Origin of the sequence: Christiangramia lutea (assembly GCF_022489035.1) — a bacterium.
GTDB lineage: Bacteria > Bacteroidota > Bacteroidia > Flavobacteriales > Flavobacteriaceae > Christiangramia > Christiangramia lutea.
The window spans coordinates 1-42,402 of record NZ_JAKVTV010000007.1 but is presented as its reverse complement, the minus strand read 5'-3'; the positions used below and the strand labels follow the sequence as shown (position 1 = coordinate 42,402).

At 31.0% G+C, this 42,402-nt stretch carries 54 protein-coding genes; 2 read left to right on the top strand and 52 right to left on the bottom strand.

Annotated elements, in window-relative coordinates:
- The coding region (locus ML462_RS15575; RefSeq protein ID WP_240714761.1) for a transposase at window positions 1-580 on the top strand (580 nt) is incomplete at its 5' end.
- 42 nt (window positions 581-622) lie between these two features.
- On the opposite strand, the gene ML462_RS15570 is transcribed toward ML462_RS15575, so the two are convergent.
- From ML462_RS15570 to ML462_RS15320, 51 genes are all read right to left on the bottom strand, one after another.
- On the bottom strand, window positions 623-1,273 hold the full coding sequence (locus tag ML462_RS15570) for a DUF4919 domain-containing protein (RefSeq protein ID WP_240714760.1): 651 nt from the start codon (window positions 1,271-1,273) through the stop codon (window positions 623-625).
- A 210-nt stretch (window positions 1,274-1,483) separates the two neighbouring features.
- Window positions 1,484-1,801, bottom strand: a complete 318-nt coding sequence (locus tag ML462_RS15565; RefSeq protein WP_240714759.1) for a hypothetical protein — start codon at window positions 1,799-1,801, stop codon at window positions 1,484-1,486.
- 18 nt (window positions 1,802-1,819) lie between these two features.
- Window positions 1,820-2,005: a hypothetical protein gene (locus tag ML462_RS15560; RefSeq protein WP_240714758.1), complete on the bottom strand. Its 186-nt coding sequence runs from the start codon at window positions 2,003-2,005 to the stop codon at window positions 1,820-1,822.
- A gap of 305 nt (window positions 2,006-2,310) precedes the next feature.
- Window positions 2,311-2,844 carry a hypothetical protein gene (locus ML462_RS15555; RefSeq protein ID WP_240714757.1) on the bottom strand — a complete coding sequence of 178 codons (534 nt, stop codon included), beginning with the start codon at window positions 2,842-2,844 and terminating at the stop codon, window positions 2,311-2,313.
- Between the two features lie 175 nt (window positions 2,845-3,019).
- Window positions 3,020-3,733, bottom strand: coding sequence for a DUF4276 family protein (locus tag ML462_RS15550; protein ID WP_240714756.1), 714 nt, complete (start codon window positions 3,731-3,733; stop codon window positions 3,020-3,022).
- Entirely contained in the window at window positions 3,733-4,869 is a 1,137-nt protein-coding gene (locus ML462_RS15545) for an ATP-binding protein (RefSeq protein WP_240714755.1), read from the bottom strand. The genes ML462_RS15550 and ML462_RS15545 overlap by 1 nt, the downstream gene beginning before the upstream one ends.
- A 206-nt stretch (window positions 4,870-5,075) precedes the next feature.
- Entirely contained in the window at window positions 5,076-5,603 is a 528-nt protein-coding gene (locus tag ML462_RS15540) for a hypothetical protein (RefSeq protein WP_240714754.1), read from the bottom strand.
- A 153-nt stretch (window positions 5,604-5,756) separates the two neighbouring features.
- Window positions 5,757-7,049, bottom strand: a complete 1,293-nt coding sequence (locus ML462_RS15535; RefSeq protein WP_240714753.1) for an erythromycin esterase family protein — start codon at window positions 7,047-7,049, stop codon at window positions 5,757-5,759.
- 176 nt (window positions 7,050-7,225) lie between these two features.
- Window positions 7,226-7,711, bottom strand: coding sequence for a hypothetical protein (locus ML462_RS15530; protein ID WP_240714752.1), 486 nt, complete (start codon window positions 7,709-7,711; stop codon window positions 7,226-7,228).
- A gap of 272 nt (window positions 7,712-7,983) precedes the next feature.
- A complete protein-coding gene (locus ML462_RS15525) occupies window positions 7,984-8,961 on the bottom strand; it encodes a hypothetical protein (protein WP_240714751.1) in 978 nt (325 codons plus the stop codon).
- 189 nt (window positions 8,962-9,150) lie between these two features.
- Window positions 9,151-9,615: a carboxypeptidase-like regulatory domain-containing protein gene (locus ML462_RS15520; protein WP_240714750.1), complete on the bottom strand. Its 465-nt coding sequence runs from the start codon at window positions 9,613-9,615 to the stop codon at window positions 9,151-9,153.
- Between the two features lie 161 nt (window positions 9,616-9,776).
- A complete protein-coding gene (locus ML462_RS15515) occupies window positions 9,777-10,217 on the bottom strand; it encodes a UPF0158 family protein (protein WP_240714749.1) in 441 nt (146 codons plus the stop codon).
- Window positions 10,218-10,265: 48 nt separating this feature from the next.
- Window positions 10,266-10,616, bottom strand: a complete 351-nt coding sequence (locus tag ML462_RS15510) for a DUF3024 domain-containing protein (RefSeq protein ID WP_240714748.1) — start codon at window positions 10,614-10,616, stop codon at window positions 10,266-10,268.
- A 161-nt stretch (window positions 10,617-10,777) separates the two neighbouring features.
- Window positions 10,778-12,133, bottom strand: a complete 1,356-nt coding sequence (locus ML462_RS15505; protein WP_240714747.1) for an amidohydrolase family protein — start codon at window positions 12,131-12,133, stop codon at window positions 10,778-10,780.
- A gap of 173 nt (window positions 12,134-12,306) precedes the next feature.
- Window positions 12,307-12,780, bottom strand: coding sequence for a hypothetical protein (locus ML462_RS15500; protein ID WP_240714746.1), 474 nt, complete (start codon window positions 12,778-12,780; stop codon window positions 12,307-12,309).
- Between the two features lie 203 nt (window positions 12,781-12,983).
- Complete coding sequence (locus ML462_RS15495) at window positions 12,984-13,448, bottom strand: carboxypeptidase-like regulatory domain-containing protein (protein WP_240714719.1); 465 nt, start codon at window positions 13,446-13,448, stop codon at window positions 12,984-12,986.
- 177 nt (window positions 13,449-13,625) lie between these two features.
- Entirely contained in the window at window positions 13,626-14,177 is a 552-nt protein-coding gene (locus tag ML462_RS15490; protein WP_240714745.1) for a toxin-antitoxin system YwqK family antitoxin, read from the bottom strand.
- 144 nt (window positions 14,178-14,321) lie between these two features.
- Window positions 14,322-14,723, bottom strand: coding sequence for a hypothetical protein (locus ML462_RS15485; RefSeq protein WP_240714744.1), 402 nt, complete (start codon window positions 14,721-14,723; stop codon window positions 14,322-14,324).
- A 319-nt stretch (window positions 14,724-15,042) separates the two neighbouring features.
- Entirely contained in the window at window positions 15,043-15,576 is a 534-nt protein-coding gene (locus tag ML462_RS15480) for a hypothetical protein (protein ID WP_240714743.1), read from the bottom strand.
- Between the two features lie 163 nt (window positions 15,577-15,739).
- Window positions 15,740-16,312, bottom strand: a complete 573-nt coding sequence (locus ML462_RS15475) for a hypothetical protein (protein ID WP_240714742.1) — start codon at window positions 16,310-16,312, stop codon at window positions 15,740-15,742.
- A gap of 252 nt (window positions 16,313-16,564) precedes the next feature.
- Window positions 16,565-17,017 (bottom strand): hypothetical protein, encoded by a 453-nt coding sequence (locus ML462_RS15470; protein WP_240714741.1) that lies wholly within the window; start codon window positions 17,015-17,017, stop codon window positions 16,565-16,567.
- Window positions 17,018-17,273: 256 nt separating this feature from the next.
- Window positions 17,274-18,113, bottom strand: coding sequence for a DUF4886 domain-containing protein (locus ML462_RS15465; protein ID WP_240714740.1), 840 nt, complete (start codon window positions 18,111-18,113; stop codon window positions 17,274-17,276).
- A gap of 160 nt (window positions 18,114-18,273) precedes the next feature.
- Entirely contained in the window at window positions 18,274-19,770 is a 1,497-nt protein-coding gene (locus tag ML462_RS15460) for a DUF5677 domain-containing protein (protein ID WP_240714739.1), read from the bottom strand.
- A gap of 161 nt (window positions 19,771-19,931) precedes the next feature.
- Window positions 19,932-20,645 (bottom strand): hypothetical protein, encoded by a 714-nt coding sequence (locus tag ML462_RS15455; RefSeq protein WP_240714738.1) that lies wholly within the window; start codon window positions 20,643-20,645, stop codon window positions 19,932-19,934.
- Between the two features lie 161 nt (window positions 20,646-20,806).
- Window positions 20,807-21,541 carry a methyltransferase domain-containing protein gene (locus ML462_RS15450; protein ID WP_240714737.1) on the bottom strand — a complete coding sequence of 245 codons (735 nt, stop codon included), beginning with the start codon at window positions 21,539-21,541 and terminating at the stop codon, window positions 20,807-20,809.
- Window positions 21,542-21,704: 163 nt separating this feature from the next.
- Complete coding sequence (locus ML462_RS15445; RefSeq protein ID WP_240714736.1) at window positions 21,705-22,202, bottom strand: hypothetical protein; 498 nt, start codon at window positions 22,200-22,202, stop codon at window positions 21,705-21,707.
- 197 nt (window positions 22,203-22,399) lie between these two features.
- On the bottom strand, window positions 22,400-22,993 hold the full coding sequence (locus tag ML462_RS15440; protein ID WP_240714735.1) for a Riean_0653 family protein: 594 nt from the start codon (window positions 22,991-22,993) through the stop codon (window positions 22,400-22,402).
- Window positions 22,994-23,171: 178 nt separating this feature from the next.
- The gene (locus ML462_RS15435) at window positions 23,172-23,684 is read right to left on the bottom strand and encodes a helix-turn-helix domain-containing protein (protein ID WP_240714734.1); all 513 of its coding nucleotides are present in this window, start codon (window positions 23,682-23,684) and stop codon (window positions 23,172-23,174) included.
- A 291-nt stretch (window positions 23,685-23,975) separates the two neighbouring features.
- A complete protein-coding gene (locus ML462_RS15430; protein ID WP_240714733.1) occupies window positions 23,976-24,545 on the bottom strand; it encodes a hypothetical protein in 570 nt (189 codons plus the stop codon).
- A 282-nt stretch (window positions 24,546-24,827) separates the two neighbouring features.
- Window positions 24,828-25,784: a hypothetical protein gene (locus ML462_RS15425; RefSeq protein WP_240714732.1), complete on the bottom strand. Its 957-nt coding sequence runs from the start codon at window positions 25,782-25,784 to the stop codon at window positions 24,828-24,830.
- Window positions 25,785-26,057: 273 nt separating this feature from the next.
- Window positions 26,058-26,537: a hypothetical protein gene (locus tag ML462_RS15420; protein WP_240714731.1), complete on the bottom strand. Its 480-nt coding sequence runs from the start codon at window positions 26,535-26,537 to the stop codon at window positions 26,058-26,060.
- Between the two features lie 167 nt (window positions 26,538-26,704).
- Window positions 26,705-27,478: a hypothetical protein gene (locus ML462_RS15415; RefSeq protein ID WP_240714730.1), complete on the bottom strand. Its 774-nt coding sequence runs from the start codon at window positions 27,476-27,478 to the stop codon at window positions 26,705-26,707.
- 149 nt (window positions 27,479-27,627) lie between these two features.
- Complete coding sequence (locus tag ML462_RS15410) at window positions 27,628-28,221, bottom strand: hypothetical protein (protein WP_240714729.1); 594 nt, start codon at window positions 28,219-28,221, stop codon at window positions 27,628-27,630.
- 233 nt (window positions 28,222-28,454) lie between these two features.
- Window positions 28,455-28,808 (bottom strand): hypothetical protein, encoded by a 354-nt coding sequence (locus tag ML462_RS15405; RefSeq protein ID WP_240714728.1) that lies wholly within the window; start codon window positions 28,806-28,808, stop codon window positions 28,455-28,457.
- Between the two features lie 181 nt (window positions 28,809-28,989).
- Window positions 28,990-29,598: a hypothetical protein gene (locus tag ML462_RS15400; protein ID WP_240714727.1), complete on the bottom strand. Its 609-nt coding sequence runs from the start codon at window positions 29,596-29,598 to the stop codon at window positions 28,990-28,992.
- A gap of 4 nt (window positions 29,599-29,602) precedes the next feature.
- A complete protein-coding gene (locus ML462_RS15395) occupies window positions 29,603-30,067 on the bottom strand; it encodes a hypothetical protein (protein WP_240714726.1) in 465 nt (154 codons plus the stop codon).
- Window positions 30,068-30,233: 166 nt separating this feature from the next.
- Window positions 30,234-30,746 carry a hypothetical protein gene (locus ML462_RS15390; protein ID WP_240714725.1) on the bottom strand — a complete coding sequence of 171 codons (513 nt, stop codon included), beginning with the start codon at window positions 30,744-30,746 and terminating at the stop codon, window positions 30,234-30,236.
- Between the two features lie 169 nt (window positions 30,747-30,915).
- Window positions 30,916-31,446, bottom strand: a complete 531-nt coding sequence (locus ML462_RS15385; RefSeq protein ID WP_240714724.1) for a hypothetical protein — start codon at window positions 31,444-31,446, stop codon at window positions 30,916-30,918.
- A complete protein-coding gene (locus ML462_RS15380) occupies window positions 31,443-31,937 on the bottom strand; it encodes a hypothetical protein (RefSeq protein ID WP_240714723.1) in 495 nt (164 codons plus the stop codon). The genes ML462_RS15385 and ML462_RS15380 overlap by 4 nt, the downstream gene beginning before the upstream one ends.
- Window positions 31,937-32,146: a hypothetical protein gene (locus ML462_RS15375; RefSeq protein ID WP_240714722.1), complete on the bottom strand. Its 210-nt coding sequence runs from the start codon at window positions 32,144-32,146 to the stop codon at window positions 31,937-31,939. Before ML462_RS15375 ends, ML462_RS15380 begins: the two co-directional genes overlap by 1 nt.
- Before the next feature lie 258 nt (window positions 32,147-32,404).
- A complete protein-coding gene (locus tag ML462_RS15370; RefSeq protein ID WP_240714721.1) occupies window positions 32,405-33,760 on the bottom strand; it encodes an amidohydrolase family protein in 1,356 nt (451 codons plus the stop codon).
- Window positions 33,761-34,252: 492 nt separating this feature from the next.
- Entirely contained in the window at window positions 34,253-34,786 is a 534-nt protein-coding gene (locus tag ML462_RS15365; RefSeq protein ID WP_240714720.1) for a hypothetical protein, read from the bottom strand.
- Between the two features lie 163 nt (window positions 34,787-34,949).
- Window positions 34,950-35,414, bottom strand: coding sequence for a carboxypeptidase-like regulatory domain-containing protein (locus ML462_RS15360; RefSeq protein ID WP_240714719.1), 465 nt, complete (start codon window positions 35,412-35,414; stop codon window positions 34,950-34,952).
- 436 nt (window positions 35,415-35,850) lie between these two features.
- Window positions 35,851-36,234 (bottom strand): hypothetical protein, encoded by a 384-nt coding sequence (locus ML462_RS15355; protein WP_240714718.1) that lies wholly within the window; start codon window positions 36,232-36,234, stop codon window positions 35,851-35,853.
- Between the two features lie 207 nt (window positions 36,235-36,441).
- Window positions 36,442-36,912 carry a hypothetical protein gene (locus ML462_RS15350; protein ID WP_240714717.1) on the bottom strand — a complete coding sequence of 157 codons (471 nt, stop codon included), beginning with the start codon at window positions 36,910-36,912 and terminating at the stop codon, window positions 36,442-36,444.
- The gene (locus ML462_RS15345) at window positions 36,905-37,468 is read right to left on the bottom strand and encodes a hypothetical protein (protein ID WP_240714716.1); all 564 of its coding nucleotides are present in this window, start codon (window positions 37,466-37,468) and stop codon (window positions 36,905-36,907) included. The genes ML462_RS15350 and ML462_RS15345 overlap by 8 nt, the downstream gene beginning before the upstream one ends.
- A 159-nt stretch (window positions 37,469-37,627) precedes the next feature.
- Window positions 37,628-38,812, bottom strand: coding sequence for an erythromycin esterase family protein (locus ML462_RS15340; protein WP_341481595.1), 1,185 nt, complete (start codon window positions 38,810-38,812; stop codon window positions 37,628-37,630).
- 293 nt (window positions 38,813-39,105) lie between these two features.
- Complete coding sequence (locus ML462_RS15335) at window positions 39,106-39,288, bottom strand: hypothetical protein (RefSeq protein WP_240714714.1); 183 nt, start codon at window positions 39,286-39,288, stop codon at window positions 39,106-39,108.
- Window positions 39,289-39,427: 139 nt separating this feature from the next.
- Window positions 39,428-39,583 (bottom strand): hypothetical protein, encoded by a 156-nt coding sequence (locus ML462_RS15330; protein ID WP_240714713.1) that lies wholly within the window; start codon window positions 39,581-39,583, stop codon window positions 39,428-39,430.
- A 263-nt stretch (window positions 39,584-39,846) separates the two neighbouring features.
- Window positions 39,847-40,308, bottom strand: coding sequence for a carboxypeptidase-like regulatory domain-containing protein (locus ML462_RS15325; RefSeq protein ID WP_240714712.1), 462 nt, complete (start codon window positions 40,306-40,308; stop codon window positions 39,847-39,849).
- A gap of 35 nt (window positions 40,309-40,343) precedes the next feature.
- On the bottom strand, window positions 40,344-40,880 hold the full coding sequence (locus ML462_RS15320) for a DUF6843 domain-containing protein (protein ID WP_240714711.1): 537 nt from the start codon (window positions 40,878-40,880) through the stop codon (window positions 40,344-40,346).
- Window positions 40,881-41,113: 233 nt separating this feature from the next.
- Here ML462_RS15320 and ML462_RS15315 point away from each other — a divergent pair, with 233 nt between their 5' ends.
- Complete coding sequence (locus ML462_RS15315) at window positions 41,114-41,575, top strand: hypothetical protein (protein ID WP_240714710.1); 462 nt, start codon at window positions 41,114-41,116, stop codon at window positions 41,573-41,575.
- Window positions 41,576-41,789: 214 nt separating this feature from the next.
- Here the strand turns inward: ML462_RS15315 and ML462_RS15310 are convergent, their stop codons facing one another.
- Entirely contained in the window at window positions 41,790-42,233 is a 444-nt protein-coding gene (locus ML462_RS15310) for a hypothetical protein (protein WP_240714709.1), read from the bottom strand.
- Between the last annotated feature and the right edge of the window lie 169 nt (window positions 42,234-42,402).

The following is a 42,402-nucleotide window of genomic DNA, read 5'->3' as shown; positions in this document are numbered from 1 at the left end:
GCAGGATATTTACCTGAAACAACGCACAGCAGTGAAGAATAAGATCCATGGGGAGAAAGCTCTCGGGACACCTTCTAAAACGGTAAGTAGATCTCTTGTTAGAATGCTGAAGCAATTAGAGAAGGAACTAGCCCAGATCGAATCCAAGCTGGAATCCTTAGTCAGGAAAACCCAGAAAGAACAACTGGAGCAATTAACCAGTATTCCGGGAATGGGAAAGAAGACGGCGATGTTATTGATCGTTCTCACAGACGGATTTGCCAGTTTTGAGAATGCCAGGCAGCTTTGCTGTTTTACAGGGATTACACCGACGATCAGGCAATCAGGGAGCAGTGTAAGGGGGCGTAGCCGGATAAGTAAAGTAGGCAATCGAAAACTTCGCAATTTACTATTCATGTGTAGCTTTACTGCTTGCAAAACCAATAAGGCCTGCAGGGAAATTTATGAGCGAATTGTTGAGAAGGGTAAGAGTAAGAAGCTAGCATTAATAGCCGTATGTAATAAGCTCCTGAAACAGGCATTTGCCATCGCCAAATCAGGAACCTATTACAAAGAAAATTATTTATCGAAATCAGCTTAAAAGGACTTGGATTTTACCTTAGTTCTTTGTTGTGCGCTGGCGTCATTGTTCCAAATTTTTCCTTCCCTCAAATACTTTACTAATTTCAAAATAGTAGGTGGATTTTTCTCCCTCGCTATTTACCACTTTCATTTTATCACACATACCTCCATTGTTATCAACTTTTTGTTCTATTAATTCGGAATCGAGCATATCTAAAATAAAATATTCCTCAGAAACTTGAATTACAGGCCAGGCAGTTTCGCAAGTTTTACCATCTCCATTATTTACTATTGATTTTAAAAGTCCGAATTGGATTGTTTTGTATTTGTGAGCATTGGTTGAATCCTCTAAAATTTTATATGTCTGTCTCAATATTTTATGAGCATTCATATTAGTATAATCAATGCTTAAAATTTCTTTTGTTAGCTTTTTAATTTCCTCGTAATTAGAATTGGACATTTCTTTATAAATCTCCTTTTCAAGTTCATTAATCTTAGATCTTTTTTCTTTAGCTATTTTAAATTGTGGACTTTTTAAAAAGCTTTCTCTGAACTTTTTATAATCAATATCAGTTTCTCCATTTTCTAAAACTGAAACTGTTTTACTGTATTCATCTTCAAATTGTGGAACTTTAATTTTTGTATGAGATTGGCCAAAAATGTTAGTTGAATTTATGATTAGAATAATAGCAAAAATTAAAATTTTCTTCATTTCGGGATTTTTTTAGCTTGCGCACAACGGTCTCGGTTATCGCCAGTTGGCGGAGTAGGGGACGGGGTATTGTCGGCTTAGTATCAGTTTGTTGGTCAAGTTAATTATTTTATTACTAACGGTGCCGCTTATTGGCGATGAACCGTTGTTGTTGCGCGTTTTTTTACTTCTATCTTTCTACTGGAAGATAAAAATCATTATTGTTTATGATCATAGAAATGCTTGAATAATATTTAAACCGATTAATAAGAGGTTGATAATAAAAAGGTTTCTAATAATTCTATTTTGGTCTTTAATTGTTGTAATAATCCCAAGGATTAAAATTGTTAGAAATATTATTCCCCATACGAGTACAACTTTAGAATAAAGTTCACTTGATTTATAATAATAGGGAACAGGACCTTCTCCGCCAAACGGGTAATTTTCTGTTTCCTCAAGCATTTTGATAATGTAAAATTCTCGAAGATTAATAAAAGCAATTAACCCACTGAGAAGAATAGTTATTAATGAAAGGAATTTTTTGATCATTCGAAATATCAAAAGTGTTTATCCAAAAGCAGCCCAAAGTATATCCATTATCGAGCTAAAAATACTTTTTTCTTTTTCAGGTTCGTAGTACTTTTTTCTTAAGTAATCAATATGCTTTTTTAGGCTTTTATCGATTAGATTTTTTTCTATTTCAATATTTAATTCCTCGCTAAACTTCTTAGAAGCTAATTTATTTTTTATCAAATATTGGTTATGAATTAATTCATTTATTTTCTCAAATAGATCGTTATTCTTGAATAATTCATTTTTTTTTTTGTGCCCACTCTAGCTAATGAATCGGAATTTGATTCATATAGATCAAAAATTCTAAGATGTTCTTTTGTTATCAAATTCATCTTTAAAAAATGCGCTACAACGGTCTCGGCTATCGCCAGTTGCGGGAGTTGGGACGCGGAGTTGTCCGCTTATTGGTTTTGTTTCCTGGTTTCTAAAATTACACTTTTTCGATGATACCCGTTATTGGCGATGAGCCGTTGTTGTTGCCAGTTTTATTTGTTTAAAGTATCTACTTTAGGTTCACCTTCCATAAATAAAAAATCTTTGTATGTGAATCTATCGATATTTCCTGTATTTAAGTTAATGTCATAAATCACATTTGTCGATGTGATTCCGGAAAGATTAGAAGATTCTCCTAACTTTTGTAAATAATCAACTTTTCTATTCATGTAATTTTCAATTACGAATTCGTAATAATTATCTTCAGGAAAAGGATATTCTTCCTTAATAATGATTCTTCTCGGTTTCTTTTTAGTGTTTTCGAAATAATAATATTCATTTAAATCTACATCATAAATCACCCCAGAAAATTCATTACTGTTCCACTCAGGTATTAGTGAGTATTGAAAAATTATATGATCAGAAGTTTGATATTTTCTATCTAGTTCCTTTAAAACTAATTTGTAAGATTTAAAATTCAAACCAGTTTCACTTTCAAATTTTGAAAGTTCGTTGTAGAACTTGGGTGATTTACAATTGGAAAAAGTCAAAATTAATATGAAAAGAATAGGAATTTTGATTTTCATTTTTTGAATTTTAGACTAAAATTTATCTTATAAAATTGGCTACAACGGTTACGGTTATCGCAAGTTGCGGGAGTAGGGACGCGAACTTGTCGGCTTACCGGTTTGTTTCTTGGTTACTAAAAGTATGGTTTTTCTACTAAACCCGTTATTTGCGATTAACCGATGTTGGGCATAGTTAGGCTACGAAAATTAATTCGATTTCATCCATTAAACTTTTAAATGATGGTATTCTATTGTTCACATTTAAGTATAAATTGCCGTAATCTAATGCATTAACGGTTCGATCTATAATAGGCTTCTCTTTCTTATATGTTTTTCCAACATGATTATAAATATCTTTCAGCTTATTGGCTGGCTCATCTATATTTTCTGTATTATCCGAACTTGGATCGAACCCAAAATTATTATTTACCAAATCTGGATTCAGAGAATCATCTATTTCTGAATAATGATTTTCTTCGGCTAAGAACCAACCTTCAATTTCCATTACACTAAGAACAAATGAAATTGGTAAATCTTTTTGTGGAATTTTATAATTTAATCCTCTTACTAGTTTTGGAATTTCCTGTCGGGTAAAATCTGGAAATACGTCCCTGAATCCTATTACTTTGACGTATCCAGATTTAATCAAACTTGATCTTTGATCAAGTATATATGATTTTATAGCACTATCTCCACCACAATTATAAATTAAAACAAAATATTGAGTATTTTCATTTACTTCGGCGGACTCTATCAATGTATATTTAATTGCTGTTTTAGATCCTCCCCGAGCATTTTTGATCTCTACGCCGATATTTTTTTTACCGAAAATCTCAACTAACAAATTTTTTAAAAATTCTTGTTCCGTATATCCTTCAACGAAAAATGCAACCTTTTTAATATCCATTATTCCATTCCAGTTTTGAAAAAATCAGTAGAGAAGAAGTCAAAATTGTTTAATCCTGTAAATCGAAAATCTTCAAATTCTTTATTTGAATTGTATTTATTAAACATTTTAACATTAGCACCTTCTCTGGATATTATTTGCCAATATTCCAAACTAGTGTGATTCATTACAAATTTATCGTTTGTCGACATCGATAGTTGAATATTATTAGTTTGGGATTTATTTATTAAAAGTTGGATTAATTTACTTGATCTCTCAAAATCAAGACCTTCGCCAATGTCATCAATTAAGATGTTCAGGTTCTTCTTTTCTAGAATATAATAGTTATAATGGATTAATACAGATAAAGCTCTAAACATCCCGTCTGACATTTCATTTTGATCGGTAAGACCATTTCTATCATTTTCTTTAACTCTTAGCCCTACAACTTTGTTTCCTCCAGGTGCATCTACTTTTATGCTGTGAAGCACTCCAACATCAATATCATTAATATTGTAGCCAATGGAATTAAAGTCTATAATTAAATTATTTATAAAAGTATCACGGTAACGAGCCTTTGCTCTTCTAAATACTTCAATTGCTTGGTTGGAACCCTTCATATTAAAACTTTCGGTAGGAGTTTTATTGCTATCAATTAGGGCCAATGTATGCTTCTCCTGTTCTTTCGAAAATCTAAAATGTCTAGTATTGGATGCCCAATTAAATAGATTTTCTAAATACGGAAATTGAATTTCATCTCTCCGATAAGCAACTAATTCATTTTGGGGAATTTTGAAGTTCATTAACTGTTTAAGGTCTGAATTGAAAATTTTACCCGTTCCAGACTCATTTCTTTCAAATAAAATTCTATCTTTTTCAAGCATTTTTTCAAACATAACTTTCCCATCCTCGAATTTCACTGAATATGAGTATTCCGTTTGATTTGTTTCAAACATTCCATTATATGTACCCGAATTGAACTGAATTCTTGGGCTTAAAAGTAATTTGGATAAACCATGTATAACATTTAATGTTCTAGATTTTCCAGAAGTGTTATTTCCAACAATTAAGTTTATTGAGTTTAATTTAAATTCTTCCAGTTTCCAGAAACGGGGAGAGTTTTCGTATTCTTCGTATGAAAAAGTTTTTAGGATCATCACTTAATATTAATCTTTCGATAAAAATAGACATATTATTTAAAATGGGACATTGTTCCTAATTATGCCCAACGGTCTCGGTTATCGCCAGTTGGCGGAGTAAGGGACGCGGAGTTGTCGGCTTAGTATTGGTTTGTTGGTCAAGTTAATTATTTTCTTTCTAACGCTGCCGCTTATTGGCGATGAACCGTTGTTGTAGTGCGTTTTTACAAAATCGAATCTGGTTGGACAGCATTTTTATAAAATTCATTTTTTGGGTCTATGTGATACATTAATTTGTAATAATTACCGATAAATTGATTACCATCAACTAATCCATCCGTGTATAATTTTAAGCTATCTGAATCACTAGAAACAATCATTCTTAAAAAAGATTCATTGTTCTGAGTTCCAATTCTGTTTTGATTTTCAATTAAAAAGCTGTCAATATTCCAATTTGAATTTTTTGAACTTAGTTTTACTATTTGATTACTATTTCCAAACTCTACATCATTTATAGTTAATTGAACTTCTAAGCTATCATTTGATTTTGTCAGTTGAATAGTTTCCTGCCTATCCCAACCACAAATCGATAAATCTGTAGAAATTTTAACTGTATCTAAATTTGTCATTTTAGAAGTCAGCTCTGCATAGTCATTTTTTAAGTGGAAATCTGATTTACCCCTTTTGGGATTATTTTCCTGGCAGCTAATAATCAATAGGATTAAGAATAAATAGTAAATCAAATTTTTCATTGTAAATATGCGCTACAACGGTCTTGGTTAACGCAAGTAGCGTGGAGTAGGGACGCGTTCTTGTCGGCTTAGTTGTTTTGTTACTTGGTCTCTAAAATATCACTTTTTACTCTATTGCCCGGTATTTGCGATAACCGATGTTGTGCAAAGTTTTTATGTACTATTTAATTTATAGTTTGGAACTGTAATTCTTTTTATGAAAATTAATCCATCATACATTTCTGAAAACTTTTTATTGATTAAATGATAATCTTTAGGATTGAAACCCGGTCCTCCTAGTATTAATTGTTTTATTTTTTTACTAAAAAAATCTATTGAATTATCTTTTGTTGCTTTATCCATTTCTATAAAATAGATGTCTTTGTTTGCCTTTATTAATGTTTCTGAATATGTCCTTTTAAAAGGTTCATTTATCGTATAAACTCCCCAATGATTAGGTTTGTTTTTTTCGACAATATAACCTCTTAAATCACCAATTCCGAAATCGAATCCTACACTGTAATAATTCTCTTTATAATAATTTTTTAAATGCGCACCTAAATTAGTCCAGCCACTTCCATAAGACAACATTTCTAGATTATTAATATGTTCATTGTGTGCCCAGATAAATGCTTTTCCATTTTGAGTATTATTCTCAATTATATATTTGGCATTTTCGAACATTTTCAAATCTCGAATTTGACTCGTAGGATTTTGAATATAGAAATTGTAATCTATTAAATATTCAATAGCTCTTATAATATCTTTGAATTCCTCAATATCAGTTATAGTAGATTCTGACTCTACGATTATTTGCTTTAACTCACGAAGTTTAGGATTTTTCTCATCTGCCCATTTCGAGGATATATTTTTGTAGTCAATTTTCTTATTTACACTTTCATCAGTGATTGAAAGCAAATCGTCATTGACTGGCAAATTATATTTTTTTACAAATCTGCGTATCCTCTCATTTATATCAGTCACTACCTGAATATCTATTCCATAAAAGCGAATTTGTTCATCTTTTCTCTTATTTAAATTATAATTCCTCATCCATTGCAAAAGATTTACAACTTCCAAGGTATGCCAGGGATTAATGCTAAAATTCTTAGCTATAGTTTTTATATCACCTTTTCCACCGCTAATCCATTCATTAATACCTAATTCTGCGATATAAGATTCTTCCATTAAAAATGCTTTTACATTTTCTTCTTTCACTAAGTATTTGAAAAACTTTGCTTTGATATCGAAAAATTCTTTACCATGATGTGTGGTTTCTCCAAAACCAAAAATTTTTGCATTCTGAAATTTCTCAGGAATATTTTTGTCAAATGATGCAAGATAAGTGTCGGGATCTGAATTTTCAATTTCTATCAGGTTGCTATTTATCCATTCAACAGTTTTGTTATTTTGAGCTTGGATTTGATGAACAAATAATAATAGAAATGCGATTAAAAAATGTTTCATTTATAGTTCGGCTTATCTTGAAAATTTTGCACAACGGTCTCGGTTATCGCCAGTTGGCGGAGTAGGGACGCGGGTTTGTCGGCTTAGTATTTTGTTGTTGGTCAAGTTAATTATTTTCTTACTACGGTGCCGCTTATTGGCGATGAACCGTTGTTGTAATGCGTTTTATTTTGAAATTATTTTTGAACTAGTGCAACTGCCCTTTTTAAAGATTCTAAGAAATATTCTTTTTCATCTTTTTTCTCTAAGCAATAATCCATTAAATAATATGAATGTTGATTAGAATTAGATTCGAATTCTCCATTTTCATAATAAGTTATTTCTTGAGTATTATCCTTTGTATTGACTTTTATGCTGGGAATGAAGAAATCTTCTTTATTTAATTCTATCCTATTTTTATCTAACTTGGCAAGTGGAATTTCCCATTTTTGAAAGTAATTTTCTACTGATTCGCCTATATAAATTGTTAATACATTAGACTCGTAATTATACTGAGCTTTTTCATCAACTTCTATTTGATTTGATCCTTCGTAACAATTATTAATATGACTAGTTATATTAATAATACAATCTTTGAGCGTATTGCTATTTTGAATTTTTTCAATTCTTGATTTACAAGATTGTAGAGTAACAATTAATATTAAAATGTATATTTTTCTCAATATATAAATTATTAAAGAGGATTATCTTATTTCCATTTTGTCAGTTCGTTATAAATAAAAACTCCATCTACCGATTTTATAAATTAGAAAGTAAAAATTTTTTGTTTTAAATCAATAATCCTACTTTAAAAATGCATTACAACGGTCTCGGTTATCGCCAGTTGGCGGAGTAAGGAACGCGGATATGTCGGCTTAGTATTGGTTTGTTGGTCAAGTTAATTATTTTCTTTCTAACGCTGCCGCCTATTGGCGATGAACCGTTGTTAGCTGCTTTATTTTGATAACCACTGAAACCCGTGTAATCTAAATTCTCCTCGATTTTTTAAATTAAGGATTATTGATGTGAAATATGGAAAAGATCTAAAATCAGTTTTCTTAATTTCTATTTTCTTTAGGTTTGTTTCTTCTCCTAATCGTTTAATTACCCATTGGTCGTTTTCCACATTTTGAATAGCAATTAAAGATGAGTTTATCGGTTCTTTAAATTCAAAACTTTCTTCCATTGGATGATTCATTATAATTATAACCTTCGGATTTTTATTTTGAATTGAATCAAGCTTATTACCAAACGTAAATTCAATTTCAGCACCTGGCTCATCATCCATTTTGTCAAAATCATAACTTGGGAAGTCTGTGGAGATTAGTTTAGAATTCGAAATTCTAAAGAACTTATCAGTCCAAAGTTTACCCTTTATTCCTAATTTTTTTAATGCTTTTCTTTCTTCTTTAGTTAATCCATATTTTGAAAGTTTTTCAATTGGAGTATTATTTTCTTCCGGACTATGGACTAAACATATAATATCAAAGTTTTGTTCTTTAGCTAAAGCATCTTTACTCATTTTAAAAGCATATACTGATGAAGTTAGAATTAATGCTATTAAAACTGTTATACCGAAATGTTTAATTGAAAATTTATTGCCAGATTGAATTAAAATAAAAAGGTTAGCTAAACTAATTCCTGGTAACCAACATAAATGAATTGGAAAACTAAATGCTCCAATCCAAGGACCAAATACAAACCATATTAAAAGAATGAATAAAACTGTTTGTATAACCGAAACTACAAGGCTTAAAATCAATCCTAAAATCAGGTTTACTTTAGAAAAAAGCTTTTCGAAGAGGTTTACAAGCAAAACAGAAATTGCAGCTAAAATTGTTGTATTAAATGCGAATGGAAGAATATCCCCTTTTCCAAATCCATCATTTGAAACAACATATAGAAATGATATCAATGTAGAAATTGAAATCAAGATCAATAGATATGGAATTTTCGTTCTCAAAATATTGCAGCTAACGGTTACGGTTATCGCCAGTTGGCGGAGTAGGGGATGCGGATTTGTCGGCTTAGTATTGGTTTGTTGGTCAAGTTAATAATTTTCTTTCTAACGGTGCCGCTTATTGGCGATGAACCGTTGTTGTGTGCTGTGTTTTACTTGGATTTACATATTTACTTTTAAATTTCTAAAAGCGATATAATTAACTTCAATTTCTTGGATAACTCCGTCGAATTCTTTTTGAAAATTACCATCTAGATCGGAGTAAATATTTAATGTGTCATTCTCTTTTTCTCCTGATAAAATCAAATATATGTCAGCATTTATCAGTGGATCTTTATTTTCTGAATCATAAATTTTTCCTTTAATAAATCCTGGCTCTATTTCAATTATATTCATCGAAATTTCGCCTAGTACTTCACATCCATCTTCTCCATCAATTCCATAATCTGGTTTTCTATTCTCAATTAATCTATTTTGATTCTTATTTTCTATTGTCAAGTTTGATAAATATTCAGGACGAGTAGATGTACAAGAAAATAGACTTGTGAAAACTATTATCAAATAGAAAAATTTTAAATCAACAGATTTATTGATTGGTTTTAAAATATTTGATTTTCTGTTTTTCACTTTTCTTCTTTACTCAAATTTTGGTAAACATTGCACACAACGGTCTCGATTATCGCAAGTCACGGGAGTAGGGACGCGGACTTGTCGGCTTACCGTTTTTCTTTATTGGTTTTCTAAATTACACTTTTTCTGCAATACCCGTTATTTGCGATGAATCGTTGTTATATGCTGGCGTTTTTACGCTCTATCGTTTTTATAACTATTTTTTCAATTTCTCTGTGTTTGAACTTAAACCATTGTTCTCGATTTTCTGAATTGTCAATTAAATTCTTGAAATTTTGAAAAGGTTTTCTTTTGTTCAAAGCTTGATCTAAGTTCTGTTGAAATTTATCATCCTCGACCTGATTTTTGAAATCCTCCATTATTTTAAACGATTCAAAGCTTCCTAAAACTTCAAATTTTATCAAATCTTTTTTCTGTGATTCTATTTTTTTAAAATCATCCTGGAACATTTCTTTATAATAATCTTCACCAGCTGTCGCCATTAAGTCCGCATTAGGAAGACAAATTAATTCATTAGTTTTTTGATTAAAATAGCACTCATTTCCACAATCGAGTTCTTGTGCTATTTCGTTTATAATTTTTTGATCAGGTTTATTCATACAATCATTCAAATTTATGTTCTTGAATGAATTGCAATTTCACTTTTATTATCCAAAGAAGCAACCGTGTTTATCTTCTTTTAAAGTAGCTAATATTTCTTCTAAATTTGTTGCAGTAGGTTTAGGCTCGTAAGGATCCCAATTACCATTTGCTCTGAACCAGAATATTTTCCAGAAATTTTGATTCTTATAATATTTGATTCTTGCAAATGGCAATTTTTGAATTTCTTTTGGGTTATCCCATTTAGGTCTTATCTGGTATAATTCGACAATTTTAATTTTGCTATGGAAAGAATATCCAACATCTACTTGTTTTCTAACCTCCTCATCAATTGGACGAAGAGCTTCTACAAACCTTTTTATTGTAGATTCGTTTATGTCAATTATATCTTTTTTCATAAAAATTGTCTCTAAAACGCTTGCATATAACGGTCTCGGTTATCGCCAGTTGGCGGAGTAGGGGACGCGTATTTGTCGGCTTAGTATTGGTTTGTTGGTCAAGTTAATTATTTTCTTTCTAGCGGTACCGGCTATTGGCGATGAACCGTTGTTCTATGCAGTTATAAATCACCAAATTTTCCTTTTAAATCTCGCAGTAGCTTTTCTGGATTGTAACTAGTTCCATTTTTATAAATTGCTTCAACCTTTGTAATTGTATTTTTCTCTTTAATTAGATCTCCATCTAAGATCACGAAATCTGCTCTTTTTCCAATTTCTATTGTACCGATATCTGTCCTACCTAATTTAGTAGCTCCGTTCTTAGTCATTATTTTAATTGCTTCAGGCGTAGTAAATCCAGCTTCCCTTAAAAGTAGAAAATTTCTTTGGTCTCCAAATCCTGGTAAAATATGTCGACCTGCATCTACACCTGCTGAAAGTATTCCACCTTTTTTGAAAAAATTATATTCAAATTCCATTATACGTTTTAAACGCTTCTCTCTTGTTTTGCTATTTTCATTATTCTCTAATGGAGTATTTAAATCTCTAAAGTTTTCCCGAAATGTTTTAGACATTATTTGAGCACTCTTTTCATCTAAAAAGCTTCTAGATGGAATACTGGCTTCATAAATACTTAGTGTTGAAGTTAAGACTGTTTTGTTTGCTATTAACTTATTCATAAGCATATCAACTTCAATTGACTCTAAATCTAAAGAATCTATATATTCCCTTGATCCTGAGCATTCCCCTGCTTTTTTGTTTATTCTAAAGTCGGAAACACTATTTAATCCGTGCTCAATTGCATCTATTCCCATCTCTGAGGCTTCTTTGAATGTTATAGAGCAAAGATGTCCTGTAACTTTAGTATTGTTGATGTGAGCTTCATCGATAACTATTTCCAAGAATTTAGGCTCAATATTCCTATAAACTTTAAACCATTTAACGCCTTTATTTGCCCAGAATTTGATAGTATCTCGTAACTGATTTTCATTTTTAGGAATAATCATATTTTGATTTCCACCTTCTCCGGTTATATATGGTCCACTAGGAATGATTGTGGGACCAATTGCTTCTCCAGTTTCAATTTTTTCAGCAAGTTCTAATTCCTTATAAGGAGAAGCTGCTCCGCAAGTTTGAATTGTAGTTACACCCGAAGCTAAATATAATTTAGTTGCAGTTTCACCTAAAAATGGAATTCCCGGAATATGAAGATGATTGTGAACTCCAACTAAACCAGGAATAATAGTTTTGTCCGTACCATCAATAATTTGAATATTCTGCAAATTTTGGAAATTGGAGTAAGCATCAATTTTCTTAAATATCCCATTTTCTATTAAAATGGATATATTTTCTTGAGTTGCACCTCCAGTTCCATCAATTAAATCGATATTTTTTATTAGTATAGGTTTAGACCCTGAATTCTGTGCGAAAAGCACAGTATTAGTAAACAGAATTAGAATGAAAAATAGTTTTCTCAAATCATCATTTTTATAATTGCATAGAACGGTCTCGGTTATCGCCAGTTGGCGGAGTAAGGGACGCGGATTTGTCGGCTTAGTACTGGTTTGTTGGTCAAGTTAATTATTTTCTTTCTAACGGTGCCGCTTATTGGCGATGAACCGTTGTTATTTACAGTGGCCTACCTCAATCATTATTCTCGCAAAGCCTTTAAAACTTGATCGTACAGTGTTTTGTCAGAATCCTCTAGAAATATTATGATTGGTCCATAAACATTATAGATTGCTAATAATCCGTATTCTTGATTAAAAAGTAATGGACCCGTTCCATCATCCATAGGATCTTTCAAGTTATAGAAATGAAATTCTTTCTCCGATAGTTCAGTAAACGATACTGGCTTTTTATCTAAGATTTTGAATTCATCTGTTCCCAGGAAAATCTGATTTTCTTTTTTGAAGTTTAAAAGGACAGTTTTTGAGGTATCATCTTGACTAACATATTCATAAGATGAAAAATCTTTCTTTTTATCGATTTTAAAATTAAATTTCTCTTCTTTCGGATTCTCAGAATGCAATATAAATACATTTCTTTCACCACTTACCGTTTCAATTTTATCAGTGCAGTTTATAAAAGTCAGAAAAATTACGAGAGATAATATTCTTTTCAAATTAAGTTTTTTTGGTCAGCTTTCTTCTTATTTAGCTCACTGTGGCCATTGTATATAACGGTCTCGGTTATCGCCAGTTGGCGGAGTAAGGGACGCGGATTTGTCGGCTTAGTATTGGTTCGTTGGTCAAGTTAATTATTTTCTTTCTAACGCTGCCGCTTATTGGCGATGAACCGTTGTTGTGTGCTGTGTTTTAGTTTAATTTACATATTTACGTTTAAATTTCTAAAAGCAATATATCTAACCTCAATTTCTTGGATTACTCCGTCGAATTCTTTCTGAAAATTACCATCTTGATCGGAGTAAATATTTAAAGTATCATTCTTTTTTTCTCCTGATAATATCAGATATATGTCAGCATTTATCAGTGGATCTTTATTTTCTGAATCAAAAATTTTTCCTTTAATAAAGCCTGGTTCTATTTCAATTATATTCATCGAAATTTCGCCTAGTACTTCGCATCCATCTTTTCCATCAATTCCATAATCCGGTTTTCTATTCTCAATTAATCTATTTTGATTCTTATTTTCTATTGTCAAGTTTGATAAAAATTCAGGACGAGTAGATGTACAAGAAAATAGACTTGTAATAACTATAATCAAATAGAAAAAATTGAAATCAAGAGATTTATTGATTGGTTTTAAAGTATTTGATTTTCTGTTTTTCAATTTTTCTTCTTTGTTCGAATTTTGGTGAACATTGCACACAACGGTCACGGTTATCGCCAGTTGGCGGAGTAGGGAACGCGGATTTGTCGGCTTAGTATTGGTTTGTTGGTCAAGTTAATAATTTTCTTTCTAACGGTGCCGGCTATTGGCGATTAACCGTTGTTGGCAACAGTATGTTTACTTTTTTACATTTCCATTTTCGTATTCAACCGTCTTATCAAGTTTACCTTTTTCATTGAAATATAACCAAGTTCCTTGGGCTTGTCCACCTGTTTTTGTTTTACCGATACTTTTAATAGTTCCATTATTATGAAATTCTATTTTTTGGCTATCGTTATAAATGTCAGAACTTCTAAATGATTTTATAACGCCATCTTCATAAAATTGAATTACTACACCGTCTCTTTTTCCTTTATTATTTTCAACTAGATATTTTGGCTTGAATGTATTCTCGTTAAGATATAATCCATAGCCATTTAAAGTATCATTTTCATAATGTCTGAAACCAATGATATTTTCATTTTTGTCAAAAAAATATCCATTTCCAGTTTTTAACCCATTTTGTGTTTGAACTTGAAATTCTTTTGATCCATCTGTACGATATTTCAAAATTGAATCAATTTTCATTGATTGAAGTGATTCTTGTTTTTCACTGACTTTTTCTGGATTAGAATTGTTACAACTCAATAAAGTCAGAAGAATAATTATATGTAAGACAATTTTTCTCATATTGTTGCCAACGGTTTCGGTTATCGCCAGTTGGCGGAGTAGGGGACGCGGATTTGTCGGCTTAGTATTGGTTCGTTGGTCAAGTTAATTATTTTCTTACTAACGCTACCGCTTATTGGCGATGAACCGTTGTTGTTGCAAGTTTTATTTCATGGATTTTTTTTGGACTTTTTTGAAAACTACAATTTTACCCTGGTTTAAAGTCATTAATGAAAAAAATCCGTTATTATCATAATTTATTGCTTCAATGTAGGCACAAGATATATTTCCATTTTCGCCCATTTCTCTTAAAAAGAAGTTTTTATTAGAAAGATTCTCTCCATCACAATTTTTAGTTATTTCATATTTGCTTGAGGATATTAATTCATCACCATTAAATCTTTTAACCGTTCCATCTTCAGAAAAAGTCCAAATGGCTTCAGGACTATTTTCTAAATGCCAAGATCCGATAATTTGATTCTCTAATTCTTCCTTTGTTTGGGAATCTTGGGCGCACCCAATGTTTACAATAAATAATAATAGAACTGTAATTTTTAGGAATTTCATAAGTGATTTAGAATTAAATAAATGGTTAAGTTTTATTGTTATATGTATTGGAGCAATTTTATTATTGAAATATTAAACTATTTTTCAATTTATTTAAATAAGTAAGTTTTTACCAATCTTTGGAGTAAAAATCTTAGTAATAAAATTTGCTACAACGGTCTCGGTTATCGCCAGTTGGCGGAGTAAGGGACGCGGATTTGTCGGCTTAGAATTGGTTTGTTGGTCAAGTTAATTATTTTCTTTCTAACGCTGCCGCTTATTGGCGATGAACCGTTGTTGCCTGCAGTTTTAATTGTTCCAACTTTCGATTGAGCAAGAATTACTTTTTATTTCCCATTGGTGTATAAATCGGCTTAACTGAAGCAGTAGTAGTATCATAAAATTCTAGATTTTTATTTTGTTCAGTTTTAGATTCGCTTTTTACCTTTATTAAATTGATATAGTAGTCGATTCCAGCTTCATCTAATTCCTTTTTATACTGCGATTTTAAATTTGAATTGATAAACTCTTTTAACTCATACAAATCTTTAGCTGATTCGATTGCTTTTAAATCAGCATCCTTCAAACAGACGTTTTCTAGACCGTTTAGAAGTCTTTCTTTATATTCATTTAAATCAATTCGTCTTGATCTTTTTACTTGTTTTTCTTCAATTCTTTTTTTCTCTCCTATGTCGCAGCGGCTGATTTTATTTTGCACATCTCTGATTAATTCATCTTTATCGATATTACTTAATTCAGGATGTTCCATGTCCAAATGAGCTAAATATGAAGCAGCTGTAACTTTTCTTTCGAATTCACAATAAATGCATTTATAGATAATCTGTTTAACCTTACGATGTTTAATTTTTTTCATATTAAAATTGCTGGCAACGGTCTCGGTTATCGCCAGTTGGCGGAATGAGGGACGCGGATTTGTCGGCTTAGTATTGGTTTGTTGATCAAGTTAATTATTTTCTTACTAACGCTGCCGCTTATTGGCGATGAACCGTTGTTGTGCAAAGTAATTTGTAATTCCATCATCTTATAGTTTCTGATTTATTAAAAAGCCAGATTAATTCTTTTTGATATAGAAATGATTGTGTCCCTAAAACAGTTATGAATTGCCATATTCCTATTAATAAACTACCATTATTTATTTCCATTAGCATAAGAAAGCTTAATAATGAAAAAGCCAAACCTTTTATATAGTTTGTAAAATTAGATTTAGTTATTTTAAATAGTTTTTCTTGCACATAAAAAATTAATATGAGAGGAAAAATAGAAAATGATAATATATAGGCGATGCCGTATATTAATTCAGGAAAACCTTCTTTTAAATTCATTAAATTTTCTAAAATACGGCTACCTCCGAGATAAATTAATATTGATCCATAAAGACTAATAAAAGAAAGTATTATTAAGGAAATGAAGGTTATTATGAAATTATATTTCATTTTGTGATAACTGCACAAAATAATTAATAAACTAAAAGGAATAATTACTATTAAAAAATTATCATATCCATCTCCTAAATAATTAATCAAAAAACAAATTATTGCAGGTAATATGATTTTATAAAGTATTGAGCTATTATAAGCTTTTGAAATCATAACCGCAATTAGATATTTGTTTGATTTTTTTAAGTTCAATCTTCAGTGGACTTGTATTTCGATAATCATTTTTTCTTTAATTGAAATCAGGAACTTTCATTATTATTTTGCACAACGGTCTCGGCTATCGCCAGTTGCGGGAGTTGGGACGCGGAGTTGTCGGCTTATTTGTTATGTTTCCTGGTTTCTAAAATTACACTTTTTCGACTAAACCCGTTATTGGCGATGAGCCGTTGTTGGCTGTAGTTTAATTTATTTCTGAAGTTCTTGAGAAATTCTATTTTCTAATCTATTAAGTTCTGTCATCAATTCAGTTTTTGGAATCTCCAGGAATCTGGTCCATTCATTGGAAAATTTCTCAAAGAATATGCTGTCTTGTTTAGCCAAATATTCTAATGTTATATTATTCACATTTCCAGCTCTTAGACTATCAATTTTTTTCTCCAATTTTCTGCGATATACTTCGCATAAATCAAATCGAGCATTTGCTATTCTGAGTGAGATTTTATTCGTTGTATCAGACACATAAGATTTCGAAGCTACAAAGGCTGTCTTACTTTTATAAATTATCTTATCTGTTAATCTATATCGTGCAGAAATTCCAACATGTGCATCAATATTATCAGTTAGATCTTTATTCTCATTATAAATAAAATCATCCCATTTTAACTCTGTATTTTCTGTCCAAATGATAGTATCTTTCATTATCCACCATTCTCTCAGATCATGATAATACCTATTTACAATTAATCCGAATAAGATTGATGAAATTACAATCAATATTATTAAGTATGGTTTCCTCAATCTTTCAAAATTAAATTACTGCCAACGGTCTCGGTTATCGCCAGTTGGCGGAGTAAGGGACACGGTTTTGTCGGCTTAGTATTGGTTTCTTGGTCAAGTTAATTATTTTCTTACTAACGCTGCCGCTTATTGGCGATGAACCGTTGTTACCTGTAGTTTATGAAGCAGCCTTTTTCAAAAGTGCCGCTGTTTTAGGACCTAAATCTGCCGAATACTCTAAATCTTGAACATCTTTATCGCTTATTAAATTATAAAATATGCAAGCACTTAAGAAAGCACCATTATTAGATGGATGCATATTATCTTCTAGGATTTTTAGTTCTGGATATTTCTCAAAAGCTTTTTGAAATACTTCACCATGATTCGTTCTTTCTAAAGAATTTATTTCTGCGATATTTTTATAACTACTATTTAATAGGTTGAGATAATGTTCTGAATTTTTAATCTCTTTAGAACAATAATCTTTATCTGAATCTAAAGTTTCGTTTAACATCCAACCTGTATAGCAGTATTTTTTAGGATAGTTTACATCGGTTGTCCAGGTATTAAATAGTATGAATCTAGTGTCTTGATTATTGACTAAGTTTTTAATTTTTGTAATTGCTGGATTTACTTGATATTTTACTGACTCAGGTATTAAAACAGCAACTCCTCCTGTTTGTAACACAACTATATCCCAATTTTTTTCTTTTAACTTTTTCTCTGTTTCTGTGATTTCTCCATCATTTTTTAATCTTGTATTTACACCATTTTCAGAGGATGAAACAATAATATTATCTAAATGTCTACTAAGTGAAAAACCTGGATATGTGATTTGCTCAATTTTTATGTTAGAATCTGTTTCATCTAACATTTCTTGTAGTTTTTGAGGCATATCATTATAATATGTCAAACTGTTACCAACAAATAATACATTGATCTCTTTTGATTTTTCTTCATCATTTGAAATACAACTAAACGTTATAGTGGTCAGAATAAGGAGCAGAATTTTTCTCATAAATTACAGGTAACGGTCTCGGTTATCGCCAGTTGGCGGAGTAAGGGACGCGGAATTGTCGGTTTAGTATTGGTTTGTTGGTCAAGTTAATTATTTTCTATCTAACGGTACCGCTTATTGGCGATGAACCGTTGTTAGCGGCTGTGCGTTTTGATGTTATTTAATGTTTATTTAGGACGTATTTTTTATAATATATCATGTAGGTTTCCCAAATCTTGCTTTCTAACTTCTTCAAATCATTTTTAAGACTATTTATATCTTGATTTTCATCCAATTCATCTAAAACTCTTATTAAAAAATTTGCTGCAAGTGGCAAACAGCAAAAAGCTGGAATTAATCCTGCAAAACGATTTTTATTTTGATTATAACCGTACAAACCATCATGCATTGGATTATGACTTTTCGAAAGATGATATTTTGCCATAACTCTCCAATGACCATGGATTACTCCTGAGCTTCTTTTGTATAGGAAATAATAATGATTGTCCTTGCCCCAGACTTCTTCTGCCATTTGATCTATCCTTAAATCGAAAATATCGCCACGTTCAGATGCAACATCATTTGAATTTGTTCCAGATTCTTTAATCTCATCATCAATCATTTTTTGGGCTTCTTTTTTCATGTCTTCATCATCTGCATACTCAATGATTTTCTGCCCGAAAAACTTGTTTCTTCCTACCGAATAATTTCTAAATCTTAAGTGTAAATCGGGATCTTGTCTATTAAGTAACCAACTTCCAACAATAAATGTTTCTAACGTAGTTCTAAATACCAATTCAGCTATTTCTCCTTTATGGTTTTTTACAAGATCAACAGTATCTAAAGTTAGATTAGTAATTCTTGCCGCAAATCCCATGTTGACCTCTGCCACATTTGGGTGGTAGTATCCAACTAATTTTAATTTTTTAAATGAAATGAACAGCGTTTCCAATTCGTCGCTTAATTCTTTTAATTTCATTTCTTTAAAATGTGACTCTTCTAGTTCCGTATCGTCACGAGATTCTATATGAGGAACTCTGATAAAATTATAGAGCCATATAGATTCAGAAAATTCTAAATTGAAATTTTCAGATTGTCCAATGGATGGTGGGAACATGGCCATTATTCTCGAAATATTTTCAGGTCTTAAAATAGTTTCCTTGTCATCCCATGAAAGTAATCCGAACGGATCTCTACTGCCTTTTTGTGTGTACTTTATGGAAAGATATTTAGATAGTATTGCAATGTCTGAACGACCATCTAAAATGCCATTATATCCCGCAAATAATAATTTAATATTTGGTTCAAATTTAAATTTGATAGGTATTTCTAAAAGTTCCGAGTAAAACGGAAGAATCTGTTCAAAAGAATTTTTGAAGCAAGTGTCAAATATTAAATCTAGAATTTCATAGTCCTTCTTAATTATTGAAATCGTATGTGATAAATTAAAATGAAAAGGCCTTTTCATTTCAAAATTATCGTTGATAAAATCTGAAATTCTATTAAAATCTTCTTCTACTTTTTCATACTTATTGAAACATAGAGCAATAGAAATATGAAGAAATTCTGGGGCTCTTGCTTTCCAAGAAAACGGTTGAATCATTCCAGGATATGGATCAAATGCTTTTTGAAATTCAGTTCTTGTTTGTCTTATTCGTCCTTTTTTCTTTTTTGCCATAAATTTTATTGAAGCATTGCCGCTAACGGTTTCGGTTATCGCCAGTTGGCGGAGTAGGGGACGCGGATTTGTCGGCTTAGTATTGGTTTCTTGGTCAAGTTAATTATTTTCTTTCTAACGGTGCCGCTTATTGGCGATGAACCGTTGTTGCCTGCAGTATTTTAGCTGATATCATATTCTTTAGGCTTTAATTCTTCATTATCGAAATCTATATAGAAATGATGTATTTTATCTTCATTGTCGAACTTACCATCTTTATCTATATCCTCAATTGTTCTGAAGTATAAACGATTTTGAAGTTTTATAATATTGTAATCAATAATTTCTTGATTTTCAGGTGTAATCTTTTCAAAAGCTTTCCCATTTATTTTACTTAAATACAAAGTACTTAAGTCCTGGGAATTTATTTTTTGATCTCCATTTGTGTCATCATCATAAACAGTGTAGATCAGATATTGCTTTTTATTTTGGTTAAAAATTTCTCTTAAAAATTTCACTGAAGTAATTAATATAATTTGATCAGTCAAACTTGTGATTGAATCAGATTCTCGTTTTTGAAACTTTAAATTAAATATTGAACCGGGTATATCTGCATTGTAAGATGAGATAACAGAAAAACTATTTGAATTACTTGATCTAGAACCTAATCCACTGTACGATGATCCATAATATGTTTCTTGTGGTTCTCCTGTTACATAAATTACGTATTCTGTGCTATCAATTTCCACTGGTAAATCGTTAATCACAATTTTTGAAGTATCTCTAACTATTGCTTTTTTATCCTTTTTTTGATTATAATCTACAGTTGGTTTATCATCATTTTTGCAACTAGTAATTGAAAATATTATTAGAAGGATTAAAGTCAGTTTTCTCATTTGTTGGATTTCTGTGAATATTGCTGGCAACGGTCTCGGTTATCGCCAGTTGGCGGAGTAATGGACACGGATTTGTCGGCTTAGTATTGATTTGTTGGTCAAGTTAATTATTTTCTTTCTAACGGTGCCGCTTATTGGCGATGAACCGTTGTTAGGCACAGTTAAGTTTTGATAATTATCATTTCCGCAAACATATTTATTCTCTTTGTATGATAAATTTCAAGACCACTTTCTTTAATTGCATTTTTCCATTTTTTCTTGGTCAGAAAGTGGAATGCTCCGATATTAAAAAACGTGAAATTAATTCCATTTCTCATTTGCTCTGAAATAATTATAATTCCATTCGTTTTTAAAACTCTTTTTGCTTCCTTAAAAAACTCAACTCTTTTACTATGTTGTAATATTTCGTGTAATGAAGTTACAGCAAAGATGATTTCTTGAGAATTATCCTTGAATGGTAATTCCGTTGGATCTATCTTTATTTCTCTTGGATTAGGAGGAAATTCCTTTTTCGAAATTGAAACCATTTTTTCTTCCAAATGTCTATTTTCATAAATATCACAAACTACTAATTTCATTTTCGGATATTTCTTTTGAAGATACCTGGATATTGGATCAAAGCTTGCGTGGATAAAAATTCCGTTTTTGATTTGGTTTAGATTTAAATAATCTGGTAAGTTTTCTAATTTATATAAATCAGACTTATCATACAGTAGATAGGAAGCTAGAATTGAAAGAATAATATTTAGGAGAATTAATCCGCTAAAGATTATAAGTGCTTTAGTAATAATCTCATTATCGATAAAATTGGAGAAAAGGTAACTTATTAATGAAATAAATAAACCAATTAGAATTTTCTTAAAATTGAAAAGTATAACTAATTTGGTTATTTTCATTTAAAGTTGGATTTTGAATTAATTGTGCCTAACGGTCTCGGTTATCGCCAGTTGGCGGAGTAAGGGACGCGGATTTGTCGGCTTAGTATTGGTTTGTTGGTCAAGTTAATTATTTTCTTACTAACGCTGCCGCATATTGGCGATTAACCGTTGTTGTGCGTAGTTATTTTTTTCTCTCAAATAATTTATCGTTGAGTTTTTCAATTATTAAAAGAGCTTCTTCCTTTTTTAAGTCCTGTCCGAATTGAATTTTTTGATTTAAAAAAATAAGTGAAATTTCACCTCCAGATATTCCCCACCATTTCGCCCAAAATGGAGTTTTATCCTCACTTAGCGTAAAATAATCGGCATCTTCATATTTTAATTTTAGCGGAAATTGTATTAAAAGACCACGTTTTTTTATTATCAACTTGTCAGGATCAAAAGTTATTTCTTCTTTTCCAGTTAGATGCCATAAAACGAGACTTAAACCTAAAAATCCAAATAATAATATTCCTAAATAAAATAATAGAAATTCGTAACCATATATTTTACCTGAATCAATAATTCCCCAAGTTAAAATAGTTGCCATTGTAAAAACGAAGAATAACCAAATGACACCGAAAACAGCTACAAACCAATTTGTTCTTTTGTTTAAAATAATTTTATTGGCTTTTTTCATTTTTTAATCTTACAAGTCGAAAATCTTCTAAAAATTATTACGCACAACGGTCTCGGTTATCGCCAGTTGGCGGAGTAAGGGACACGGATTTGTCGGCTTAGTATTGGTTCGTTGGTCAAGTTAATTTATTTCTTTCTAACGGTGCCGCTTATTGGCGATGAACCGTTGTTGCCTACTTTAACTCTTTCCAGAATTTTTTAGTAAATACGAATATCGAAACGACCATCAGTAAAATTCAGAACTTTTCCTTCTTCATTTATAGCCTGAAATTGAAAAATTCCAGCTATAAATCTTTCACTTTCATTTATTTCTATAATTTCTAAAGTTCCGGTTACTTCTGAGGTTGTTTTAAAATAAGAATTAATGGTTTCACCACTTATTTCTCTATAAATGCTACTTGATGCATTTGGCCATGTTCTATCAATGGAAGGAATATAGCTTTCTGATAAATCGTAAACACGCTCTTCTAATGGTTCGTCGAGATAAAGGTCTAAATTAATGCTGGCATCACCGTTTATATCATTCCTAGCAATAACACTTAAATGATATTCATCATTCTCTCTATCTTGAGAATAACCTAACCTCAATGGATTAGGAGATCCACAGTTTAAACATCCTTGATCGTTTTTTGGCAGAAATACTTGTCCATTAATTTTACATCCAAAAGTATAAGCTCCTTCAGATGTAATTTCTGGTAAGTCAGAATTAGTACCATCATCATCATTTGTACTACAACTAAAAATTATTAATGATAGAACTAAAATTAGAATTTTGGAATAAAAGGTTTTCATCTTTCTTTACTTTTTTTCTTAGAGTTATTGTAGGCAACGGTCTCGGTTATCGCCAGTTGGCGGAGTGAGGAACGCGGCTTTGTCGGTTTAGTATTGGTTTGTTGGTCAAGTTAATTATTTTCTTAGTAACGGTGCCGGCTATTGGCGATGAACCGTTGTTGTAAACTGTGGCGACATTTTAACTCAAATTAGTATGTTTTTTTAATTCATCAATTTGAAATTTTAGGTTTTTGATCTCAATCAATAATGATCTTTGATAATTCAAAATTTCATCAAGCTTGAGATCGACCCTGGAAAATTCATTACTTTCATTTTCCCCATTACCATTGACTTTATTTTTTTCAAAAATGGTAAGTAGCTTGATGGCATTTTTTGGGATATTCCTTCTTCCTTGCTCCCAACTTTGAACAGTACCTATTTTACAGTAAGTAATTTTAGCTAAATCTCCTTGAGTCAAATTATATTTATTTCTAAACTCTTTTAAATCAATTTGATTTTCATTTTTCAAACCTTCATTACTAAAATTATTTTCATCATAGATTCTAATCAATTTAATAGCACTATTTGAAATATTTCTTTGTCCAATTTCCCATTTCGATACAGCACTAACCTTAACACCTACTATTTCAGCTAAATCTGATTGCGTTAGATTATGTCTTTTGCGAAAGTTTTTTATTTCTTGTATATCCATTTCTTGGTTGATTAGATTAATACTTTTTGAAGCTGTATTTTTTAGGAGCCATTGTTTACAACGGTCTCGGTTATCGCCAGTTGGCGGAGTAAGGGACGCGGATTTGTCGGCTTAATATTGGTTCGTTGGTCAAGTTAATTATTTTCTTTCTAAGGCTGCCGCTTATTGGCGATGAACCGTTGTTGCTAACTGGAAAAACATACGAAATTATGTTTTGAAAATCTAAAATTTGGGCAATCGAACAATGCTCAATTTTTTTATAAGTTCTTATCGCAAGTTCGTTTTAGACATTTAGTGGTCAATTTGAATCTTTTTAAATGTCGCAATTGTTTTTATTCTTTTGCTCTCATTGTCTGAATAATCAATGAAAGATTGAGAAACTTCTAATTGAACAATATTTGGCTCTATTAAGGTTATTTTTTCAAGTTCAGAAGAATAGTATATAATTTCATCTGGTATTCGTTCAAAGTCAGATATTGTAACTAAATCGTCGTTTATCTTCAGCTCATATCTCAACCAACGAGATCCGTAGGTGCCTGAGTAAGGTACGTCATCAAGTGATTGCATTCCTGGTAGCATTGCGTACATGCGTATATTATAATAATCTGAAATATTCAATTCGTGTCCTAGAATATTATTTTTATCGTAATTATCATTAAAATATAGTTCTTCAAGTTCCAATAATAGATCTTTTCCTTTTATCCCATCGCCATTTAAATCAATTTCGGCTTGCGATTTATATTCTATCAATTCGTATTCGCCAACCAGCGGTGATACTATATGTTCTTCATCATCCGTGCAGGATAAAAATGTTGAGGAAACAAATAATGTAGTAAGTAGTAACAGCTTCGATTTAAACATTTTCATTGTTTAGAATTTATTCCTTTGTTGTATTCTTTGAATTTGAGGCAAATTTATTTTGTCAATTTTAGAAAAAACTTTCACGTCCTTTTTTTCTTTTTTCGAAAATCACAAATGTTTTTCTTGTTTGCAACGGTCTCGGTTATCGCCAGTTGGCGGAGTAAGGGATGCGGATTTGTCGGCTTAGTATTGGTTTGTTGGTCAAGTTAATTATTTTCTTTCTAAAGCTGCCGGCTATTGGCGATTAACCGTTGTTGGCAGCTGTATGTTTATGGGAATATTTTAAAATGAACAATCAAATGTAACAGTTGTATTTTCTCCAACTATTGGGGAGATTTGATCTATTTCTTGTTGAATATTATCTATGCAAATAATTTGTGGATAAGGATAAATGGGGTTTGTACCACTAGAACCAACACCATCTGTTATAAATGTATCTAATACAGAAGAATTCTTCAATATTAATGATTCAATCATATTCTCTCCTATATTGAGCCATTTTAGTTTGGTTAAACAATGAAAGTCAAATACTTCTGGTTCAGCGCCTTCCATGTAAAATAGATTTAGTTTTTCTAGATTCGGAACTTGACAGAAATCTAAAATGACAAAACTATTAGAAGCATTTAATTCTTTTAGATTTTCGGAACCTTGTAAATCAACGTTCATTAATTGATTATCATAATCTCCACCATAATTAATTGGACGATTTCCTGACAAATCTAGTTTTAACAGGTTATTTAATCCAGAGAGATTTAAATTATCAAAATGCTCAGTAGCCAAAGTTTTAATGGAAAGATATTCTAACTTTTTTAAATTACTAAGGTCATAACTAAGGTTTTCTGTATTTAAAACTTGATCAAAATTATCTGCATTTCCACCACTTCCTGAAATTATTAGATTCTGAATATTTATAAAGTTTTCTATTCCCTGTAAATCCACAAATTTTTTAGGCGAACCATAATCAAAATCTAATATTAAATGTGTCACTGATTCAGCTTCGCTTCTTTGTATTTTTTCATCATTATTCAAATCCACATTACTTTCTGGAACTAAATCTCCATTTGTATCAACACAATTTTTATTTAATAGTGTATTTCTAAAATTTTCATCAGGTATGAAAATTATATCCTCTTGATCAGAGGAATTCTCTTGATCATCAGTTTGATTATCGGTGGAGCAGGAAAAGTTTGTTAGGGCTAAAATTGTAATTATTAAAATTCTTCTAAAAACTAAAACCATAATTAAAAAATTAGTGCTTAAGTAAATTATCACTAAAAATTAAATTATAACGGTAAAAGATAAAAATTTAGATAAAAGTGATCTTTTATTCTTTGAAATATTATGTAAAACTCAGATATCCAAACATATTGCTGCCAACGGTCTCGGCTATCGCCAGTTGCGGGAGTTGGGATGCGGAGTTGTCGGCTTATTTGTTTTATTTCTTGATTTCTAAAATTGCACTTTTTCGACTAAACCCGTTATTGGCGATGAGCCGTTGTTGGCAACTGGCGTTTAACCTTGAACATCTAAATATCTTAAATTAAAAAGTGCCTGTGGATCTTTTTCATTTGTTTTAAAAATAACATCGATTATATTCTTCATTTCCAAGCCTAGTTTAATCGGATCATTTGTCTGCTTTATAAATTTCACAAATGTTTTTATTGGAGTGTTTTCAAGCATTTCATCATGTTCCAGGAGTTCTAAATCTGATTTTTTTAGTTCGATATATTTTTGGTTTTTTTCCAATTCTTTCTGATCTAGAATAAAGAAGATTGCATATCCATTTTTAAATTCTTCTGGATCAATTTTGAAAATTTTAAACCAAGATGGTGTATATCGGAGTGAGTCCACTTGGATTAGGACTTGGTCTTCTCTAATTATTTCTAATTGAACACGGCTTTTTTTACAATCCTGAATAAATCTTTGGACGAATTCAGTCGGATTTTTTGGTTTCCTTTTTAAAGTAAAATTTAGATTATTCCAAAATGCCATTCTTCTTTATTCAATTTATGTCAAGCTTGTTGCCAACGGTCTCGGTTATCGCCAGTTGGCGGAGTAGGGGACGCGGCTTTGTCGGCTTAGTATTGGTTTGTTGGTCAAGTTAATTATTTTCTTACTAACGGTGCCGCTTATTGGCGATGAACCGTTGTTGCCCACAGTTATGTGTCGCTATTTTTTATGAAATCTATAAACTCCGCACCAAATTGAGTTATACTCATCATTTCAAAAGGATCAACACCAATTCTACCAATTCCCCAGTCAAGAATGAGACCTTTTGAAAATAATCTTTGCTTGTAAAAAATGAATTTTTGCTCGGTTAGATTATAATAATTAGCATTTCTATATTTCTCTAATTTTTTGTGTTTTTCATTGATCTGATTAATCTGTTTAGTCACAGTTTCATATTCGTCTTGATATTTTGATCTTCCAATTATTATAGACTCACTTCGCTGATTTTCTTTAACCTTAGTATATCTTTCATTTAGATTATCTAGTTGTTTTCTTTCTTCATCATAGGACTTGTCAAAGTCTTTATGGCTTAGCAGAATTATTAATTCTTCTTCAGAAAGTGAACTTATTAAATCAAGATATATGTCGATTAATTCCGTTTCCTGAGTTGGATTATTTAATTCTTTAATCAGAATATCTTTAAAGCGAAGTAATTTCAATTCTGATTTAGTTTGTACAACTCTTCTTATAACAGCTTCAAATAAATCATTGAAGTCCTCGGTTTTAATATTATCGATATTAATATCTTTTTCGGCTGTAAAATTGTCTGCAAGAATTTCTACAAATCGGTTTAATCTTTTTTGTTTTATTCTTCCATTATATTCGAAGAATAATTCATCCAGGGCTGCTCCACCGAAAGGAATAACACCAAATATTGATTTAGCAGTACTAGTAACAATTTCTTTATTATCGATTTTCTTCATAATTGTGGGCAACGGTCCCGGTTATCGCCAGTTGGCGGAGTAGGGGACGCGGATTTGTCAGCTTAGTATTAATTAGTTGGTCAAGTTAATTATTTTCTATCTAGCGGTGCCGCTTATTGGCGATGAACCGTTGTTGTGTGTTCGTTAAATTAGTTCGATTTTGGTTTAATAAAATTAATTCCGTGTAGTCTGGCTGTTGCAAATTGATAACCAAATATTGAATCCATTTCACGAGTTTCAAGTCCGCTATTAGGAATCAAATCTTTGTACAATTTTAAATTGTTTATGATTTCATCTAATTGATCTTTTTCCATATTAAACTCAATCTTATATCTGAAAACTGTCCTATCAATTTCATTCTTATCATTTAAATAATATATGATCTGATTTGGCACTTCTGAAGTTTGAAAGTCATTGGCTAAATCTATGTCAGAAGTATAAGCTGTTTCCGTAATTGAATTCGGTTCGTAATGATATTTTATAATTGGTCCACCATAATATCCTGATCCAGGATAATCAAGTTGTCCTCTTGAATTATAAAATTCTAGTCTTTTTGTTCTACCTATAGAGTCAATAAATTCTTTTACGTAGCTTCTATTATCTTTATTAGTAATATTTTTTTCTAAAAGGTTTATTGAGGAAGCTGTAATTTCAATTTCGTGATATTTTATTCTTTTTTCTTCTTCTTCTTTGTTACAAGACAAAAAGATTACTACTAGTAAAAAAAATGAAACTATTCTCATAATTATTTAATGACACACAACGGTCTCGGTTATCGCCAGTTGGCGGAGTAAGGGACGCGGATTTGTCGGCTTATTATTGTTTTGTTGATCAAGTTAATTATTTTCTTTCTAACGCTGCCGCTTATTGGCGATGAACCGTTGTTGTTGCCAGTATTTGTGACTTCGAAAACAGTTTCGAAAAAAAATAAAACATTTGACCTTTAATTAGTACTTTTTCTAAATTTTGACAATTGTTAATTAATTCTATATGTGATTTTTATCTTTCCTTCTGTTGCCTTATATGGATCAAAAGTTATATAAGTATTATATCCGCCATAATAATCCTGTCTGATTTCTTTCTCAATCTCTCCAGTTAAATAGTAATAATGTTCTTGATCTTCAGATTTGCTTGGAGTTATTCTAATTGTATCATTCGAATAACCTTCAATTTTAATATAGAAAATTGAATAGTTTATATCATCACTAGGAACTAAACTATCAATGAATTTTTCTTCGAAGTTCTTAATTTTAACTTTCTTATTTTCCATCGTGTTACCACAACTGGTCAGTATTAGAGAAATTATAATTAAGCAGTAGAATATTCTCATTAATAAAATATTTGAAGTTGTAAATTTCTTAGCAAATATTGGCTACAACGGTCTCGGCTATCGCCAGTTGCGGGAGTTGGGACGCGGATTTGTCGGCTTATTTGTTTTGTCTCCTGGTTTCTAAAATTACACTTTTTCGACTAAACCCGTTATTGGCGATGAGCCGTTGTTGGCAATAGTTTTAATAGTTATCATTTGTACATATTTCGCAAAAACTAAGATTATATTTTTTTGCTTCTTGGATATTTGACTTCGCAATATCTGTTTCACAATTACCAAGTCCTTCACATCTCAAATTTGTATGAAAAGCATAAGCATCTTCGCTTAAGCATACAAATACTGGCGTAATTCCAAAATTTCTATCCATTAATGAGCTAACAGAGGATGGATATTCTACTGAAATTCTCATTTGATTTAAATTGAATCGAACTTTATTTCCGTTAGAGGTTACATAATTATAAACTACAGGTTCTTGATAATCAGTACAGAATTTGAATCGAAATTCAGCATTTTTTTGGATCTCTCTAACTAAGGAAATATAATCTTGTTCAGATTTAATATCTATTACGCAGGTTGTTGATACAGACCTGTAAAATTTTATATAGGAATTATTAATTTTTCCTTGAAAATAAGGGTAATCGGAACTACCACCCGAAAAGTAATTTTCATCAATGTTGAGATAGCTAATTAATGTTTTAGAATCTAAATTTATATCGCTATAAGATAAGTCTTGTGAAAAACAAATCAGGGGAGTTAGGACTAATATGAATGAAATAACTTTTTTTATCATTTCTCTATAATTCTGATATTGTATATGTTATTGACATTCTATTATTCTTATCACGATTGAATTCCAAAGTAAGAAAATCATTGAAATCTCTATTTAGGAAATATGTAGCGCTGTACATTTCATCCTTTGTATTAAAGTGATACATAGTTGTGCCATCTTCTTCTGGACCTTTGTAGATATATGAGAAATCAATAATAATATCTTTTGAATCTCCATTATCAACTCGAATTAACCCATTATTTTCTTTTGAAATAATAGAAATATTAAATGGATGATTTATGCTTGGTTCATTCATTTGCTCTTCTAATTCTACACCATTTTTAGTTTCTTGAAAATGGACTGTATAAGCTACTAAATCCTCATTTATAAGAACTTTTGGATATCTAAGCATCTCATAGAATTCATTTTCTTGGGAAAATGAGAATACACTAATAAAAAGGAAAATTAAAGGAAGTAGTTTTTGTTTCATAGTTAGATTCTTGATGTTAAAATTATTGCCAACGGTCTCGGTTATCGCCAGTTGGCGGAGTAAGGGACGCGGATTTGTCGGTTTAGTATTGGTTTGTTGGTCAAGTTAATTATTTTCTTACTAACGCTACCGTCTATTGGCGATGAACCGTTGTTGTGTGCTGTTTTTACGCTTTTTCAATATTCGTTATTGTGCAGTTCTTATTAGAATCAGTAAACTTTTTTAAAATTTCTTTTACTTGTTTTAGATTGTCAGAGCTGCCATAACTTGTTATCCATTTTCCAATTTTATCCGCTTTAAAATCTGGTATCAAAATCTTATGTCCAAATTCTCTGAATTTTTCTTGTAGTTGAAAATAATCTTGATATTCCGACAATTTCAATCCAAAAACAAAGGTTGGAATATTTGACTTTCTATAAATCTTTTGACTTTTAAATTCTTGAATTTTATCCTCTCTATAGAATTGGACTTTATCAGTTTTTGAAACTTTGACTATATCTTTATATCGATAACCTGTTTTGGGTAATGGTAAACTTTCTAAAATTGCATATCCATTTTTTACCCTACCATAAACTTGATTTTCTTCTTGATCTAAAATTATAGCTGCTAATATAACATCTGGAAATCTCCAGTAAAATTTAAATTTTAGGTAGTCGGATATGTTTTCTATGAAGTTCAAATTTCAATTAAAATAGCACACAACGGTTACGGTTATCGCAAGTTGCGGGAGTAGGGACGCGGACTTGTCGGCTTAACTATTTTCTTTCCTGGTTTCTAAAATTACACTTTTTTTGCAATACCCGTTATTTGCGATGAACCGATGTTAGCATTAGTTAAATTCTCCTAACTTACTTTTTACTATCTAACTCTTTAATTTTTTCATTTAGAACTGGTTCAACTTGTTGATATAGTGCAAGAAATTCCTTTAAAAACTCGTATGGATCTTTAGATTTTATTATTCCTTGTCCATTCATAACACTCATTATATCAGAAACACTTGTTGTTGATTCGCTTGCGGGTTTTTTAATATTTATTGTCATTTTGTGACTAATATTAGTGTGAGCAAAGGCATTTCGTATTGAACCAATATATTGCAGGTTTGAAAAAGTTTTATTGTCAATTCCAATAGCTTTCAAAATCTTTATTTTTCCTCCATAGTGCATTATTGAACTATTCAATGCATAATCCATGAATATTTGTCTGTTATCTGGATTAAAAAATCTCAATAAAATTGAATCTACTAACTCTTCTATTTTTATTGCTGTATTTATAATCCACCCTTGTGCTTCAGTCTTATTAAAATTCTTAAGACTTCTTTCTGTCATATCTTTTAACCTTACACTTTTTTCCTCATTCTCACCTTTAGACTTTTTGCTCATTTTTTAAATTTTTTATAGACGCTTATTATTGATTCAAAACGTAGATTTTTTTTACTAAAATATTTGTTCTTATATTTTCCATTTTCAACAAGGTTTACCAATTCTTTTTTATACTCTTTTTTGAAACGTTTCTTATCGATTTTATTATCGAGGTATAGCATGCAAGCTCGATCGTATTGATTAATGAAGTCTTCTAAAATGGAGTAAAATAATGTTTGATGTGAAGAGAGATCTGCAGTAGGATTATCAATTTTAAATTTTTTGAGTTCTACTGCAAAACTATCTACTCGATGTCTTGCTTGACTAATTGAATTTCTAATTTCAATTTCGGTAACACCTTGGGCAAGTTTTAAAGCTTTTTCAGCTTTTTTATCGGATTTTTGGTTAGCAAGATTATTAGATATTCTATCCCAAACACTAATAATTATTGCTAAAGTTGAAATAGAGATTGTAATGATATCAATTATGGAAAAACCATAAAAATCTGCCATTATTTCTCAGGACTAAAATCGTTAATAATATCATTAATTACATCGATAACATCTGAGTTATCACTTCTAGTTTTTTCTTCTCGAAGTTTATTCAGAACGCTAGTTCTCTCCCATGAAGGTAACTGTCTTAATTCCTTTTTTATAGTTACGGCCTCGGAATGCTTATATGAAGTGTTCTTTAATCTACTTATTATGGTTTTAGCATCCATTTTTAAAAGTTTTAGGTTAGATATCCGAAATTACAATTATTGCAAGCTAACTTTTATTGATAACCGTTATAATTATTAACACCTTATAAACTTTTTAGTTCTGATCTAAAAATTTAATTAATGCTAACGGTCTCGGTTATCGCCAGTTGGCGGAGTAGGGGACGCGGATTTGTCGGCTTAGTATTGGTTTGTTGATCAAGTTAAATATCTTCTTTCTAATGGTACCGGCTATTGGCGATGAACCGTTGTTCTATGCAGTTATAAATCACCAAATTTTCCTTTTAAATCTCGCAGTAGCTTTTCTGGATTGTAGCTAGTTCCATTTTTATAAATTGCTTCAACCTTTGTAATTGTATTTTTCTCATTAATTAGATCTCCATCTAAAATCACGAAATCTGCTCTTTTTCCAATTTCTATTGTACCGATATCTGTCCTACCTAATTTAGTAGCTCCGTTCTTGGTCATTATTTTAATTGCTTCAGGAGTAGTAAATCCAGCTTCTCTTAAAAGTAGAAAATTTCTCTGGTCTCCAAACCCTGGTAAAATATGTCGACCTGCATCTACACCTGCTGAAAGTATTCCACCTTTTTTGAAAAATTTATATTCAAAGTCCATTATACGTTTTAAACGCTTCTCTCTGGTTTTGCTATTTTCATTAGTTTCTAATGGAGTATTTAAATCTTTAAAGTTCTCTCGAAATGTTTCAGACATTATTTGAGCACTCTTTTCATCTAAAAAGCTTCTAGATGGAATACTGGCTTCATAAATGCTCAGTGTTGAAGTTAAGACTGTTTTATTTTCTATTAACTTATTCAAAAGCTTATCAACTTCGATTGACTCTAAATCTAAAGAATCTATATATTCCCTTGACCCTGAGCATTCTCCTGCTTTTTTGTTTGTTCTAAAGTCGGAAACACTATTTAATCCGTGCTCAATTGCATCTATTCCCATTTCTGAGGCTTCTTTGAATGTTATAGAGCAAAGATGTCCTGTAACTTTAGTATTGTTGATGTGAGCTTCATCGATAACTATTTCCAAGAATTCAGGCTCAATATTTCTATAAACTTTAAACCATTTAACGCCTTTTTTTGCCCAGAATTTTATAGTGTCTCGTAACTGATTTTCATTTTTAGGAATAATCATATTTTGATTTCCACCTTCTCCGGTGATATATGGTCCACTAGGAATGATATTAGGACCAATTGCTTCTCCAGTTTCAATTTTTTCAGCAATTGCTAATTCCTTATAAGGAGAAGCTGCTCCGCAAGTTTGAATTGTAGTTACACCCGCAGCTAAATATAGTTTAGTTGCAGTTTCACCTAAAAATGGAATTCCCGGAATATGAAGATGATTGTGAACTCCAACTAAACCAGGAATAATAGTTTTGTCCTTACCATCAATAATTTGAATATTCTGCAAATTTTGAAAATTGGAGTAAGCATCAATTTTCTTAAATATTCCATTTTCTATTAAAATGGATATATTTTCTTGAGTTGCGCCTCCAGTTCCATCAATTAAATTGATATTTTTTATAAGTATAGGTTTAGACACTGAATTTTGTGCGATAAAAACAGTATTAGTAAACAGAATTAGAATTAAAAATAGTTTTCTCAAATCATCAATTTTATAATTGCATAGAACGGTCTCGGTTATCGCCAGTTGGCGGAGTAGGGGACGCGGATTTGTCGGCTTAGTATTGGTTCGTTGGTCAAGTTAATTATTTTCTTTTAAATGTTACCGCTTATTGGCGATGAACCGTTGTTACCTGCTGTGGCGACAGAGTTGAGTAAGATCAATGACTAAACCATCGCTGCGATAGGGCACCTCTAAATTTCTTCTTATCGGAATTAAAAAAATTATGTTCTTAAAAATCCAATTTTCAATATGAGGGAATTTAAACAGTTCCAATTATGTTTAGGACTTTTTTGATCAGCACTTGAATTTTAAATTTGGCGGAGCCATTGCAGGTAACGGTCTCGGTTATCGCCAGTTGGCGGAGTAGGAGACGCGGATTTGTCGGCTTAGTATTGGTTTGTTGGTCAAGTTAATTGTTTTCTTTCTAACGCTGCCGCTTATTGGCGATGAACCGTTGTTGTTGCCAGTTTTTTATCTATCCCATCCATCTATTAAGTACTTTTTTTCAGTCAATTTTTTTTCTTGATTTGTTTTATCTTGTTTAAACCACAGTTCAAATCTTACTGGATAATATTCTTCAAATGTTCCTTCATCAATTACCGTGAAACCGTGATAAAGTTTAAAATTTTTGCCTGTAGTTTCAATTTTGTTATTTGTACGAGAACTTAATTTTTCAAGTGATATAGGAGAGTTTTCTGTCAATTCGAAAGCCTTAATATAAATTTCACCTTTTTCTATCGGCCGATGCCACATATAAAAATCATAGCCTGAGTATCCAGATCCAATAACTTCTATTTTTGCTGTTTCTATTTTTAATCTTTTTAATGAATCTAGTTGATGATAATCTAAATATTCTATTGGCTTCTTAAAGTTGAAATTTTTAGGATTATGACTGTATAATTCTAAATTTTCTTCATTAGAACCTAAGTCATGAAAGAACATTATTGCAATTATTATTATGAATAGAATTCCTGAAACTAATAAAATTTTTAGCAGTTTTTTCATTTAAAAAATTGGCTACAACGGTCTCGGTTATCGCCAGTTGGCGGAGTAAGGGACGCGGATTTGTCGGCTTAGTATTGGTTCGTTGGTCAAGTTAATTATTTTCTTTCTAACGCTGCCGCTTATTGGCGATGAACCGTTGTTGTGTGCTGTGTTTTAGTTTAATTTACATATTTACGTTTAAATTTCTAAAAGCAATATATCTAACCTCAATTTCTTGGATTACTCCGTCGAATTCTTTCTGAAAATTACCATCTTGATCGGAGTAAATATTTAAAGTATCATTCTTTTTTTCTCCTGATAATATCAGATATATGTCAGCATTTATCAGTGGATCTTTATTTTCTGAATCAAAAATTTTTCCTTTAATAAAGCCTGGTTCTATTTCAATTATATTCATCGAAATTTCGCCTAGTACTTCGCATCCATCTTTTCCATCAATTCCATAATCCGGTTTTCTATTCTCAATTAATCTATTTTGATTCTTATTTTCTATTGTCAAGTTTGATAAAAATTCAGGACGAGTAGATGTACAAGAAAATAGACTTGTAATAACTATAATCAAATAGAAAAAATTGAAATCAAGAGATTTATTGATTGGTTTTAAAGTATTTGATTTTCTGTTTTTCAATTTTTCTTCTTTGTTCGAATTTTGGTGAACATTGCACACAACGGTCTCGGTTATCGCCAGTTGGCGGAGTGTGGGACGCGGATTTGTCGGCTTAGTATTGGTTTGTTGGTCAAGTTAATTATTTTCTATCTAACGCTGCCGCTTATTGGCGATGAACCGTTGTTGGCTTTCGTTGCGTTAGTTCGATTTTTCTTTTTTCTGGAAATTACGAATTGAAAAAATTAGGGAGATAATAATCAATAAATTGCCTATAATATTTCCCAATATCTTTTTTTCGGGTTCTTGGAAATCTAACCGTGTTAAATTCCATATTAGTAAGATTATAGTTGCAGCTAGTATGATATAAACAAAGATTTTCATTTCAACTAAATCGTTTATTAAAAGTCATCCATTCGAACAATAAAGCAAAACCACATTTGAAATTCTGTTATATTATTTAGGATTTAATATTTAGTTTTTTGAAGTAATCCTCCAATTTGTATAAGGATTCAGCTTCTATGATATCTTTATTTATTTTTAAGTTTTTATCTGAAGTTTCAATTTTATAAATACTTACATATTTTCTAATCTTTTTAATATCATTTACATCAATAGTCTTTTTGAATATCGAATGTTTAATAAGCTTATCATTGTCTATAGTTATATATTGATTCTTTCTTTCGTAGTAAGTGGTTAAAAGGTATAAAGCTCCTAATGTGAACCATAAATAACTATATATGGAGAAGCTATCTTCATAAATTGTGAAAATTCCCATTAGGAACATTAGCACACCTAATGCTAAATAACTTGTCAATCTTTTTTTAGTGTATTTTATTTCCAAATCATAAATTTTAAAAAGTCAAGCAATGAATGCCAACGGTTACGGTTATCGCAAGTTGCGGGAGTAGGGACGCGGACTTGTCGGCTTAACCATTTTCTTTCCTGGTTTCTAAAATTACACTTTTTCTACAATACCCGTTATTTGCGATGAACCGATGTTGGCAGCAGTTAAGTTTCACTATCCCTCGGGTATTTATAAATATTCTAATTAGCTTTTGATTAAAATGTAATCAGGAAAAAAACTAATTTCGGAAATATTATTAATATTTTCCCATCGAATCACATTTTCGGGGTTTTTAAATGTTGGTTTTTTGTTTTCTAATCCAATTCTTTCTAAAGCATTATCATTATTGGTTAGATCAGAGATATTATTTATTGTTATTCTGCTCGCTTTTTCATTCTTGAAGATTATTTCTATTTTTCCATCTTTATAAAAAGCTCTTTTGCACTTCTCGTTTTCACAAGGATAGCCTTTTATAATTTCATTCTTTTCGGAATTTCCTAATACACTTGTTACTTCTTGCTCAGTTTTATTTATGATTTTTGTAATATCTAAAATGATCGTTTTTTTCTCAATGGAGTTTACTGTTTTTTCGGATTGGTCTGATTTTTCTCCACAACTTGTAAAGAAAAACTGACCTATTAATAAGACAACAATTGTAAATTTTATTCTATTCATTTTCTGTTTTTTGATTATTAAAATTTTTAAAATCTAGATCAAACTTTTTCGGATTTTGTGACCTTAAGTTTTGTAAAGTATTTGTTGTAAAATTTTTAATTTTTTGTTGACCTAGTTTTTTGCCCATTATTAACCCACAATTAACTATAATAATAAAGTAGAAATTTTCTATGTCATTTTTTTCTTTACTAATTCTGCTTCCTGGAATGTTTAATTTTAAGTAAAGAGCAATAATCTTTTGCATTAATTTTTCATCATATTTCAATTGATGTGCAATTTGATTTCTTAGCTTATTAATGTCATCAATGCTTTCTTTTAGATGATCTTTCTTTTTAAAAAGACCTAGAAACTCTGCAATTCTAATTTTACTAGAAAAATTAAAGTTTGTTTTATCAATATCGAGATTTCCTTCATTGATATCATCAATAAATTTATTTAATGAGTATTCTATAAGAATATGCCCTTTTAGAATCATTAATTCTAAATCATTTATTCCTTCTAATTCTGTTCTAAGTATACTTTCGAAATCTTTATCTTTAATTTCCTTAGTTCTCATTTTGTTTAATTGCTGCCAACGGTCTCGGTTATCGCCAGTTGGCGGAGTGCGGGACGCGGATTTGTCGGCTTAGTATTGGTTTGTTGGTCAAGTTAATTATTTTCTTACTAACGGTGCCGCTTATTGGCGATGAACCGTTGTTGTACACCGTTTTATTATTTAATTTAAATTGTAATCTGGCACTGAAATCTTTTTTACAAAGATTAGTGCATCATATGTTTCTGCATATACTTTTGGAATTAAAATTCTATGTAAAGGTTTTGGTTGATAGCCACCACCCCCAATTAGTAAATGCTTTGACTCTTCGTTGAAAAATTCTAAATCTTTGTTGAACTGAATGAAATAAATGTCTTTATCTATAGACATTAAGGTTTTTGCATAAGTTCTTTTAATTGGTTTTTCTATATCGTATGTTTTCCAGTAATTGTCATCATTTTTACTGGTGACAAATCCTTTAATTTTACCAATTCCAAAATCGAAGCCTACCGCGTAATAATTATCACCGTAATAATCTTTCAAATTACGGCCCAGGCCTGTGATACCGCTATCTGTGCTGTACATCTCTTTTTTGTTAATATGTTCGTTATGAGCCCAAATAAATACCTTCTCTTCTTTAGATAGGTTTTCTACAATATACTTTACATTTTCGAACATTTTTAGATCTCTGAACTCCGTAGATGTTGGATATTTCTCTTTAACTAAAGAAGCATATTCAGTATAACTTATTAAATAATCTAAACTTCTTAGATCATTTTTATACTCTTTACTTTTCAGGTTGGAATTAAGTATTTGGTGTTTTAGTTCATTTAATTTTGGAAGTTGAAATTGCCACCAGGCTTCTTTTTTGCTATAGTCTATTTTCTTGTTTGCGCAACTATCAACAGCTGCTAAAAGTTTTTTGTCGACTGAGATCTCATTCCTGGCAACTAACCTTCGTATCTCTTCATTAAGTTTTTCACCTTTTTGAATATCCATTCCATAAAACTTAATTTGTTCTTCCTGAGGCTTACCTTTGTTATATTCTCTCATCCATTGCAAAAGATTTGCAATTTCCATAGTACGCCAAAATCCAAGATTAAAATTTTCAGCAATAGTCTTAATATCACCTTTACCTCCGCTTATCCATTCATTTATTCCCGATTCAGCCTGGTAAGATTCTTCCATTATAAACGTTTTGACACCTTGAGTCATTACCAAATGTTTGAAAAACTTTGCTTTTAGGTTAAAAAACTCTTTTGTGTTATGGGATGCTTCTCCAAACCCATAAATCTTGGCGTTAGAAAATTTATCGGGTGTATTTTGTTTAAAGATTTTTAGTTTAGAATCAGGATTTGCATCTTCAATTTCTATAGAATTATTCGTTATCCAGTTTATAGTTTCTTTTTTCTGAGAAAATAAAAGGAGTGGTGATATCAGAATGAAAATTGAAAGTAAGTTTTTGAGCAAAATGTTTGTTTTAAAATGGTGTACAACGGTCTCGGTTATCGCCAGTTGGCGGAGTAAGGGACGCGGATTTGTCGGCTTAGTATTTTGTTGTTGGTCAAGTTAATTATTTTCTTTCTAACGCTGCCGCTTATTGGCGATGAACCGTTGTTATGTTTAGTTGCGGACTAGAATCTTTATTTTACTTTTTTGAATTATTTACCTAAGGATTCTTTTTCTTTTTTACTTATTACCATAAACTGTCCTCTCAGAAGCCAACCAATACCAATTCCAGTCAATATTCCAAAGAGGAATTGAAAATCTGATCGATCTAAATATGTAATTCCCAATATTCCAATTATTACACTAATAAGTCCGATAACTCTTATTTTAGTCATTTTTAAGCAAGTTTTTAGTCAAATTGGATAACTAAGCTACATTAAAATTAATTGAACTTAAATTATCTTTTTCAAGTCTATATCTTCTTTCCTGAATCCTTTTGATATTTATTCTAAATTATCTTCTAAAGGATTCACTTTAATTTTTACTCATTAAAATAAACTCTCCAGTCAATATCCATACTATTCCAATACCAGCTAAAATCCCAAATATAAATCCATAACCATTTGTATAATGTAGTCCTAAACCGCCAATGATTAAAAATGTAAGTCCGAGTATTCTTATTTTATTCATTTTTTGATCTTTCAATTAATATTTTCAATTTAAACTGATTTCTAAATAGAACTGAGTAAAGTCCGTTTCTACCTTCCTGGATCTTTCTGGCAATTAAATATAACGGTCTCGGTTATCGCCAGTTAGCGGAGTGCGGGACGCGGTTTTGTCGGCTTAGTATTGGTTTGTTGGTCAAGTTAATTATTTTCTTTCTAACGCTGCCGCTTATTGGCGATGAACCGTTGTTGTGCACAGTATGGCTATGATTTTATAAATTATATTTTTTAAATTTCCTTCTCAAGAAAGTAGGGCTCAAATTCGCGATTGTAGCATGGCTCATCTAATTGAAATATTCCTTTGATATAAGCTCGTTTATGAATTTCAGGGAGTAATTTAAATTTCTTTTTTCTTTCCCTTTCAGCTCGTCTAAAAGTTTCAAAATCATGTGTACCTGTTAACATCATGATGACTTCTATTTGTTCACATTGTTCAATCAGTTCTATAGTTGCAGGATCTATCCCAACATATTTGAAAGTAATTTTATGCTTGTCAGTGGGAATTTCAATTTTAAAGAAACCTTCTAAATCTGTTTCTCCAATTTTAATAGTGTCACTAATGAAGATTGGAACGCCAGGTAAAGTTTCCAAATTGTTATCTATTACCCTTCCTTCAATAGTTTTATTTTGAGAATACAGATGACATATCGAAATTAGAGATATTAAAAGTAGAGCTATTAATTTTTTCATTCCTGAATTATTTTACTTTTCGTGATAATTGTCGATTAATTACAGTTTTTTCTTTTTTCTTTAATTAAATCGGTAAAACTTAAATATTTCTTGGTGTAATTTTTACCAAGATTATTGTAATCACTGACAAAGAATTCTTGAAAAGTATAACCATCATCACTCATCTGTGCGGCACTTCCTAAAGTTCCCCATTTAAAAACTCCTAAAGTATCTCTAGGTGGTTCTTTTGGATTTTTTGAAATTGTATAATCTTCATTATAATCTCTAACGTCCATTTTCGATAATTCAATTCTATTACCTGTCTTATCTACTAAATAATATTTGTGGTCAATAAATCCTGAAGGTTTACTAAATTTTGTCAAAAGAACACCATCCTCGGGTATTCTATAAACCCTTCTGCCATTTTCATACTCTTCATCTAATCCGCATTTTTGATCATAAATAATATTTGCTCTTCCTCTAAAATCTTTAGGTATTAAAAAAGTTTCAGGTTCAGCATTTTGAATGCAACTACAGATTAAGAAAAATATTAATCCGGAAAATTTTGAATATTGCAGAATCTTTGTTTCCATATTGTGCACAACGGTCTCGGTTATCGCCAGTTGGCGGAGTGCGGGACGCGGATTTGTCGGCTTAGTATTGGTTTGTTGGTCAAGTTAATTATTTTCTTTCTAACGGTGCCGTCTATTGGCGATGAACCGTTGTTGTGCAAAGTGCATTTGTTTAGATTTAAATAATTCTAGATTAAAAATAGTAATATTGTGTTATAATTAACGTTTTAGCCTTAACCCTTAAATCTCTACTTATGTTTAAAAATAAAATTTCCAAGTCAGCTTTTATAATTCTATTTTCAACTGTACTTGCAATAAATATTGGTTGTAGTTCTGATGACGATAGTTCAACTCAAGCAGTGGAATTAACTGTTAACGGAACGGTTCTTTTTGACGATGGAGATGATTTTTTTGGTGATGTTGATGGTGATTTCACTGGTAATGGAGGAAGTGGTGAAAGAACTTTTTTATGGCAAAATTCATTGAATACAGCGGATTATAATGCAGATATTACTTCTTCTAGTAATGGAGTTTTTGTGATGGAAGTTAAGGATGCAGATGGAAATGTTGTTTTAAATAAAACTTTAAGAGGTGGTGTAGAACCTGATTCATTTTCCGGTGTAACTGAGAGTGGAACTTCTGGAATTTGGTCAGTTACTATTACTCTTTCTTCATTTAACGGCGATGGAAGTTTTTCCTTAAGCGAAGGAGATTAGTCAATTAATTGAAAACTTTTTTAAAAGCTTATTAGTCAATTTTCTAATTACCTAGATCATTCCTTGCATTTTGCACAACGGTTTCGGTTATCGCCAGTTGGCGGAGTAAGGGACGCGGATTTGTCGGCTTAGTATTGGTTTGTTGGTCAAGTTAATTATTTTCTTTTTAATGCTACCGCTTATTGGCGATGAACCGTTGTTGGCACTCGTTATGCTAGATTAAATATTGTTCTTTAGCCTTATTTATAATTTCTCCCATTTTACTATGATCAATTACAACAAAAACTGATGATGACCCGAAACTTGAATATCCAAAATTTCTCTCTGTAGGGAAGATTATTAAATTTTTATTTATGATAGCAAAATATAGAGGTGGAGCGATAAATAAAATTCTACCAACTCTATTTACGTCTTTCCAATTTATGTCTTTTTGTTCTCCTTTTTCTTCATAAATAATTCGGCTGTGATTTACTTTTACAGTTTTTATTCTATCGAAAAGGAATATGTTTAAACCAATTAGCAATAATCCTGCTCCGCTAAAAATTATAAGATTTTTCCAGTCAGTTATATGGTCAGGATTGTAAAATTTTAAGATACTTAAACAGAGTAATAATATTCCGATAGTCAGAATTATATATCTCCAGAATAGGGCTTGCATTTTATTACTTTTTATCAATTGTATTTCTCTTTTAATGAGTGCCAACGGTCTCGGTTATCGCCAGTTGGCGGAGTAGGGGACGCGGATTTGTCGGCTTAGTATTGGTTTGTTGGTCTAGTTAATTTCTTACTAACGGTGCCGCCTATTGGCGATGAACCGTTGTTGTAAA

Coding starts and splice junctions, on each gene's coding strand:
- ML462_RS15350 (WP_240714717.1), bottom strand. CDS start 36,912: ATGAATAGAATAAAATTTACAATTGTTGTCTTATTAATAGGTCAGTTT.
- ML462_RS15440 (WP_240714735.1), bottom strand. CDS start 22,993: ATGAAAACCTTTTATTCCAAAATTCTAATTTTAGTTCTATCATTAATA.
- ML462_RS15345 (WP_240714716.1), bottom strand. CDS start 37,468: ATGAGAACTAAGGAAATTAAAGATAAAGATTTCGAAAGTATACTTAGA.
- ML462_RS15465 (WP_240714740.1), bottom strand. CDS start 18,113: ATGAGAAAAATTCTGCTCCTTATTCTGACCACTATAACGTTTAGTTGT.
- ML462_RS15565 (WP_240714759.1), bottom strand. CDS start 1,801: ATGATCAAAAAATTCCTTTCATTAATAACTATTCTTCTCAGTGGGTTA.
- ML462_RS15535 (WP_240714753.1), bottom strand. CDS start 7,049: ATGAAACATTTTTTAATCGCATTTCTATTATTATTTGTTCATCAAATC.
- ML462_RS15400 (WP_240714727.1), bottom strand. CDS start 29,598: ATGATAAAAAAAGTTATTTCATTCATATTAGTCCTAACTCCCCTGATT.
- ML462_RS15435 (WP_240714734.1), bottom strand. CDS start 23,684: ATGGATATACAAGAAATAAAAAACTTTCGCAAAAGACATAATCTAACG.
- ML462_RS15365 (WP_240714720.1), bottom strand. CDS start 34,786: ATGAAAAAACTGCTAAAAATTTTATTAGTTTCAGGAATTCTATTCATA.
- ML462_RS15385 (WP_240714724.1), bottom strand. CDS start 31,446: ATGAGCAAAAAGTCTAAAGGTGAGAATGAGGAAAAAAGTGTAAGGTTA.
- ML462_RS15320 (WP_240714711.1), bottom strand. CDS start 40,880: ATGGAAACAAAGATTCTGCAATATTCAAAATTTTCCGGATTAATATTT.
- ML462_RS15430 (WP_240714733.1), bottom strand. CDS start 24,545: ATGTTTAAATCGAAGCTGTTACTACTTACTACATTATTTGTTTCCTCA.
- ML462_RS15570 (WP_240714760.1), bottom strand. CDS start 1,273: ATGAAGAAAATTTTAATTTTTGCTATTATTCTAATCATAAATTCAACT.
- ML462_RS15445 (WP_240714736.1), bottom strand. CDS start 22,202: ATGAAAAAAGCCAATAAAATTATTTTAAACAAAAGAACAAATTGGTTT.
- ML462_RS15490 (WP_240714745.1), bottom strand. CDS start 14,177: ATGAGAAAAATTGTCTTACATATAATTATTCTTCTGACTTTATTGAGT.
- ML462_RS15510 (WP_240714748.1), bottom strand. CDS start 10,616: ATGAAAAAAGATATAATTGACATAAACGAATCTACAATAAAAAGGTTT.
- ML462_RS15515 (WP_240714749.1), bottom strand. CDS start 10,217: ATGAATAAACCTGATCAAAAAATTATAAACGAAATAGCACAAGAACTC.
- ML462_RS15420 (WP_240714731.1), bottom strand. CDS start 26,537: ATGGCATTTTGGAATAATCTAAATTTTACTTTAAAAAGGAAACCAAAA.
- ML462_RS15485 (WP_240714744.1), bottom strand. CDS start 14,723: ATGAAATTCCTAAAAATTACAGTTCTATTATTATTTATTGTAAACATT.
- ML462_RS15335 (WP_240714714.1), bottom strand. CDS start 39,288: ATGACTAAAATAAGAGTTATCGGACTTATTAGTGTAATAATTGGAATA.
- ML462_RS15380 (WP_240714723.1), bottom strand. CDS start 31,937: ATGGCAGATTTTTATGGTTTTTCCATAATTGATATCATTACAATCTCT.
- ML462_RS15460 (WP_240714739.1), bottom strand. CDS start 19,770: ATGGCAAAAAAGAAAAAAGGACGAATAAGACAAACAAGAACTGAATTT.
- ML462_RS15310 (WP_240714709.1), bottom strand. CDS start 42,233: ATGCAAGCCCTATTCTGGAGATATATAATTCTGACTATCGGAATATTA.
- ML462_RS15395 (WP_240714726.1), bottom strand. CDS start 30,067: ATGAAACAAAAACTACTTCCTTTAATTTTCCTTTTTATTAGTGTATTC.
- ML462_RS15540 (WP_240714754.1), bottom strand. CDS start 5,603: ATGAAAAATTTGATTTACTATTTATTCTTAATCCTATTGATTATTAGC.
- ML462_RS15470 (WP_240714741.1), bottom strand. CDS start 17,017: ATGAAAGATACTATCATTTGGACAGAAAATACAGAGTTAAAATGGGAT.
- ML462_RS15410 (WP_240714729.1), bottom strand. CDS start 28,221: ATGAGAATAGTTTCATTTTTTTTACTAGTAGTAATCTTTTTGTCTTGT.
- ML462_RS15405 (WP_240714728.1), bottom strand. CDS start 28,808: ATGAGAATATTCTACTGCTTAATTATAATTTCTCTAATACTGACCAGT.
- ML462_RS15425 (WP_240714732.1), bottom strand. CDS start 25,784: ATGGTTTTAGTTTTTAGAAGAATTTTAATAATTACAATTTTAGCCCTA.
- ML462_RS15480 (WP_240714743.1), bottom strand. CDS start 15,576: ATGAAAAAAATTAAACATCGTAAGGTTAAACAGATTATCTATAAATGC.
- ML462_RS15450 (WP_240714737.1), bottom strand. CDS start 21,541: ATGAAAATAACCAAATTAGTTATACTTTTCAATTTTAAGAAAATTCTA.
- ML462_RS15545 (WP_240714755.1), bottom strand. CDS start 4,869: ATGATCCTAAAAACTTTTTCATACGAAGAATACGAAAACTCTCCCCGT.
- ML462_RS15330 (WP_240714713.1), bottom strand. CDS start 39,583: ATGAATAAAATAAGAATACTCGGACTTACATTTTTAATCATTGGCGGT.
- ML462_RS15375 (WP_240714722.1), bottom strand. CDS start 32,146: ATGGATGCTAAAACCATAATAAGTAGATTAAAGAACACTTCATATAAG.
- ML462_RS15415 (WP_240714730.1), bottom strand. CDS start 27,478: ATGAAGAAAATCGATAATAAAGAAATTGTTACTAGTACTGCTAAATCA.
- ML462_RS15325 (WP_240714712.1), bottom strand. CDS start 40,308: ATGAAAAAATTAATAGCTCTACTTTTAATATCTCTAATTTCGATATGT.
- ML462_RS15555 (WP_240714757.1), bottom strand. CDS start 2,844: ATGAAAATCAAAATTCCTATTCTTTTCATATTAATTTTGACTTTTTCC.
- ML462_RS15315 (WP_240714710.1), top strand. CDS start 41,114: ATGTTTAAAAATAAAATTTCCAAGTCAGCTTTTATAATTCTATTTTCA.
- ML462_RS15550 (WP_240714756.1), bottom strand. CDS start 3,733: ATGGATATTAAAAAGGTTGCATTTTTCGTTGAAGGATATACGGAACAA.
- ML462_RS15455 (WP_240714738.1), bottom strand. CDS start 20,645: ATGAGAAAACTGACTTTAATCCTTCTAATAATATTTTCAATTACTAGT.
- ML462_RS15475 (WP_240714742.1), bottom strand. CDS start 16,312: ATGATTTCAAAAGCTTATAATAGCTCAATACTTTATAAAATCATATTA.